The following is a 57671-nucleotide window of genomic DNA, read 5'->3' as shown; positions in this document are numbered from 1 at the left end:
CGAACCTTTTATTTCCTGCCCGGCAAGAAACTTTTGTTCAATCTTTCTTGCGTCAGCGCCTTCATGGATGGTAGGAATCTGGAGTTTTCCCTGTTTTTCATAAGAACGGTGATCGACCTGATTATGCAAAGGAAGATGTTCATTACACACCTTTGCCCATTCACTCCGCCACAGTTCACAATTTTTTGGATTGTTCCATCCGTTAGCATCGGTCAGCACCCGTTTCCATTGCAGGCGGTTTCTTGCACCCATCTTCTGAATTCCGTTTTCGTCTAATACAGGGATACGGATTCCATGACGGTCAGGGTTTTTCTTATCCTGCCACCAGTTCGGATGGGATTCATCAATCACGATATTTCCGTTTTTATCTCTGAGAAAATCCCAATCCTTGACTTCTTTCTTTCCCCAAGAATGATCCGGGTTAAAAGGACGCATAGTCAGAAGCAGATGGACATGGGGGTTGCCATCCCCTTTATCGTGGATACTCCAATCAGCACACATTCCTCTATCTACAAAAGTTTTTTGAATATAGTCAGTTGTATATTGAATTTGTTCCTGTCTGTTCCATTCTTTGGGAAGGGCAAATTCAAATGACCTGCCAAGTTGGGCATCTGCATTTTTTTCAATCTTCAATACCTCATTCCATAACCTTTGTTTCTGAAATGTGATTTTAAATTTTTCTAAAGCAGCTTCTTTATCTTCTGATCTTTTGTATCGGACAGATTTTTGAAAGCGTTTTATATTTTCTTCTGGTACTATCTGCCATTCAGGAGGTGCGTTTTCACACATCATCAGCCGAGTGTAGACCACTTCTTTTTTAGAAGTGTAATAACTGATTCTCCCGGTTTCCTCGTTTTTCATCACATCCCCATTGAGATATGCGGAAGCGGAGATAACAGATTTCCCTTTACTTCGTCCGACTATTTTGACTGTGTAATGAAAAATCGCCATGTCTGGATTCCTCCTTTCTGCACATCCGGCATAGATTTCCGGCAACATTGCTTTCGGTTTTAGGAAAAGCAGCATTGCCGGAACGCCCTCTGCGTAAGAGTGCCCTGCGCATAGCAGCCTGCATGGAATGCGCCTCTCTGGCGAAGAGTGCCTCCTGCGGCATGAGCAGGTCTGGCTGAAAGCCCCGCCGACGGAACGAGCCCGGCAAGCGTGAACGCAGACCGGTTGCCACTTGTGGCAAACTTATTGGGACGACCTCTGGTTGTCCATAAGTGCGCCCTTCATGAAAAAGCAATGAAGGGAATGAAAAACTCATCCCCTCCGCCATTACACTTCCTCCATATCGGTATTGACTTCTTTCTGCATTGCCTTTGAGAAAAATTTCCCGTTGGCTTCCTGCCTTTTCAGAAAACCAATCAGCTTTGGGATGTCTTCTTCCTCAATAGGCGCACCGAGAACGGATTCCACCGCACCGCCAATCTGACAGAGCCTATGGGTTCGTTTTTTACTTTCTTCGGCTTTCTTTCGCTTCAGAAGTTCTTTCTTCTGTGCCGCATATCGTTTCGCCTTTTCAAGGCTTTCCTGCTCTTTCTTTTCCATTTCAAGCATTCGTGCTTCATAACTTTTTGTTGATTTTGCCATTCTTACATTCTCCTTTCCTTCACAAACATAAGTTCTTGGTTGCGTATCAGAAGAAGCACATGGTATAATCTTCTTGCGTGTAGGTATATCATGGCTTCGGTCTGATAGAACCTTTGGCGGTTTCTTGGGAAGCCGCCTTTTTAATTTGCCGCAGTTCTTGTTACGGCTTTTACATTTCCTCTATCCCTCAAATCACGACCTTCATTCGCTTCCATAAACATTTCCAGAATATCGGTTTTAATCAGGACTTTACGACCAACCTTTAATACCGGAAGTTTCTTCCATTCTACAAGCTGTCTTAAGGTGTTTCTGCCGATTCCCGTATAGTCGGCAGCTTCTTCGATGGATAATGCAATTTTTCTTTGCGTCATATAATCACCTCCTTATAAATTGCATTATGCAATTCCTGTGATGTAAGTATATCCTTTTCACATCTTTTTGTCAAGCGTTACGAAATGTTAAAAATAAATATTGCATTGCATATTGCAATTTCGGAAAAACAATGCTATAATTCATACATACCGAAAAAGGAGGCAGTCAGCATGAAAGATAAAGAATTACGCAAGCTGATAGGCAGCAGAATAAAACAGCGCCGTCTGGAATTGAATCTGACACAGCCTTATGTCGCAGAGAAGATGGGAGTTACCGCTTCTACAATCCTGCGTTATGAGAATGGTTCGATTGACAATACGAAAAAAATGGTGCTGGAAGGTCTTTCGGAAGCACTCCATGTATCTGTGGAATGGCTCAAAGGGGAAACAGATGAATATGAAACCGACATTACGGATAAGAGAGAATTACAGATTCGTGATGCGATGGGAGATATTCTGGAACAGTTACCGCTTGCCCTTACCAAAGAAGAAGATGCTTTTTCAAAAGATTTATTACTGCTGATGTTAAAACAATATGGTCTGTTTTTGGATTCCTTCCAGTTCGCCTGCAAAAACTTCAAGGGAAATGCTGGTCAGACGGATATTGCCAAAACAATAGGGTTTGAATCGAATGAGGAATATAATGAGATTATGTTCTTAAGGGAAATCACTCATACCATCAATGCTTTTGATGAGATGGCAGACATTGTAAGGCTCTATTCCAAGAAACCAAAAACAGCAGAACAAAGGCTTGCAAATCTTTTATCAGAAGTCTTATACGAAGATTCCGAATCGGTATAGTAAGACAACCGGAGTTATGATATACTTACACGCACGAAGCATTTCATCAGTTCCGATTGTCTAATATCGAAAGGAGACATACGATTATGGCAAAAGGATCTGTAAGAAAAAAAGGAAAGAAATGGTACTACCGCTTCTATGTAGAGGACGCAAGCGGCAATCTTGTTCAGAAAGAATGCGTTGGAACAGAAAGCAAAAGTGAAACTGAAAAACTGCTCCGTCAGGCAATGGATGATTATGAGAAAAAGAAATTTGTTGCCAAAGCGGATAATCTCACAGTCGGACAGCTTTTGGATGTGTGGGCAGAGGAGGAATTAAAAACAGGTACGCTCAGCAATGGTACGGTGGAGAATTACCTCGGAACAATCCGAAATATTAAGAAACACCCATTGGCAGAACGTAAACTGAAAAATGTAACCTCTGAACATTTGCAATCTTTCTTCGATTTGCTTTCCTTCGGGGGAGTTCATCCCGATGGAAAAGAGAGAAAGGGTTACAGCAAAGATTACATCCATTCTTTTTCCGCAGTCATGCAGCAATCATTCCGCTTTGCAGTATTTCCAAAGCAGTATATTACGTTCAATCCTATGCAGTATATTAAACTGCGGTATCAGACGGATGAAGTGGATTTGTTTTCTGATGAGGATATGGACGGAAATGTCCAACCAATTTCACGAGAAGATTATGAAAGACTGCTTGCTTATCTGCAAAAAAAGAACCCAGCCGCAATACTTCCAATCCAGATAGCCTATTATGCCGGGCTTCGTATTGGAGAAGCCTGTGGTTTGGCATGGCAGGACGTAAATCTGGAAGAACAATGCCTTACCATAAGACGCAGCATCCGATATGATGGCTCAAAGCGCAAATATATCATCGGACCAACCAAGCGGAAAAAAGTAAGGGTTGTTGATTTTGGAGATACACTGGTAGAGATTTTCCGTAATGCCCGGAAAGAGCAGTTAAAAAATCGAATGCAGTACGAAGAACTTTATCACACGAACTACTACAAAGAGGTCAAAGAGAAAAACAGAGTGTACTACGAATATTATTGCTTAGACAGAACGCAGGAAGTCCCGGCAGATTATAAAGAAATTTCTTTTGTCTGCTTAAGACCGGATGGTTGTCTGGAACTTCCGACTACTTTGGGGACGGTATGCAGAAAGGTGGCAAAAGCATTAGAGGGATTTGAAGGCTTTCATTTCCACCAGTTACGTCACACCTATACAAGCAACCTTTTAGCAAATGGAGCAGCCCCAAAAGATGTACAGGAATTGTTGGGACACTCAGATGTCAGTACCACAATGAACGTCTATGCTCACTCCACAAGAGATGCGAAACGAAAATCGGTTCGGCTTCTTGATAAAGTGGTAGGCAATGACTAAAAAATTTCCCTTATTTCCCTTGTGATTATCTCATAAGGGCAAAAATAAGGGAAACTACATATCATTTCACTAATGAACAGGCGGGAAAGCCTGTAAAATAGGGAAAGTTAGAGGAATAATTATATAAATTCCAGTTTATTGTTCAGCTGCGGCGCAAAATGAACTGCTCCAAATCCAGCCTGTGTTTCCTGAATTCCAGCCATATAGCGGTACACATACTCCATAACAGAACCATAAGAATAATGATTCAGGGAATTCATTTCTGTTCCACTGATAGTTCCGTCATCCAAAATAGAATTCCAGCGTTCCCAGATCGTAGTTGCTCCCAGATTTACGCAGTGCATCCATCCCGGGAAGCCTTCCTGGAAAAGAATGTAGCTCGCCACATCCTCAAGTCCATTCTGTGCCAGCACCTGACAAAGCATTGTCGCGCCTACAAATCCGCCTTTAATCTTATAACAATCTTTTCTTAATCTTTCTTTTAGTCCAGAAATCAGTTTATTTTTATCACGATACACGCCAAAATTCAGACACATGAGATATGCTGTCTGCGTATCCACGGCAAGTCTTCCATTTACTGCAAAAAACTCATCCAGAATTGCTCCCTGGATTTTCTCTGCTTTCTCGTAATAATATTCTGCCTCCATCTTGTACCCCAGAATTTCAGCCGCCTTTGCCACTTTTCCGGTTGAAGCATAATAGTACAGAGAAGCAACCAGGGTATCATCCGTGCCACCCTTCATGCTCTGCGGACTAATTCCATCCTGTGCCAGCCAATCTCCAAAATGAAAACCGAAGTCCCACAGGTTGTGATTTCCATTTTGCTCCTCGCTTCGGATAATCCAGTCTACCCATTCTTTCATCATAGAATAATTTCGTCTCAGCTCATCCTTATCGCCATAATGCTGATACAAAACCATAGGCATAAAAGCTGCCACATCTCCCCACACACTGGAACCGCCCGGAAGGCCGCCTAAATTTGGAATAAAATTTGGAATTGCTCCGTTTTGTTTTCTCTGCTCAATGTGCAAATCCTTTAAAAACTTATGATAAAAAGCCCTGGTATCCATGTTATAACAGGCAGTTGGCGCAAAAACCTGCGCATCCCCAGTCCATCCCAGTCTTTCATCCCGCTGAGGACAATCTGTAGGCATATCCAGGAAATTGGACTTTTGTCCCCACATACAGTTTTTCGCAAGGCGGTTTAACTGAGCAGATGAGGAATTAAAATATGTGGTTGTTTCAAGATCAGAATACACAACACAGCCTCGGAAAGCTGATGGTTCTACCTCTCCTGGCCACCCATTTACACGGACATAACGGAATCCCAAAAAAGTAAAATGCAGGCGAACCGTTTCTTTTCTGCCATCTGAAATGTATTCGAATCTTGCTTTTGCAGTTCTGTAATTATCGTTATAGAAATTTCCATTCTGCAGTACTTCTCCAAAATCTAAAGTAACCTTTGTGCCTTGTGGAAGCGCAGACTCAAACTCCATAAATCCCACCATGTTCTGTCCCATATCCAGAACAGTCTCTCCTGCAGGCGTATGAATTACTTCCTGAACTGCAAGTTTTTCCTTTACAATAACCGGAAGACTGTAACGTTCTGTGAGGTGGGAAGGAATTAGGGAAATATTTCCCATCAGAGTTCCCTCATCCCGCTCAATTAATTCAGCCTGCTTCCATGGATTCTCCGTATTCTTCCACAACTGACGGTTTAATACTTCCCCGTCATAAATATCACTCATCTCAATATCACTGCCGCGATATTTCCATGTCTCGTCTGTTGCAATTACATCTTCTCTTCCGTCTTCATACCAGATATGAAGCTCCGCAATTGCAGCAAATCTTGTACCATAGCACTGGGATGCACCATCGTAACCCAGTCTGCCCTTGTACCAGCCATTGCCGCAGTAGATGGAAATGGAATTATCCTGACCAGAGCATAAGCAGTCCGCCACATCATAGGTCTGATATTGTATCTTCTCACGATAATCGTTGCAGAATGGCGCAAGAATATCATCACCAGCTTTTTTTCCGTTAATATATGCTTCGTATAAACCAAGACCTGTTATATACAATCTCGCCTGTGCAATCCCTGGCACAAAGCCATTTTCATTCTTTTCTGTTACCGAACTACTCTTAATTTCAAATTTCTTCTCAAACACCGGAAGAAACTTATCCTCTTTCGCCGTACTGATAAACTTTCCGTTCCATGGCTTCCTGCCCTTTCCTCTTTCGAAGAAAGCTATGCCAGACGCCTGGTCCCCCTTATCTCCAGTCACTGTAACCCGGCAGTAGTAGCGTGTACAAGGCTCTACACGCACCCCAATTTCCTGTCCAATACTTTTCAGTTCTGCCCCATCCTTTTTCCAGATACAATCTGAAAAATCCGCCTTTTTACTCACTTCAATCCTAATATTCTCAGCCCGGCAGGACTCACTTTCCCGTACCTTCCATGAAACCTTCACCTGATCCAGATGGAATCCTACTGGATTTGTAATGCCATTAATTTTAATATCACAGATTTTCATGCATTGTTTCCTCTGATTTTTCAAAGTCTCGTTATTTTTAATATTTCAAATACTCTTTTCCGCAGAACGGATCTACCGGGCTTTTTCCTTTAAATTCAGATCTTCCCATCAGCTTCTCCACGCACGCATCAATCACATAATCGTTGTTTGAGTAGCAGTTAATATAGGTCTGAATCTGCGGTATGTCTACAAGAGAATAAGGATTGGCCATACTTATGTAAACAACCGGAACCTCAGCTGTAAACCATGGACAATTGTCTCCATTGCCCCAGAATGTGTACCACTGGTAACGGTTTGTCACCTGATTGGATGCATTTTCCATATTTCCAACATAGAGAACAAGATCGTATTTGCTTACGAAGGTTCCAACGGAAAAATCAGGCGCAGATGAAAAATCTTCTTTCTCATATACAGAAACTTCAAAACCTTCTTTTTCCAGTAATGCTTTCCAATGCTCTGTAACACGGGTGCTTGACGGATAATTTCCCAAAATTTCCAGCAGAACGCGCTTTGTTTTTGCGGGAGAAAGAGGCAGAATGTTTTCGTTATTTTTTACCAGCGTCACAGATTTATCCGCACACTCCTTCGCCCAGTTTTCATATGTTTCATTGCGAAGAATTCTTAAGTCTTCTTTTCCTGGAACCAACTCTTCTTTTGTTTTTTTATGTAAACCAATTGCGGCTTTCGCAGCCAGAATTCTGGTCACAGCTTCATCCAGTCTCTTCTCTGAAAGAATGCCTTTCTTATAGCCTTCCATCATGTACTGATAGTCTTCATGAAGATCCTTGTTGAAAAGGAACATATCACAGCCTGCCTCAATGGAATATGGAACTGCCATTTCACGCTTCATTCCAACTGTAAAGCCAAGCATACAGGTGGAATCTGTACTAATCAGTCCATTAAAGCCAAGCCTGCCTCGAAGCAGTCCCTGAAGAAGCTCCGAGCTTAAAGTTGCAGGAACCAGTTTGTCTGGAAAATCCGGGTTGAAATGCTTCTGGTATGCCGGCTGGGCGATATGGCCAACCATTACCGTAAGTGCCCCATCATCAATTAGACCCTTGTAAATTTTTCCATAAGTTTCATCCCACTCTTCACAGGAAAGATTATTCACGCTTGTGAGAATATGCTGGTCAACTTCATCGCAGCCATCTCCTGGAAAATGCTTAATAGAAACTGCCACATTTTCCTCATCTGCGGCACGTTTGTATGCAAGTCCGCATTTCAATACAAACTCCGGATCATCTCCATAAGTACGCACGTTTGTAATGGGATTTCTCCAGTTTCTGTCAATATCTACCACTGGTGCAAAAGCCCAGTTACAGCCAACCGCTTTTCCCTCAGCACAGGAGACTTTTCCGAGACGGTATGCCTGCTCCGGATCACCAGTTGCGGCAATCTCCATCTGTTTTCCAAAAGAGGTTCCATCCGTTGCAATTCCATCACCGCCAGCTTCCAGATTGGCTGCAATAAACAGCGGGATTTTGCTGTGTTCCTGAAGCCATCTGTGGCAAGCCTGCATTTCCTCGCTTTCCCCACAGCGGTATAAGATTCCTCCAATATGGTGATCCAGCATTACATGCTGCAAATATCCCGGATCAGCAGAATATCCAATGGGAATCATTAATTGCCCGATTTTCTCTTCCAGGGTCATATTCTGTTTTGTCTCTTCTACCCACTTCACACCCTCGTCATCCAGGTTGAATGGTGCCGCTTTAATATCTATCATCGTTTTTTTCATCCTTTTTCACTAAATTTGGGTACAAAAATACTGCTGCAAACAGAAGCTCGCTTTTTCCGTCCGCATCTCCATTTGCAACAGTATCTGATTTCACATTTTATGCATGCGCTGCTTTTCTCTTTTCAAAGAAAGCTGCAATTTTTCCTGACTGGGAAGAAAAGGTATAGAAGCCCAGTACGAAAACTCCCATAATAATCTGCTGCCATCCGCCAGCTCCCAGATTCAGGCAGTTCAGACCATAGTTCATAATCTGCATTCCAATTGCTGCAATTGCGATTCCAATCACATCATTGCTTGCCAGTCCAATAAAAGTTCCCATAAATACCGGAACAATATAGGAGAACATAATGGATGAGGTTGCCAGGCCAGACTGTGGAGTGACATCATTCTGTGAGATGTACACGATTGCAGCCATTCCAATAATCAGCCCGGAAAAAATATAGGAAGTAAATACGTTTTTATTCTCATTGATTCCAATATTTACTCCAGCGCTCTGATTGTTTGCGAGAATTTTTCCTCTTCTTCCTGAAGCTGTAAAGTATGTATATACCACAAAAATGAGCATTGCCAGCACTGCTGGAAGAAGAACCAGCGGCATACGTCCCATTCTGGAAAGAGTCGGCGTGGAGTAAAACCCACGGATTCCCTGACCCCCAAACAGCAGATAGGTCAGTGATTCATACAAAAGTGTCATTCCAATGGTACAAATGATGATCGGAAGTCTTCCCACAATATATACAATGGCTGTTCCCATAGAAAGAACCACGCCCAGAGCTACGGCAACTGCAAATGCAGTCCACATGCTTCCCGTCTGCTGTCCCGCATAGCCTGCACCAATTGCGGCAAGTACCATGGAAGCACCTCCGGAAAAATCAAAGCGGCCGTTTTTTAGCTGAAGCCAGATAGCAAGTGCCACACATACTGTCATGCAGCTGTTGATCACAACCTGCTTGACCATATCTTTTCCCAGGAAAATATTGTGTCCATTTACAAAACATTTATCGCTGTTCATGGTGATGACAAGCATCACCACAAACATCAGCACTGGAAATGCCAGTGACAATAATACTTTTTTTACAGCTTTCATAGCATACTCCAATCGTCAGCCTATCTTCTCCTTAATATGTCAGAGTCTGTACAGCTTCTACAAGTCCGGCATAAGTCGCATCGGGATTTCCAAATGCAGTCATATTTAACACATCCTCCGGTGTATATGCTGCATTAGCTGCATCAGCGGTATTGTAAAGGGAATTAACATAAAGCTCCATATCCTCATCACTGTTTACAATATACAGTTCCGTGCTGATTCTCTCTGCCTTTTCTGGCATATCTGCAAATTCAGTATCATTAATCTTATTTAACATTAATACAAGCGGATAAACAATTGACTCTGCACCAGTAAATGCAATCTGCTGATAGGTCTGTGTTCCTGCGGATCCAAAGTTTGTTTCCTCTCCGCCGTCTGCACCAGTTGTAAACAGCTTAATATCGGAATCTACACCAGCAGAAACCATTGTAGGATATACAAAGCTTGTTCCTGCTGCGAAGCTCATAATTGCCTGTGTGTCAGGGTGTTTAGAGAAATAGGTGCTGTCAAGCGGAGCAAAGTTTAATACATCTACTTCTTCATCCAATGGATCTACTGTAATCGGTGTTTCAGCAGTTTTATTATACTCTTCCACATCGGCAACAAACTGTTCAGCAGCAGTTGTCTGTGCCGGGAAAGCCCATACCGGGAAAACCGCCATTGAAACATGGGTAAGCGGCGCATCCGCATTTCTTTCATTATATTCGATCAAGCTGTCAAAGAACTGATCTCCAATATTGACATCATCCGGGGCATGTCCATCAACAACTGTTCCAAGGAAGTTGGAATTTCCGAATACATCATCATAAGCAGTTGTGTAAGAAGTATCAAAGTCGCAAAGATAACCTGCATAATAAATTCCGGCCGCCTCACATTCAGAAAGAATGGACTGTGTTCCAAGATCCATAGTGCCAATGATTCCGTCTACACCGGAAGCAATTAACTCCTGTACCTTTGTAAGGTTTGCAGCTTCATCAGTCTGGGTAAATGTACCATATTTAAATTCTACATTTAATGTGTCAGCCAGGGATTCCAGAAATGCTTTTGTAGCATTCGGAGCCTTTCCTGTATCCTGGTAGAAGCAAACGCCAATTGTCGCTTTCTTTGGCTCTGCGGATACGGATACCACGCTTACAGAAGAAGCAGCCAGTGCACCAGTCAGTGCAAGTGCCATAATTTTCTTAGATGTTTTCATTTGATGATTCCTCCTTGAATTGTTTTTATTGTTATTGTTGTTATTCTTTTAAATTGCATTATTTTAATATTTCAGAAAGTGTTTCCTCAAACACAGGTGTCCACAGTTCTTTATAGCCAGTTGCATTTGGATGAATAGGATCTGGTTCATTTTCTGTTCCATATTTTGTCTTCATATAAGAATTGATTTCTCCTGAAAGACACATATCTTTCAGTTTTTCGTTGTTCCATAAATCAACTACATCAATATCCCATTTGTCTTTAAGTTCAAACAGTTTATCCACCATTGCCTGATATTCATCTGACTCAAAATATGTGCCTGTGTAGAATACAACCGGACAATCCCAGGTGCTTTTTACATATGAGATAATTGTTTCCATAGCACCAACTATAGTGGTATCATCGTATTCATCACTATCACTGATTTCACCTAATGGCATTCCATTTGTAGCATCATTCGTAGACAACTGTACCACAAAAGCATCAATATCCATATTCGGGTCTATTTCTTTCATTCTCTCAACATAAGAAGAATCTGAAGTATTGGTAAGCATAGTTCCGGAAATTGCATATTTATATGTGGAAACAGCACTGTGATTTTCTGCAACTGTCTCTGCCATACTATATCCATTATCCCCAAATGTAACTGAAGAGCCTAGCCATACAATTGTTTTTCCGGAAATAGGATCTGACTCATCTGCATCTGCATTATTTTCTTGCGGAACACTGGCGTCATCCCCATAGCCGACTGCCACAGCGCTTCCAGCTTCATACAGATACATATTTCCCATTGGAGGCAATGCACAGGACATGGTTCCTCCCCATTCCATAGTGTATCCTGGTTTATAAGACACGGTAATTTTCTCACCGGCTTCTACTTCAACAGCTTTATCTACCACAAAAAGTCCTAACTCATTAATATCTGAATAAGTCTCATTACAATATTGGATTGGAATAATCGGCACATATTCTCTGGCATCACCAACAGTAATACCTACATAAGTTGTACCTGCTGCGTAAGGTGATTTACCAAGCTCCAAATAAACATCATATGTTCCCTCTACGCCGTCCGGAACATCAAATACCACCTCAGTATTATCTCCTACCTGTGTAATAACCCCAAGGCTTTCGTTATACCCGGACTCTACTTCTTCTCCATTCTGATCATAACCAGTTCCACTAACTTCTGCGTCAGAAGCTTTCAGCTCCACATTTTCCATTGCCTCAGCTTTAACCTGGACTCCAAACAACATAGATAAACAAACACCAGCTAAAAATAACTTTCTTTTCTTCATTTTCTTACTCCTTACATCTAATTTTATCTTGGAAGTACTCCATCACGCTTCCGGCAGGTTATCATAACAATAATGATAAAAATCACTGCTTTCAGGAAGTTGATCATATTCAGGTCAACGCCCATTGTGGTAAGGTCATTGCTGAGAAGCACGTAGGTAAAGGTTCCCACTAATGCACTGCTGACCTTTGACTTCATTCCGCCTGAAAGAGGCATTCCACCAAGGATCAGGCAGATCATAACGTCCATTGCAAAGCCCGTTCCAGTTCCTTTTCCAGCACTTCCTGTACGGGTAAGCATAATAAAAGCTCCAATTGCTACAGTCACGCCAAATGCCATATATGCAAATACCTTCCACTTTGTAGTATTTACGCCGGACTGTTCGGCCGCAATCTCGTTAGCGCCAATTGCTTTGGTATATTTTCCAAATTTCGTATATTTGAAGAAATATGTAACAAGCACTGCCACCACTGCAATTGCAATAATCAGCATAAGTGTGTACTGATTTCTGTCCATTGGCTTGATTTTTGCCTGAATGGAAATACTTGTATTTCCAGTTCCCTCCATGAGAAGCAACTGCGCTCCTGTGAAGAAGAACATCAGAAACAGGGAGGTTACGATTGACGGAAGCCCCAACCACACTGCAACAGCGCCGTTAAAAGCGCCACAGGCAAGGGCGATTGCCAGAACTACAATAAACGCAACCGCTACACCAGCAGTTGTTCCACCCATTTTGTTGGAGATCAGTATGTACAAAATCGCATATACACCAACCTGCTGACCAACGCTGACGTCCATAAATCCCATGGAGTAAACAAACACCGCTCCCAAGGAAATGATTGCATATGGCGCAACAGTCTGTAAAACTGTGGTCGCATTGTACATCAGCTTATCTCCGCTGAAAATCAGAAATAAAATTATCGTAATTACCAGTCCTGCATAAGCAGCCACATCATAAACATGTCCTTTCAGCCAGGAGGCTGTTTTATTTTTCTCTTTTTCCACTTCTTTGCCTCCTTATATCATGTACTCGATAATGTCGGTCTCCTTCAGTTCCGGAGCACGCATTACTTCGCCTGATTTTCTGAAATCTTTCATAATAATAATCTTATCTGCCATACCGATCAGTTCCGCCATTTCTTCACTGATCAGAATGATTGCCTTTCCTTCTTTCTTCATCTGGGCAATCAGTGCATACATAGACTGTTTCACGCCAATATCAACGCCTCGGGTAGGACAGTCCATAATCAGAACTTCCGAGCCTCTCGCTGTCCACTTTGCAAAAGAAACCTTCTGCTTGTTTCCACCGCTCAGAGTATTTACCCACTGTTTTCCAGTTCCGCATTTAATTCTGAAAGAATCAATTTCTTTATCTGCGCGATCTTTTTCAGAAGCCGGGTTTATGAAGGTTCCATGCTCCAGTGACGGAAGCAGCGGAAGTACGATGTTATCCTGAATAGAACCGTCCAGTATCAGTGCCTCTTTGTCACGGTTCTTGGAAATATATCCGATTCCGGATTCAATCGCCTGCAGACAGGTTTTAATCTCTTTTCCGTTTCTCACAACACTTCCAGATTCAAGCTTCTCTAATCCAAATGCGGCTCTTCCAACCTCATGCATTCCACATCCGGACAGACCGCCGAAACCAAGAATCTCGCCTTTATGTAAGGTAAGTGAAAAATCTTTAATCGGTCCAAAGGAGACATTTTTCAGTTCCAGCGCAATCTCATCGCTGTGGCTGGTATCGTAATCCTCGCGGTAATAAGCCTCTCCGATTTCTCTTCCAACCATCATGTAACGAATTCTCTGGACTGCATCCGGTGCATCCATTTCTTCCCGGTTCAGATGTCCGATAATATTTCCATCACGAAGAACCGTCAAGTCTGTACACTGTTCCAGGATCTCATCCATATCATGGGAAATAAAGATCACACATTTTCCCTTCTCCTTCAGCTCATGAATCAGCTTATACAGAATCTGACGACCTTCCAGGGAAAGAGCTGTTGTAGTCTCATCCACCACGAAAACTTCTGTTTCATCAGATACGCATCTCACAATCTCAATCAGTTTTCTGTCCTCGAATGTGAGCTTATTAATGCTGTCTTTTGCATGAATATTGGTGATTCCAAAGCTCAGAAGCATTTTCTCAGCCTCAGCATTTGCCTTTTTCATGCTGACGAATCCAAACTTTGAAAATTCATCAAATCTTCCAGCCAGCAAATTCTCTGCCACTGTACAATCTGGAATCGTGTTTGCTTCCTGAAGTACCATGCTGATTCCGGCTTTCTGAGCCTCCACCATATTTTCAGGTTTCCAGCTTTGCCCTTTGTATGTCATGGTTCCTCCGCTGGCAGCCTGCATTCCTGCAATAATTGAAGTAACCGTTGACTTTCCGCTTCCGTTTTCTCCGATCAGGCCGCGGATCTCTCCGCGGTAAAACCTCATGTCTACTCCTTTCAGAGCCTGAGTCGGTCCGAAAAACTTTGTCATATTTTTTACTTCAATGAGTAACTCTTTTTCCATAGTTTCCTCCGAATTGTTTCACTCCTGTGTCTCTTGCTTTTCATGATTATATTGTACCGTTTTCGGTCATGGTGCTTCAAGGCTACTTTTTTGCATTGAATCGTACACTTTTTAATAAAAATCATAAAATTTCTTCATAGAGCACCTCTTTCATCTTTTTTCACATAAAAAAATGTACATTTTTATATTTACATTTGGAAATACGTATATCATAATGAAGGTAACATAGTGCGGCACAGCCTACTCAGGCAATTGGTTAACATAATTTCATTTCGATTTTTAGGATAATCGCCGATGTTTGCAAAGAAATTCATAGAAAGGACATTCCCTATGTTAGACGAACGCCACGAAATAATTGAATTTGGCCCACACATTCCCCTGAAAATATTCATTCATAAGCTTGGCTCCGTTTCCAAGCACTGGCATTCCAGCCTGGAGCTGCTCATGGTACTGGAGGGAAACATTTCCATTACTGTAGATGGGGAAACCTGGCAGCTGAAAGACGAGGACGTAATTCTTATCAACTCCAACAGCATCCACGAAATTCATTCAGAAAACGGTGCTGTCATGATTGCAGTCCAGATTAAGCTTTCTTTGTTCAATCAGTTTCAAACTGATCTGACTTCTATTGTTTTTGACTGCAACAGTGCAACCACACCGGACTTCAAGAGGTATGCCAACATCCGCTTTGCTATTGCTTCTCTGATTCAGGCAAATTCCTATCATTCCGATGGAACGGACTACATGAACTATTCTCTCAGCTATTATCTGGTCTCCCAGTTACTGGAAAATTTTAAATCCAATGCTTCGGAGACTTTACAGAAACAGCAAAAATACATGGAGCGTCTTACCCGAATCATCAATTTCATAAATGAGCATTATGCGGAAAATTTTTCCCTCAGTGACCTTGCCGCCATGGAAAATCTGTCTGTACCTTACCTTTCTCAGTTTTTTGACAAATATATGGGAGTAAAATTTATCCAGTACTACACTGGCATTAAACTGGAACATGCAGTAAGTGATCTAATTTCCACTAAGGATTCTATTGAAACGATTGCTATGCGAAATGGTTTCACAGAATCCCACGCTTTTATCCGCGCGTTCAAAAAACAGTATCAGATGCTTCCAAGTGCTTTTCGCAAGCAACAGGCCCAGAATCCTACACTTACAGCCCACGCAAATGATATTAATTATCTGCTTCTTGAGCCAAGCAATTACCTGCAGGCACTCACCAAGTACCTTTCCACCAACGACCTTTCTGCTCACTCCATGCCGTCCGCGGTACACAAGGAACTGGTCGTATCAGACATTCCGGTAACCGAAACACTTACACCCCTTCGGCATACCTTCAAAACTTTCACAAGTGTAGGCCGCGCTGCCGAGCTTTTGGACCGGAATATTCAGGAAATGCTTATTGATCTGCAGAAAAATGTGGGATTCCGTTATATAAAATTTCATGGGATTCTTTCTGATGACATGATGGTGGTCAGCCGCATCGGGCAGGAGCTTCGTTTTACCTATACTTTGGTAGACCAAGTTCTGGATTTTCTTTTGTCTATTCAGTTGAAACCCCTGATCCAGCTTTCTTTTATGCCAAAAGAATTAGCGGAAAATCCAGATAAAACGGTATGCTATTGTCCTTTTATTACCAGTCCGCCTGCTGATATGAAAGAATGGAACTTTTTAATTGAGGACTTTACCAGGCACCTGATTGAACGCTACGGACTTGATGAGGTAAAGCAATGGCCTTTTACTGTATGGAACGAACCGGTTACTTCCAAAAAGATGTTTGGCTTCGGAGATGATGCACTGTTTTTCCGCTTTTATAAACATACTTATGACACTGTGAAATCAGTTTGCCAGGATATTCAATTTGGAAGTCCTTCCATGCTGTATATTGAAAACCTTGGAAACGCGGACTGGATTTATCGTTTTGTAGGGTGGTGCCAGGAAAACAATTGTCTTCCGGATTTTATGAATATTCACTATTATGCAGATATTATTCTGCCAACATCCGGGGATGATTTTTTTCTTAACAAAGCAACCGCATCCTGTTTTCCCAAAATAACCGACGATTTCAGTCTTTTCATAGGCGGTGTCAAAAAAATATTTAAGACTCTCGGACTTCAGGATAAGCCGGTATACATGACTGAATGGAATTTCACCATGTCACACCGCAACCTGATCAGCGATACCAGTTTCAAAACCTGTTATATTATGAAAAATCTTCTGAAAAACTATGACAGACTGGATTCCTTTTGTTACTGGAGCCTTACGGACCTGATCCGGGAAAATCCGCTTCCGCCTAATCAATTCCATGGCGGACTTGGAATCTATACAAGCAGCGGACTGCGCAAGGGTGTATTTTATGTTTTTTATTTTGCCAATATGCTTGGAGATGAATTGATTGCTTCCGGAGATGGGTATTTCATCACACGAAAAGGCGACAGCTACCAGATTATCACTTATCATTACATCCACTATGGTGATCTTTTTGCTGCCGGAGAATTGTTCGATATTACAGAAACCAACCGTTATACCGCTTTTGATACAACGAAAAGCTTCGATATTTCTTTGCAGTTAACGGAGGTTGCCAACGGAAATTACAATGTGAAAGAGTATTTTGTAAACCGCCATCATGGAAATGCTTACGATATCTGGCTGGAGATGGGCGCTATTCCGCTTTCGCCCAAAGATACGGATCTATTCCGCGGATTATGTGTCCCAGGATTCCACCAGAGCAGGCTCTACGCAGAAAAACACGCGCTTACATATACTGCAGAGCTGAAACCTTTTGAAATTCGATTTGCGGAAATAAGTCCTTTGTAAAAAGATTTCGTTTTATCAAAATATATTGCGCTATTTAGAAATGTTTTATATCGTTATAGCATCAATCTTTCTGTATGTCGAATGGTATTTCGATATACAGAAAGACTTTTGCATTGTTTTACGTTTTTCAGAATTAATTTTATATCATGTCGTTCGTTTTATCGAATCATCTTTCGTTTTATAGAATATGTTCGCTACATATTTTTCAGCAGAAAACTGGCCTGGAACCGGTTTCCGTCGGCCTCAAACTTACAGGTGCCGCCGTTTTTCCCGCACAGCTTTTTGATGGAAAGGATTCCGATTCCTTCCTCTCCTTTTTCCCGCTTTTTGGAATAAATCTTATCTTTCTCCTGGAGTAAAATTCCGTCAAAGGAATTGTCTACTGTAATCAGCAGCATGTCGTGCTTTTTCTCTGAAAAAACTTCGATATAGCGTTCCCCCTCATATGACCCGGCTGCGGTTACTGCGTTGTCCAGTGCATTTCCCAGAATGGTGCAAAAATCTGTGTCCGGGATTGAGAGGTCTTTCAGATGACAGCACACGGAAAAGTCAATGTTTTTCGCCTTGGCAAGACAGCCGTAATGGTAGAGGACACCGTCTGCCGCAGCATTTCCCGTGTATGGAATATCCACTTTTCCCATTTGTTCCAGTTCCAGATTGTCACAGTAATCCCGCAGGCCCTGAAGGTCGTCAGCGTCAAGAAGTCCCTTGATTGCCGCCACCTGGTGGCGGAAATTGTGGCGTGCTTCCCTTTCTGCAAGAACCTGCCCGGTAAGTGCCTGGTAGTAACCTTTCTGCTGGTCGATCTGTTGATTCATCTTTTCCTCATTGCGGAAGCGCTGGTGATCGCGGGCAATGGCGATGCAAAGCAGTATGGTCGCCGCACCAATCAGACACTTGCTCAGCATCTGTCCAAAGGTGCTGGTATAAACGTCTGCGCTATCCGAAAAAATGCTTGCGAAAAACAAGGCAATGGGAATAAACCAGATAGAATCCCAATAGTTCTTGCAGTCGATTTCCAGGAATGGGGTAACGGTATACCTCATCAAACGTCTAAGCAATGGATACAAAACGGCATAGATGATAATCGCAATCACACTGGTCTGGGCAATCCCTGCTGCATCTCCCTGCATTCCAAGATGGGAGCTGATATACGCTCCAACGGCCAGTGTAATCATAACAATATCCGCCACAATTCCAAAGACAAATAAATGCACTTTGGTGTATCCGCGGACGATCTGCACATTTACCACTGCCATAACAATGCAGAAGACAATCAGATTCACCTTATAAAAAGGCACATCAATTACCTGATTGATTCCCATCCACATGCAGATCCCGAAATCCACAGCCAGACCAGCCAGATAAATTGCAGTTAAACGGCACTTGTCTTTAGCCGAAATTTTTTCATAAAATGGGACTATTCGCAGGAGCAGACTGGGGACGTGGGCAAAGATGCAAAGCAAGCTTACGACACCAATCATGAGTGTATTTTCCATATCAATATTTCTCCCTTTTTCGATCCTGTGCTTGAAATCTTTCGCAGCTATTCAGCCGCACTATTGCGCAAATCATTTTTTTGTAAACATAGTTCACAGAACGCCCAAGATGTACAGCGCGGATTTTCAGGCAGACCTTAACTATTAATTTCTTGTCGGTTGGTTTTCCATCCGCTTCAGCTCTGGCAGAATCGTTGCCAGCATGGTAACAAAACACAGCCCTCCGCCAATCACATTTGACACTGGCTCCGCCAGAAATACTCCATGTGTTCCCATGTGAAACACATAGGGAAACAGATAAGTAAGCGGCACCACGATCACAACTTTCCTCAGCAGGGAAAAGAAAATTGCCTGTTTTTTCTTATTCAGGGACTTGAAAACAGTCTGTCCAATGTACTGCAGATCCATGAAAATAAAAGCGGCAAAATAAGTTTTCAGCGCCGGAACCGCATCCTTCACAAGGAGCTTATCCGAACTGAATACTGCAATCAGATAATCCGGTGCAAAAATAATCACGCTCCACATTACAGCCGTGTAAACCAGAATCATCATAGCCATTGTCACCATAGCTTTGCGCACAAGTGCAGGACGATGAGCTCCATAATTATAGCTTAGAATCGGGGAAGTGCCCTCATTGATAGCATAAATAGGCGTCTCCACCATCTGCCGCACACTTGACACAATGGTCATAACCGATATGTACACATCCCCGCCAGTCACGCCAAGCACATTGTTGCAGCAGATCGTTACCAGACTGTTGGTCAGCTGCATAATAAAGCCCGCCGTTCCAAGGCTTACAATATTTTTCGCGTATTCCACACAGCTGTGCAGTTCCTTTTTCTGTAAAAGCCGCGCCTTCATCTCCGCCTTTCGCTCCAGGAAAAGAAGCACATATGCTGCGGACAAAAACTGGGAAAGCACCGTTGCAATTGCCGCACCTTTGATTCCAAGTCCAAACACAAAAATAAACAGCGGATCCAGAATCAGATTGGCCACAGCTCCAATTGCAACAGACAGCATTCCCGTAGTGGCGTATCCCTGCGCATTGATAAACGGGTTCATTCCCGTGGCAATCATAGACGGCACCGTTCCGATCAGGTAAATCATCATATACGGGTACGCATGCACCAGCGCCTCCTCGGACGCCCCGAACATCACCAGCAACGGTCTTGCAAACAGAAGGCCAATCACCATCAGCACCACACCGCTTGCGCAGACCATAGTAAAGGAAGTGTTCATGACCATCTGCGCCTTTTGGTTCTCTTTCATTCCTCTGTTAATGGAAAATAAAGGCGCGCCGCCGCTTCCAAACAGATTGGCAAACGCCGTAATAATCATAATCAGCGGAAAGCAAAGTCCCACCGCTCCCAGCGCCGTCGTTCCCACTTCCGGAATCCTCGCAATATAAATACGATCCACAATGTTATACAAAAGGCTCAAAATCTGTGCCACCAGCATAGGAATCGCCGCACTGAAAATATTTCTGGTCACAGTACCGTTTTCAAAATCAATACGTTTCATATTACATCACAGCTTTCTATTATTACTTTTTATATAAGATAATTTTGCACATTGCAGTTAGAATTGTCAAGTAAGGATGTTCACGTTCTAGAGCCTGTTTGAAAAATCATTCCTGCAATCTGCACGCCCTAGCATTTCAAAGCTTCTCCAATATTACCGTCCGGTCATTTTTCTTTAGTCCGGATTTTACTACTTCAAGTCCATATATAGATTTTCTAATCTGATATTTTCGCGTATTATTAAATCAAAGATAAGAATTCATAAATGAAAGGAGTCCTGATTATGCTACAGTATAACATTCATTTAAGAACCGTAAATGACTTTAGAAACTATGCAAATATGATCGTCCGTTTCAATATTGCCGGATTTGTAAGAGTAAGAAAGGAAGAAATCAACATGTACGATATCCTGGAAATCATGTCCCAGGGGCCAGTGGATTCCATGATTCTGAACCTGACAAAATATACTCCGGCTCAGATTCCGGAACTTGAGCATTATATGGAGAAAGCCAATTTTTTTAATGACTTAAATACAGAGGATGTCAGTAACATTGCCTGATTCTCCACCACTTAGACCAAATTTTACAATCCGCTCCGGTACTGCACAGGCGTAACTCCGGTATGCTGACGAAATACCTTTCCGAAATAACTCAGTGAGCTGAATCCGCACATTTCACTGATTTCCGTAATTGTACGGGTGGTTGAGGTCAGCATCTCCTTAATCCGCGCAGAATCTTCTCTGTGGGAAGAAGGTTCGATCTGCACCGCAGTTATTTTATCAAGCAGCCTGCACCAGAATTCTTCCAGCTGGGTGCGCACCCGAATTTCATAGTACTGCGGTTCCTGAGATGACAGACGGATCATTTCTTCAATATACACAAATGCCGGATCTGATGCTGGAATTTCCACTCCGGAAATCTCTGAATTCAGCACCGGGGCAACATACTTCCGGAAAATTTCTCCATTGTACTGCCCGGCAAGCAGCACAGGCTCGAAAAGAAGCGCATAAATCCTGCACTTCACAGGATTTTCCAGCTGATAGGCATGAAATTTCCATTTTTATTACATCCACATAAAACAACATTACCCTCCACCACAAACGATAGAGGGTATGTCATATTTTTACATTCTGTTAGATTCACTGGCTTTTTTCCCGAAGGCCCAGTCTCAAATTTACTCTTCCTCGAACTCCAGATCCTTACGGCTCATTTCCTCGATCAGCTCTCTCTTCACCTCAAAAAGCTTCGCGGAAAGATCCACATAAACCTTCTGCGGATTGGAGAATCGTCTGGACTCATCCCAGAGTGTACTCTGCTCCTTCTGGCAAATAGCGCGCAGTTCCATGACAGACGGGGAAGTGTAGACGCGTTTGCCCTCTTTGATAACTGGTACCAGAAGCTCACGAACTTCATAAGTTCCGCCAAGAATTTTGGTCTTCTTCCAGGTGTCAACCGGGTCAAATACAACCATCGTCTCATCCGGATTGATCTTTTCATCTGCAAGACAAATCAGATCGGCCTTAATCTTGCCTGTGGATTTGCTGTAAATACGGTATACGGTCTTATTGCCAGGATTGGTTACTTTCGCAGTGTTCTCGGAAAGCTTAATCTTCGGCACAAATTCACCTGTCGTCGGGTCTTTCACTGCTGCCAGCTTATAAACACCACCAAATGCCGGGTTGTCATTGGAGGTGATCAGACGTGTTCCAACGCCCCAGGAATTAATCTTGGCATCCTGTGCTTTCAGGCTCTCAATCAGGTACTCGTCCAGATCACTGGACGCGGAAATGGTGGCATCATCAAATCCGGCTGCAGACAGCATCTTATAAGCTTCCTTGGAAAGATAAGCAAGGTCACCGCTGTCGATACGGATTCCATATTTTTTCAGCTGAATGCCTTCCTCCCGCATTTCCTCAAATACACGGATTGCGTTTGGAACGCCGGATTTCAGCACGTCATAGGTGTCTACCAGAAGGATGCAGGCATCCGGATACATTCTTGCATAAGTCTTAAATGCGGTGTACTCATCCGGGAAGCTCATAATCCAGGAATGTGCATGGGTTCCCAGTACCGGCACGTCAAACATCTGTCCGGTCAGCACGCAGGAGGTTCCGATACATCCGCCGATCACCGCTGCTCTTGCACCGAAAATACCAGCGTCCGGTCCCTGGGCACGGCGAAGTCCAAATTCCATAATTCCGTCTCCCTTAGCAGCATAGCAAACACGGGCTGCTTTGGTAGCAATCAGGCTCTGATGGTTCATGATATTCAAAATAGCAGTCTCTACAAGCTGTGCCTCCATAATAGGCGCAACCACCTTCACCATAGGCTCTCTCGGGAAAATAACGGTACCTTCCGGGATTGCATAAATATCACCTGTAAAATGGAAAGCGCGAAGATATTCCAGAAAATCTTCTTCAAATATGGAAAGACTGCGCAGATATTCGATATCCTCATCTGTAAATCTCAGATTCTCAATATACTCAATCACCTGCTCCAGTCCGGCACAAATGGCAAAACCGCCTCCGCATGGATTATCACGGTAAAACATGTCGAAAACGACAGTCTGGTCAGTTGGGTTTTTAAAATACCCCTGCATCATGGTAAGCTCATAAAGATCCGTGAGCAGAGTCAGGTTATTTGCTCTCATGTTCATTCTCCTCATCAATAGGACCTGTCAGGCAGGTAATTATTTTGCTTGATTATATCATATTTCCCCTGAAATTCACAGGGCAAAGCAGTATTTTTTCCCGTAAAATCAAGGCTTCCAGTGAATTGAATAAATTTTTTTAAAAATTTTGAAAAAAGGGGTTGACTTTTATATATACGTTGATATATAATACAACATGTCGCAAGCGAGAAAACAACTTGCTAAAGCGCATAGGGCTATCGCCAAATGGTAAGGCAACGGACTCTGACTCCGTCATTTCAAGGTTCGAATCCTTGTAGCCCTGCTAAGTGGAGCACCTCAGATGAGGTGCTTTTTTCATGTCATGAAAGTCCCGGAAGCCGCATATTTACTGGCTTTGCGGGACTTTTAAAATATTTCTAAGAATCTTTTCTCAGGACTCTGGCAGACAATTTTCCCCTTATTTTCCTTACTGATTTTTACTGCATTTTTGGTGGTTTTCAGATGCGATAGGTCAATCTTAGGTCAATTTAAAATGACGATTCCTCCGAATTCCGATTGTCTATTTCTTCTTTTTTATCATCTTCTTTTTCATCGCATTATATTCAACCTGAACCCATGCGATCTCAGCAAATAATACGATCATAAGAATACCCACCTGCAGCACAACGCCATCCAACTTTTCAATAAAATATGCAAAAACTGATAGCGTAATAAAAAGTGCACAACCCATTCCTCCAAACACTCCATATCAAGGTTTTGAAGAGCCTTTCTGTAACAGTCAAAGGATTCCGGATGCTTTTCTTCCATCCACTTTAATGTCTTTTTCGGGCCAAAATAGGGATGATGCATGATATCGAAAAAAATCTCCAGGCTATCGATCAGCACCCAATGCCAGCGAAACAGTCCTTCACAATCCCCTCGTTTTGCACGCTCAAACATTGATTCCATTTCCGGCACCATAAAAGTCCCGGAAGGGGCATACCTGCTTTCCGAGACTTTTAAAATTTTTTGTTTACTCCTCCGCCATTGCGTACTGCACAATCATGGGATCATCATATTCCGCCCACATGGATTTGTTCTCGTCCAACATTTTGAGTTGCTCCATTTCGTTGTCGGTCAATTTAAAATCAAAAATATCCATATTTTGCTTCATGCGTTCCTTATGCACACTCTTAGGAATTACAACAATTCCACGCTGAATGTGCTGCCGAAGAGCAACCTGTGCTGGTGTTTTCCCATGTGCATCTGCAATTTGCTTTACAACGGGATTTTCGAGGACTTCTTTCAAACGGTGCTGGGCAAGCGGTCCCCACGCCTCGTGCTGGATGTTGTACTTCACCATCCACTCGTGCAGATTATACTGCTGCCAAAATAAATGCGTTTCCACTTGATTAACCGCAGGCGCAATCCGATTAAAAGTTGCAATATCTGCCATACGTTCTGCACTAAAATTAGAAACACCGATAGTCCTGATCTTGCCCTCATCATACAAACTTTCCAGTGCATGATATGCTCCATAATAATCCGACAGGCATTGATGAATCAACACAAGATCAAGATAATCCGTTTTCAGCTTTCTCAAAGATTCTTCTACAGACGATACCCACACTCTATTGCATCATAGACACACTGCGCCGTATGCTCTGCCGGAATTTCAAATACTCCGAATCCAATTATGGGCATTTCCACACCATTATTTAATTTTACATATTCCATATTTTTTATTCTTTCGTCAATATTATTTACAAAAAGGCTTTTTTACAAGGGCAAAACAGCTTTACCAGTTCTTTTTTTCTTTACTGCTGTCATGCTGTGATTTGCGTTTCTCAACCATTTTTACAAACCATTCCACCATTGCCGCCGGGTCCTGATGTGAGAAAAATGCACTCGTAGACGTATCCAATTGTGAAATCTGGCTCATATCATTCTCATCAAGCCTAAAGTCAAATACATTAAGGTTCTCAATCATACGTTCTTTATGTACTGACTTTGGAATTACGATCACCCCTCTTTGAATATGCCAGCGGAGCATTACCTGAGCTGTTGATTTTCCATATTTCTGTCCGATTGCTTTCAGGACTTCGTTCTCAAAAAGTCCGTTTCTTCCTTCGCCAAATGGTGCCCACGCTTCCAGTCGGATATCATATTTGTCAGCCCATTCTTTTAATGTTTTCTGCTGGTTGAGAGGGTGCGTTTCCATCTGATTCACCATTGGCTTAATACTTGTAAAGTTTGCAAATTCTACCATGCGGTCTGCATAATGATTGGAAATGCCGATTGCCCTAAGTTTCCCTTCCCTGTACAGCTCTTCCAAAGCACGCCATGCACCGTAAGTATCACCAAAAGGCTGATGCAGCAACATCAGATCCAGATAATCGGTACGCAGTTTTTCCATATCTTCCACATCAAATTCTAATGTTAAAGTCTGGATATCACCCATTTCCTATTCAAATGTAGTATAACTTAATCCATAACCAAACGGATAAAGAACCGTGTCATCGTAATCAATCAGGTTCTCCTGATCTGCTGTTTCATAAAAACGATAGCCTACATAGATACTCTCAGAATAATTAACGAAAGATACAATTCCATCAGCTCTTTCCCAGGCCTCTTTTGCTGCATCTGATACATCCTGAGTGTTTGTGTATGCAAAATGTCCGATGTTATTAAAATATGGTGCCTGATGAAGATCCCTCAACCAGGTATCTGTAGTTTTTCCGGAAGAATTTACATTACCGGCAATAATATTTCCAAGAGCATTAAATCCCGTTGCGCCTGCTCTGGCACAAAGAAGAACACTCTTTATCTGCTTATAGTCTTCTGTCCATCCTAATTCAAGCGGATTTGCGCCATTGTAGATAATAATAATATCATCAAATTCGCTGCATACCATATCTACAAGATCTTTTTCTGTCTGGCTGAGTTCCAGATAAGACTGTCCAGCCTGAAAGTCATCATACTCTGAAGAATTATTGGTATAAGAACCTTTCATATATTTTGTACCAATATCCATTGTTGAACCATCCATGATCGGTCCCATATCTGTTGGAAGGTCGGCACCTTCACCACCGGTACGTGATATTACAATTGCTGCTTTGTCTGAAAACTCTTTTGCATTTTCCATAATCTCATCAGAGTAATCTGCTGCCGGAACTTCCGGAAGAGTCCAGTCCTGACCGTCATTAATACTAATGATTGGACGATCTGCCCTGTACTTTACATACATATCTGATAATTCTTCATTTGTTTCAAATCCAGCATTGTTCAGTCCCTGAAGAATTCCTACCGCTGTTGCTGTATCTACAGTTCCGGATCCTGTTCCGCCAAAAATCGGTCTTCTGTTTGAAGTACCAGTTCTTTTTCTACCTTCAATTTTGCAAAACGAATAGCCTTTTCAAGTTTATTCAAAAACACAATGTCCAAATCACCTTTATAATCCTCAACAAAGTTTAATCCATTATGAAACTCCTGTATACTGAATTTGGTATTGTGTTCTTCTTCATACTGCAGCAAAAAAGTGCGCATTTTCATTAAATGCTCGCATTCATCATCCACTAAACCAATATAAATCATCTTCTCAGCCTTCCCTTTACTACTTTCCCGGTTCTCTTTTCCATCACCCACGCAAACGCCTTCGCTGTCCTCACATCTGGTTCCTGAAAATGATTTCCCTGGTTCCATTCCAGGGTACAATTTATACCCTGCTCCGACATCCAGGAGCAGGCATCTCTGATACATGCCCCCACCTGCGCCATAACTGGATTTCTGGTCTTTTCCTCTCTATCGCCAAGGCTTAAATAAACAGTTCCGGTTTTCATCCTGTGCTCTCTCATATAAGCTGAAAAGCCCGGGAACCACACAGACGGAGAAGCTGCCGCAACACCGGAAAATCGATCCGTCTGGTACGCTGCCCACAGCGCAAACAGGCCAGCCAGAGAATATCCCCCAATATAATACGTCTTGCCCGGATCTGTACACAGTGCGAGAATCTTTTCCAAGGTTTCGGCCGCACCGCCGCCAAAATCTTCATTTTTAAACACTGCCGGGGCTTTCCACGGCGAAAGTTCATCATTCCAGTTCTCTACTTTTGCCGCAATAAACCGGAAATCCAGTTCTCCTGATGAAGCCCGTTTCCGGATTTCCTTGACCTCATTCTCAAGCACCGCCAGTTCATGCTCTCCCGTAAGCTGGATCAAAACAACATCCGCCTCCGGGTTTCCATATTCATACGTTGTTATCATACGCTGCTGTCCATTCTCCATATCACACCACGCCCGTCAGATTTGTCAAAAAAAAACATGCATATATTTTTTACCAGTATACCATATTTTTTGCCATCGAAAAGCAAATTTCTTTCTTGACTCCAATTTCATTTTCCATTAAAATAAAGAAGATAAATCAAATAAAAAAGACGCGAATAAGACAATAAATGTCGCCTATCCACTGTCGGACGGATGGGTACATTTGTTGTCTTTTTTTGTTGTCGGAGAGGAGAAAGTTTATGAAAAAAATGAATGGAGGAAAGCACGATGCCTAAGACAAAAGGAGAGTCAATATTTTTTACAGCTATTACAGCATGGATGATGGTCTATGTCATGACCTTGTATAACACAGTAATTGCCATGGGAAGCTTCACAAATGCCGCCTTTCTCATCGCACTGAAAGGAATGTGGATCGAGTACATCATCATCGCACTGCTAGCCTATTTCGTATCCGGCCATCTTGCAAAAATGTGCGCTTTCAGAGTAGTTCAGCCTGGTGACAGACCTATTTTTATTATTTTCTCGATCCAGATCTTCACCGTCATCTGGCAGGTTCTGTTTGCAAGCGTGCTTGGTGTATACCATGGTTATGGCTTCACCAGCAATTTCCTGCCTGACTATCTTACAACCTATTGCAGCAACTTCGTTATGGCACTGCCGCTGCAGCTTATTATCGTAGGACCGCTTGCAAGACTGATTTTCAGAACCATATTTAGACGCGCCAAAAATTAAGTTTATTGTAAGGCAGTTTCAGGTGGATTTTAATTCGAAAGAAGAACGCCAGCCCGATTTTCATTCAGGCTGACGTTCCAGTCATTATTTGATCACCTTATAAATCATATCCATCAGGATCAGATCGTACTGTCCCGGGGCTGCCTTTTCCTTCCTCACTTTTCACAGTGATGGTACCGCCCATCATATCCACAATGTTCTTGGTAATTGCCATACCGAGCCCAGTTCCCTGGATTCCGCTGACGGTAGAAGTCTCTTCTCTTGAAAAGGATTCAAAAATATGTTCCTGAAACTCAGGCTTCATGCCGATTCCGGTATCACGAATAATGAACTGGTAGCTTCCATATCCGGTAGGCGCAGATTTCAGCTGTTTTACCCGGATGCCGATGATGCCTCCAATTTTGTTGAATTTAATACCATTGCTCAGAATATTCAGCAGCACCTGTGTCAGTCTCAGTTTATCCGCAATAATGTCTTCATCTCTTACATCCACGGTATCAATAAGAAAATCCAGCTGTCTGGAAGCAATATTGGGCTGCACAATAGTTCGGATGTCATGCGACATATTGTTCAGGAAAGTCTAAATATATCGTCAACAAAAAGCCGCTGAATTTCAGTCCAATTTTTATTCATCGGGCCATAATTTTCCCTCTTTATAATGCTTTCTGCAAAGAGCTACGTAGCTCTCATTGGAGCCAAGGAAAATTTGGGCGCCTTCCCGTACAATTTTTCCGTTTGCGTATCTAGTGTTGCACTGAGCGCGCTTGCCGCACCAACAGACAGTGGGGACTTCCTCGATCACATCTGCGATTTCCATCAGCCGCCTGGAGCCTGGGAAAAGATGGTTCAGGAAATCGGTCCGCAGGCCGTAGCAGATTACCGGAATGTTGTAGAAGTCTACAAGGTCAGACAGGATATCCACTTCCTCCGGGGAAAGGAACTGTGCCTCGTCTACCAGAACTGCGTCTACTTTTTTCCCATGATACAAATATTCTGTGCTGTTTGCATTCCAGATTTGGGAAATCTCTTTTAAAAATTCATCTACATAATCCGCAGGCGCAGATAATCCCATACGGGACTGGATCTCGCGCTCTCCGTCACGATTGTCCGTCCGCGGCTTCAGCAGTACCGCATATTGTCCACGCTCCTCATAATTATAGCGAACCATCAAAATATTAGCAGATTTCGAACTGCCCATTGCTCCATAACGGAAATATAATTTTGCCATTTTTATAACCTCGTCGTGTTTTCTCTTTCATGATTATACATGATTGCAGAATAAACCACAAATAAAAAGCCGCCTTTCGGCAGCTTTTTATACGTTTTTAAGCGCAAATTTATGATAACCATTCAGGTATATTTGTCAATTTCCATGCCGCTTCATGTACAGGAGCGGATATGGATTTCCTTCTTCATCGTGATCGGTTCTTTTGTATGTTTCAAAGCCCAAATGTCTGTAGAATCCAACAGCCCCGGGGTTCTGTTCATTTACGGTTAATTCCTGTACATCATAATTTGCAGTTCCGTATTGAAGCAGTTGCCTTCCCAGGCCCTTTCCCCTTACTTCCGGGGAAAGAAACAGCATCTCCAGCCGTTTCTTTTCTACTCCCATAAACCCTGCCGTTTCACCCGATTCCTCCCGGGCAACGATCAGATGTTCCACCCCGCTTAACGCCTGGGGAACATACGTCTTAATTTTATTTACCTCTTCCTCCGAAAGGAAAAGATGGGTCTCCCGAACCGAAGCCTCCCAAACCTTCAAAAGCTCCGCCAGAATCTGCGGATCCCGTTCCTGAATTTCATATATTTTCATATCTTTCCCCGTCTTTAGCACCCAAATAATTTCACTGTTTTTTCCATTCGCTCTGCAATAGGAACGCCAAATGGGCAGCGTGCTTCGCAGGCATGACAGCCAATGCACTCGGATGCTTTGTGTTCCAGCAGTTCGTAATGGGACTGTACCGTTGCAGGCACCTTAGGCTGCATGGTTGCCAGGTCATAGAATTTGTTGATCATCGCAATATCCAGATTGGAGACACAGGGTTTGCAATGGCCGCAGTAGGTGCATTCACCGCTGTAGGAATGGAACGGCGCATTCGCGATCACAGATGCATAGTCTTTTTCCTCTTCTGAAGCATCTTCATATGCTGCGGCTGCATCAACCTGCTCTTTCGTATCGTAGCCGCACATAATGGAACAGACTGCGGGTCTGGTCAGCGCATAGTGGATACACTGCACAGGTGTCAGACTTACACCAAATGGGGAACGTTTTTCATCAAACAGTCTGCCGCCTGCAAAGCCCTTCATTACCGTAATTCCTACGTCATTCTGCTCACAGACCTTATATAACCGTGCGCGGTCTCCATCAATTCCTTTCAAACCGGCGTCAAACTCCTCCGCAAACATAGTGTCAATATTTTCACTTGCCGGAAGCATGTCAAAAGCTGGATTAATGCTGAAAAGAATCATTTCCACATATCCGGATTCTGCTGCTTTAATGGCAACCTTCGGGTTGTGGGAGCTGATGCCGATATGACGGATTACGCCGCTGTTTTTTAATTCCATTACATAATCCAGATAGTCAGAGTGCTGGATTTGTTCCCACTCTTCCTCAGAATCTACATAGTGAATCATTCCCAGGTCAATATAGTCTGTCTGCAGTCTTTTCAGCAAATCCTCAAATGCAGGGCGCACATATTTCATATCCCTTGTGCGGAAATACTGCTCATCCTTCCATGTGGAACCAATGTGTCCCTGAATAAACCAGTTGCTGCGGTTTTCCTTAATTCCTTTTCCAATAATATCTCTGGATTTCGGGTCCGCCATCCAGCAGTCCAGAATATTGATTCCAAGAGATGACGCATAGTGGATCAGCTCAATTCCTTCTTCCTCCGGGTGCCGCTCCAGCCACTCCCCGCCGAATCCAATTTCGCTCACCATAAGCCCAGTTTTTCCCAATCTTCGTGTTTTCATTGTATTTCCTCCTCATCCTTGTTTTATTGGCACCCATTATTTCGACCAGGTGCTCTCTTCTGTTTTGCCTTCATAATCAAAAAGTCCGTCGTTTTTCTCTTCCAGAGCTTTAATCATGTGGTAGGTGTATTCGTTGTATGGGGTTGGAATGCCACTTTCTTTTCCCATGCGGATCAAAGCGCCGGAGAACATGTCGATCTCGGTGTGACGTCCTGCGTCCAGGTCCTGAAGTGTGGAATAGCGGGCAAATGGGGGAACTGCACTGCCATGGCTGGAAGACGCTGCTGCCTTGCTGATATCAATTCCTTTCGCAGCCGCAACAGCCTCAAGCTCCTGCCGCAGCCCTTCACTGATCGCCTTCATGTGAATGCTGTCCCTGTAGCAGCCAACTCCCGCGCCCAGAATTGCCTGGGGCAGATTGTTGCACACATTCAACCGGAATTTACTCCACATCTCTTCCCGGATATAGTCTGTATGGCGGAAATGAATCCCCGTATCTGCAAAAAGCTCCTCGATCGCACGCACCCTTTCACTTTCATAAGGTGCTTCCAGTTCCCCGAAAATAATTCCGATGGTAGTCTCCGGGTCAAAACAATATCCATCTTCTTCCTTATGAGATGCCACCTTGATCAGAGAATACATGATATTAGCCTTGGGAATCACAGTAGAAATCATTTCTTCGCTGTCCACACCGTTCATAAGACTCATCACAATGGTATTCTCACCCACAGCTTCCCGTATACTCTCCAGTGCTCCCGGCAAAGCTCCGTATTTCAAAGAAACAACCAGCAGATCTACTCCATAAGCTTCCTGCGGTGTCCACACATGAGGATGGTAAACGGTATGATTAATCGTGCATCCCTTTTCCTTCAGGCGCTTCGCCCTCTCCCCTTCTGCCACAACACCAAGTTCAATATTTTTCACCCCGGAAAGTCCCCAGATCACATAAGAACCTACGGCTCCTGCTCCAAGAACTGCCACTGATTTTATTTCCATAATTTTGTCACTCCTGTTTTTCCATATGTCAGTTTCAGCCAAACGATTATTCTACCACTCAACTGCTTTACCCAATATAACGGGTTCTGATTTCCAGCTTATTGTTCATCTGTAACTGCATTGTAGCATATGCCTGTGGGTTCGTAAACTGCGTATAATCCCAATGCCTGCACCTTTTTGCAATCGCTAATTCAAAACTTCCATCGCAAAAAGCCGCCGCATTGCTCTCTCAAACCAACGCGGCGGTCTGTTATTGCCTATATGTTATTCTTATTTCAATTTGCTGTAAACTTCATTTGTCACCGGCTCACACCACTCATTAGAGCCTTCCTCGCCCGGTACTTCAATTGCCAGATGGCTGAACCAGCTGTCCGGTGCAGCACCGTGCCAGTGTTTTACTTCTGCCGGGATGTTAATGCAGTCACCAGGTTTCATCTCGATGGGATCCTTGCCCTCTTCCTGGTAGTAGCCCCGTCCTGCGACACAGACCAGAATCTGTCCGCCGCCGCTCTTTGCGTGATGGATGTGCCAGTTATTGCGGCATCCAGGCTCGAAGGTTACATTAAAGATTCCAACCTGGCTGGTAGATACCGGTGCCAGATAACTCTTTCCAATGAAATACTGTGCAAAAGCATCATTCGGCTGTCCGATCGGGAATACCATTTCTTTGGCATGAGCTCTCATTGCCTCATCTTCATAGGGAAGATCACCCTCATTTACAGCCCACACTTCTTTTGCCAGATTAAATACAGCCCAGCCTTTTGGCCAGCCAGCATAAAATGCCACATGTGTGATGATCGCAGCGATTTCCTTCTGGGTTACGCCGTGATCCTTGGCATTCTGCAGATGGAATTTCAGGGAAGAGTCTATGATTCCCTGCGCCATCAGCGCAACGACTGTAATAATGCTTCTTGTTTTTACATCAATGTCATTGTTGTTCCAGTTCTCACCAAAAAGAACATCATCATTAAAATGTGCAAACTCCGGAGCAAATTCTCCAAGAGCATTTCTTCCTGCTGTCTGTGTAATTTTTGCCATTATTTTCAACCTCCTACAGTGATTTTACCCATTTCTCAATTTCCTGTTTATTTGCACGGTTCAGAAGTCTTCCTTCTACAAATTCAGCACCCGGTGCGGACGGCTGTAACTCGGAGATGGTGTTTCCAAATCCGCTTCCGCCTGATGTAGCGAACAGAATAATCTTCTTGCCGGAGAAATCATATTTCTCAAGGAACGTATTGATAATTGTCGGTGCCACATACCACCAGATTGGGAATCCCAGAAGAATCTCGTCATAATTTTCAATTCCGGCATCTGTGTCTGTCATCTCAGGTCTGATCTTTTTGTCGTTCATTTCCACGCTGCTTCTGGATTTTTTGTCCATCCAGTTAAGGTCAGTCTTTGTATATGCAACTGCAGGTGTGATCTCATATAAATCAGCTCCGGCTGCCTCTGCAACCATTTCTGCTGTTTTCTTTGTTGTGCCGCTTGCACTGAAATATGCCACAAGTTTTTTTTCCATAATTGCTGCCTCCTTTGAGCATGCTTTCTCTGCTTACCTGTTTATGCCAGGAAAAATCTGTTTCATCCTGTCATCACATATTAATCATAGGTAGCTGTTCATTTTCTTTACAGTTACAATTATAATGCCATTCTTAAATTATTACTAATACTTATAATGTATTTTATATTATGCCTAAAAGGCATTTATCTCCTCTATAAACAGCTGGATTGCCCTGGAATAGGGGATGTTTCGCCGCCAGGCGATTACAGTGCTGGACGTTATTTCCGGATACAGGCGTCTTTGAACCAGCAGATCCTCCCGCCAGTATTTTGCGGCACCCTGGATGGAAACAGGGTAGGCCAGCCCGTACATCGCCATCACTCCCGCGTTGGTTCCCAGATTGCTGGTAAAAGATAGGTTCAGCTTTTCAAAATCTTTTCCGAACCAGTTGGCAAGCTCACTCTGGATTCCAAGACGCTCTGGAAGAATAAGGGGAAGATTCAGAAGATCCTGTTTTGTGACAACTTCTTTTTCCGCAAGAGGATCATCCGGGCGCATTCCCACCACCCACTGGTCGCTGTCCGGGATTCTGATATATTCAAGATTTTCCGTACTTACCGGTTCCAGAAACAGCCCGATATCTACCAGACCTTTATTCATCATTTCCAGAATGGTATCCGCGGTTCCTGTATGCAGGGCAATCTGAACCAGTGGGTATTTTTCCTTAAAGGACCGACTGATCTGCGCAAGGATTTCCACTGCCGCAAACTCGCCGCAACCGATGGTAATAACGCCTTCGATCACGTCCTCGTTCCCTTTGATTTCGTCAATGATTTTATCTTCCAGATCCATAATTTCCAGCGCCCGCCTCTTCAGAAGCAGTCCTGCAGCGGTCAGCGTGATGCAGCGTCCGCCTCTGTTAAAAAGCGCAGTTCCAAGCTCCTCCTCCAGCGCCGCCAGCTGTCTGGAAAGGGTGGGCTGGGTTATATGCAGTTGTTCCGCAGCCTTAGTAAAGCTCTGCTCCTTTGCCACAGTCAAAAAATAACGCAGTACTCTCAGTTCCATAGGTGCTCTGCCTCCGTAAATTCTACTTGTTATAACGTTTTGTAAATATAATTTTATTATATTCATCCAATGGGTGGTGTCAATTTTGTGCAGCTCAATTCTGTGGGGCTTAGGGAAATTTTTTTACCGGCTTTTTTCAACTTATAATTGAAAACTTTTCTGAATTGTGTAAAATGAAAGCAAAGAAATTTATGTTTACGAAGGAGGAGCTTTATGAAACAGAAAAAGACAAATCATTACCTTCTTGGAACAGTTTTTTGCCTGCTTCTTTTGCTATTACTGACTCCGGGACAGGCAACTAAAGTTCAGGCGGCAACTGACAACAGCCTGATTGATGTGAAGCTGGCAGAAGGAATCAGACGTTACGATTACGCGTATGAGGTCCTGAATCTAGTGAACCAGGAACGTGCGAAATCAAACCTGCAGCCCGTAACTATGGACAAAAATCTTCTGGAATGCGCCATGACAAGAGCCCAGGAACTGACTCTTTACGCGTCCCATACCCGTCCAAACGGCGCCAGCTGTATGACTGCTTTTCCATATTTCGGGTATAACTCAAGTGAAAACCTGGCAATTAATCAGGTATCTCCGGAAGATGTTATGAACTCCTGGATGAATTCCTCTGGCCATCGTACCAATATTATGGCTTCTGGAAATGTATCTGCAGGAATCGGATGCTTTTACCAGAATGGGGCACTTTACTGGATACAGTGCTTTTCTTCTCATGCTGCGCAGACCTGTTCACAGCCGGGAAATCAGAAGGTTTCCCCCACCATTTCCGCACTTCCGGATCTGGTAAATATCAGTTTCAGTGAAACTTCCCCTGTAAGCTTTACCGAAGCACAGAAAACGATGAAAATCTATGTGACATGCGCAGGATTTTCTTATATGAAATCCGTTCTGGATCCAACATCCTTTAACTGGTCAACCGGAGATTCCGCAATTGCTTCTGTAAACCAGAACGGCGTAATTCAGCTGAAAAATGCAGGAACTACTACGGTTACAGCATCTATGAAGTCTGCACCAACCAAGTCCCTGACGGCACAGCTGAATGCATATTTTGATCTGAATAATGCATATTACAATATTTCCCCTCGTTCCTATAACTACACGGGAAGCGCAGCAACACCTGCTGTAACAGTTACTTTCAACAGTCAGACGCTGACACAGGGAAAGGACTACACGGTTTCTTTTGAAAACAATGTGAATGCCGGAAGAGCCAGCTACACAATTAAAGGTCTTGGTCTTTACAAAGGCACCCTGACCTCCTATTTTTTCATTTACAATGCTTCAATCCGAGATGCAGAAATTACTTTTGACCAGTCCTCTTATATTTATAAGGGAACGCCTCTGACTCCCAAGCCAACTGTCACCTGGAAGGGAAAAACACTGACAGAGGGCAAAGATTATACACTTTCCTGGAGCAATAATAATCAGCAGGGTAACGCATACATTACTGTTACTGGCAAGGGAAACTTCAAAGACGAGAAAAACAGCCATTTTTATATTGATACCACACCGATTCATACCGCTGTAATCGGCAATATTCCTACATATGACTATGCTCCTGGAAAAGAGTTTAAGCCGGAGCCCACCGTTACCCTGGACGGCGTGCTTTTGAAAAAGGATAAAGATTACGTCCTTTCTTACGGCAATAATAAGAATGCAAGTTCCAGATACAACAAGCCTTATGTAGAGATTAGCGGAATTGGTCTTTACAGAAGCGGTGTGAGAAAATATTTTACCATCAATCCGATTAAAGTTTCAGGCGAGACGGTCAAAGTTACAAAGACAAATTTCGGCAATGGAAGTATGTTGGATTTCCTGAAAAATAATGTAGTCGTTACTTACAAGGGCACTCAGATTCCGTCTGACTGCATGGAATTTTATTCTGTCTGGGGATCTTCTGATAATGAGATTCTCGCTTTTACCATTGAATATACGGGAAATTATACCGGAGAATCCAGAAATATGACTTCTTTGAAAAGATGTGCAGTTTCTGCGATTGGGAACCAGACTTATAAAGGAAGTGCACTGAATCCAAAGCCGACTGTAAAATTTGGTTCTACTGTACTGAAGGAAGGAACGGATTATACCCTTTCCTGGAGCAATAATACAAAGGTGGGAACCGGATCGGTTACGATTACCGGATTGAATAATTACTTCGCAAGCGTGACAGTGAATTTCAAAATTGTGGCACCTGCACCAACTGCAACGCCGACTCCGAAACCAACCGCTACGCCGACTCCGAAACCGACCGCTACGCCAACTCCGAAGCCGACCGCTACGCCGACGCCAAAGCCAACCGCCACTCCAACTCCGAAACCAACCTTGTCCAGGCCAACAGCGAAGCTGGCAACGGCATGGAACAGCGTCACCATCAGTTGGAAGAGAGTTGCAAATGCGCAGAGCTACATTATTTACAGACAAACTGGTTCTGGCAGATATACCAAGCTTAAAACACTGAATTCCAGAACATTTTCTTACAAAGATACAAAAGTTTTGGTAGGTACCAAATACACCTACAGAGTTCGCGCCTGCAGAAAAGTGGGTTCCAGTTACATTTACAGCGCCTATGCCAGAGCTGTATCCGCAACACCAACCCTTTCCAGACCAGCACTTACTTTAAAAACAACCACAAGAAGGCAAACCATTTCCTGGCGGAGAATTTCCGGTGCCAGCGGCTACTTACTGTATCAAAAGACTGGAAATGGTTCTTTCAAACGAATAAAGAAACTTTCTTCCAGAACTACTACGTACACAGTTAGCACCAGAAGAGGCACTGTTTATAGCTATAAGCTGCTCCCATACCGTGTAGTCAACAAAAAAGCAATATATGGTCCATCCAGTGCGGTAAAAAGAGGCAGAGCTAAATAACGTAAAATCAAAGGGAGGCTTCTCAGTTCAACCAAACTGCAGCCTCCCCCAATAATCTACGGAGGTAAACACCCATGGAAAAACAGATCGACCTTTCTTCCTGGAAGCGAAAAGAAATTTTTGATTTTTTCAGCCACGCATCCAATCCCTATTATATGGTAACCTTCCGCATAGATGTCGCACCGTTGTACGCCTACGTGAAAGAACATCATCTGTCATTTTATTATTCGCTGGTCTATCTGTGCACCCAGGCAATTAATGACGTGGAAGCATTTCGATATACCATAAGAGGAGAACAGGTCTTTTATCTGGATCCGCGCATCCCCAGCTTTACCGATCTGAAAAAAGACAGCGAATATTTCCACATTGTTACCATGCCGACCATGGGTTCACTTGCAGAATTCAACGAAGAAGCCAGAAAACGCAGTGCCGCCCAGCAGTTTTTCCTGGATACCTCCCAGGAAACCGACCGTGTAATCTACTTCTCCTGCCTGCCCTGGTTAGACCTTACCGCACTCACAAATGAGCGCGATTTTTCCTCCCCCGACAGCAAAAACGACTCCATCCCCCGCATCGCCTGGGGAAAATACGTCCCAAACGGCGACCGCCTGGAACTTGGCATTTCTATAGAGGTAAACCACCGCCTTATAGATGGACTGCACATTGGACAGTTTGCGCAGAGGCTGGAAAAACTGATTGGGGAGTTGTAGCTACTCCCCCAGCGTAAGCATCGTATCAATACAAGCCTTCGCCTTCATCCTCACAGTTTCATCCAGATTAATTTCCTCACCGCCCTGACCGCGGACGCAGTTGTAGACGTCCATCAGGGTGGTCAGCTTCATGTTGTGACATACGCAGTCTTTGGAAAGCGGGTAGAACTTCTTGTCCGGGCACTCGAACTGAAGGTGCTGGACAATGCTGTTTTCTGTGCCGATGATGAACTCTTTGGCATCACTTTCTTTGGCATACTTCATGATTCCGGTTGTGCTTCCGATATAATCTGCCATGGCGGAAACTTCTGACAGGCACTCCGGGTGAACCAGGAATTTCGCCTCCGGGTGCGCTGCCCGGGCCTTTTTCACATCTCTGACAGACATTCTTAGATGGGTAGGACATCCGCCGTGAACAAACTTAAATGTTTTCTCAGGCACCTGCTTCTCCACCCAGGCTCCCAGATTGCAATCCGGGATAAACAAAATCTTATCGTTATCAATGTTCCTCACGATCTTCACAGCCGATGAAGAAGTTACGCACACATCGCAAATCGTTTTCAGCTCTGAGGTGGTGTTAATATAAGCCACAACTGTATAATCCGGGTTGGACGCCTTCAGCGCAGAAAGCATCTCCACATCCAGCTGCTCCGCCATTGGACATCCGGCGCCGCTGTTGGAAAGGTAAACCGTTTTCTCCGGGGAAAGAATCTTCACCGTCTCTGCCATAAAACGAACTCCGCACATCAGCACATTTTTCTGAGGCGCTTTGGCCGCCTGCTGGCTCAGTCCGTAAGAATCTCCTGTATAATCTGCCACCTCCAGAATTTCCTGGCTCTGATATGCGTGGGCAAGAATGCAGATGTCTTTTTCTTTCTTTAAACGCAGAATTTCATCCTGCAGTTGTCTTGTAGTCATCATAATTATTTTTTCTCCTGTTTTCAGGCATTTTCTTAGGATTATATTCTCCTTCCTCCTCACTGTCAACCAAAAAGTTTACAGATATCTTGTCAAGTGTAAACTTTAGTGTTATACTACAGGGCATGTCACCCGGCAAAAAACGCTGCAGGCAGCCAGAACACTTTCCATTTCGCGTCTGCCGTCTGCCCCCAAATTCAAATTATCAAAAAAGGAACCCAACTATGAAAACAGATATTCTCATCGCAGGCTCCGGCTGCTCCGGCCTTTACTGTGCCCTCCAGCTTCCCCGCGATAAAAAAATTACCATTATCACCAAGTCCGATCTGACCAGCAACGACTCCTACCTTGCACAGGGCGGTATGTGTATGCTGAAAGAAGAATCCGATTACGACAGCTTTTTCGAAGACACCATGAAAGCCGGTCATTACGAAAATGACAAAAAATCAGTAGAAATCATGATCAAAACTTCCCCGGAAGTAGTCAAAGATCTGGTTTCCTACGGCGCACGTTTCGAACGTAATGAGGACGGCAGCCTTTCCTACACCAAAGAAGGCGCCCATTCCACCAACCGCATTATTTTCCATGAGGATGTCACCGGCAAAGAAATCACCAGTTCCCTGCTCCGGGAAGTTCAGAAGCTTTCCAATGTTGAGCTTCTGGAATACACCACCATGGTAGATATCCTGGAAAAAGACAACCACTGCTACGGTGCTGTGATCCGCCGCCCGGACGGTTCCCTTGATACCGTAACTGCTTCCTGTACAGTTATGGCAAGCGGTGGAGTAGGCGGACTTTACCGGCATTCCACCAATTTCCGCCACCTTACCGGCGATTCTCTTGCCATTGCCCGCAAGCATGGAATTGAACTGCAGAATCCAGATTATGTACAGATTCACCCAACCACCTTCTATACCAGACGCCCGGAAGACCGAAGCTTCCTGATCTCCGAATCTGTAAGAGGCGAAGGGGCGAAATTATACGACAAAAACATGAACCGATTCACCAATGAGCTTCTGCCCCGCGACCTTCTTTCTGAGAAAATCCATGAGCAAATGGCAAAGGACGGCACCGATTTCGTCTGGGAGGATCTGCGCACAATCCCGGCTGAGACCCTGCGCCATCATTTTCCCAACATTGTTGAACACTGCAGGGAAATGGGCTATGATGTTTTCAAAGAATGCATCCCTGTGGTTCCCGCACAGCACTATTTCATGGGCGGTGTGAAGGTTGACCACCAGAGCCGTTCTTCCATGGAAAATCTCTATGTGGTAGGCGAAGCCGCATGCAACGGCGTTCACGGCAAAAACCGCCTGGCAAGCAATTCCCTGCTGGAAAGCCTTGTTTTCGCCAAACGGGCAGCACAGGATATGGCAAAAAATGTTTTTTCACAGACAGATGACGCGGCAGACTGCGGCACAGATAGCAGCATCACAGAGATATCCAATACATATGCAGCAGCCAATACTGCAGATATTCACGATACACAAATTACTGCAGACTACTTAGCTTCCCATGTAGACCTTCACCAGTACGAAGACCAGCAGGCCCTTGCCGAAGCTTACCATCACCTTGCAACCGAAGCCATCACACTTGGCGCAAATACAGCCAACAGAAAGGAATTTTTATATGTTTGATCAGGTAACTCTTGGGTTAAATGTTGACCCATTTATTTTAAGCGCATTAAAAGAAGATATCACAAGCGAAGACGTATCCACCAACAGCGTTATGCCAACTCCTACCCCAGGCGTGGTAGACCTTATCTGCAAGCAGGACGGAATCATCTGCGGACTGCAGGTTTTTGAGCGTGTTTTTACACTTCTGGATCCATCCACAAAGGCTGAATTCTACGTAAAAGACGGCGACCATGTAGAAAACAAACAGCTGATTGGAAAAGTTTACGGAGACATTCGCGTGCTGCTCTGCGGCGAAAGAACCGCCCTTAACTATCTTCAGAGAATGAGCGGAATCGCCACTTACACAAGCCAGGTGGCAGCCCTTCTGGAAGGTACCGGAATCAAGCTTCTGGATACCAGAAAGACCTCACCGAACAACCGTATTTTCGAGAAATATTCCGTACGCATCGGCGGAGGAAATAATCACCGCTACAACCTTTCCGACGGCGTTCTTCTGAAAGACAACCACATCGGCGCAGCTGGCGGAGTGAAGCAGGCAATTTCCATGGCAAAGGCCTACGCACCTTTTGTCCGCAAAATCGAAGTGGAAGTAGAGAATCTTGATATGGTAAAAGAGGCTGTAGAAGCTGGTGCTGACATTATCATGCTGGATAATATGACCACCGAGCAGCTGAAAGAATCCATTGATTACATTGCCGGACGTGCCGAAATCGAAGTTTCCGGAAATGTTACAAAAGAAAACATTGCCAGACTTACCGGTTTGGGTGTAAATTATGTATCAAGCGGAGCACTTACCCATTCTGCTCCTATTATGGATTTATCTATGAAGAATCTTCACGCAGTGGAGTAACTTCGCATAACAAGCAGACAGGAGATGAAATTATGAAGGGTGAAGAAAGAAGAAAACAGCTTTTAAAGATCTTATCCTCCAGCACTGGTCCGGTTTCCGGCGGCACTTTGTCACAGGAGCTGCATGTAAGCCGCCAGATTATTGTACAGGACATTTCTCTCCTGCGTGCCAACGGTTCCACTATTTTTTCCACAAACAAGGGTTATCTGCTTCAGGAAGAGAAGAAATATTCCAGAGTTTTTAAGGTGTATCACACCGATGACCAGGTGGAAGAAGAACTGAGTGCCATTGTAGATGCAGGCGGACAGATCCGTGATGTGTTTGTCTATCACAAGGTCTACGGCGTCCTCAAAGCAGACATGGGAATTAAATCCCGCCGTGACATCCGTGCCTACATGGAAGAAATCAGCACCGGCAAGTCCAGCCTTCTGAAAAATGTAACCTCCGGCTACCACTACCACACCATAGACGCCGAAAGTGAAGAGATCCTGGACGCCATCCAGGAAGAACTTCGTCAGCGCGGTTTCCTGGCCAAGCTGCAGGATTACGAACCCGTAGATTTCTGGGGCGGACAGGACTAAAGAATATTTCCCCCTTTTCCTGCATACATATAAAAGGATGTTGCAGAAAGGGGGACTTTTTTATGCAGAATATTTATACTCGCCTGATCAACCGCAATCACCCGCTTCCACCCGACTATGTTCCCGAAAATCTTGTTGATATTGGAATTCCATTCGATACCCGTCCCGGGGATCCGAAACGTCTTCTGGAAAAAAAGACTGCTCACGCTGCCCTTTGCCTTATAAATGCAGCTTGCAAAGAAGGATTATGCCTTTATGGAATCTCCGGATATCGTTCTTATAAGCGCCAGCAGGAGCTTTACACAGGCAATCCCTATGTTGCCCAGCCTGGCACCAGTGAGCACCAGAGCGGACTGGCACTGGATGTTTCCTGTCCTGCCGTTGGCCTGGAACTGATTCCTGAATTTGCCCAAACTCCAGAAGGCAAATGGCTTACCCGCAACGCATCTCTTTTCGGATTTATTCTCCGCTATCCCCAGAACAAAGAAGACATTACCGGAATTCCATACGAGCCCTGGCATATCCGCTACGTCACACGGGAGCTTTCCGGATATCTGACCCTTACCGGAATGACGCTGGAAGAATATCTGGATTTTCCCGTTAAAACAAAATCCGCCAGCGGTTTCGAAAAATGGAAATTTTAATGTTTTGGAAACGCTAAAAAACATTAAATGTCAGGCATAATTCCCCCAATTTTTCACATACTATCCATACAGTACAAAATATGGAAGCAGATGAAATATACAGGAGGAACAGATAAATGAAAGCGACAGGAATTGTAAGAAGAATTGACGACCTGGGCAGGGTGGTCATACCCAAAGAAATCCGCCGGACTCTGCGAATCAAAGAAGGCACACCCCTTGAAATCTTTACCGACCGTGAAGGCGAAATCATCTTGAAAAAGTACTCCCCAATCGGAGAGCTGAGCATTTTCGCAAAAGAATACGCCGAATCCCTTTCCCAGTCCACCGGCATGCTTTCCTGCATTACCGACCACGACCAGGTAGTGGCTGCTGCCGGACCGGGAAGCAAAGAATTTATCGGGAAAATGATCAGCCACCAGTTAGAAGGCGTGATCAACGACAGGGAATCCAAATGCCTGAACACCAAAGACCGGGGCAAAATCCCCGTAGTGGACGAACAGCCTGACGTTTCCAGTTCCCAGGTCATCCACCCCATCATTGCCGCAGGCGACGCCATCGGCAGTGTCATCCTCATGGGAAAAGGCGACAAAGACATCATGGGTACCAACGTAAAACTCCTGGTCCAGACCGCCGCTGGATTCCTTGGACGGCAGATGGAGCAGTAACGCTTCACACACTTTTTCAGACAAAAAACTGCTGCACCCTGGTATATTTTTTATATGCCAGTCGGTACAGCAGTTTTATTTTTTCTTATTTCGCCTGCTCTCTCATCTTCTGTCTCTGTTTGGTAATATCGAAATACTCTGGAGAAATAATCCCATGCTTCACCAGCGCGTCAAAAACCTCTTTCTGTTCTGGCGTCATGGCCATTCCTACTGTGGAATTGTAATCTGTAAGCACGCATCCGGTTCTCTCGATCATCCAGAATAGTGCGGAGTCATTCTCCGGTATCATTTTCCAGATTTCTTTCTCCGGATATGGCAAAAGCGCCATCATGGTCTGGAGATGTCCATTCTCTTCGATCAGCCTGTAATCTCCATCCGGCATAATGATTCCATCTGAAAAATTCTGGATTTGATCAGCTTTCTGTAAAAGCTCTTCTGTTACCTTCACAATTAGTTACCCCCTGCAAATTCTTCGCAGCATTCTCTTAAATATGCTGCTTTCTTGAAACTCATTATACCATGCTGCAAACTTAAGTGCTATCTATTTTTGTCTTCCAGACAATTTCTGGCTGCCCCCAAACCCCAAAAACTTTTATTATAAAACTTTTCTAAAACCCCTTGCATTTTCGAAAAAAAATGGTATAGTTATTGCATACTTGATGACATAGTTTTTAATACTACGTATATTAGTTTTCGTTTTCCATTTGTCTGGAGGTGTTGTTTATGAAATTCAAATTAAAAGATCCCGGAAGCGCGATTACCCACGGTATTGCCTTTCTTCTGGCTGCTGCCGGAGCTGCGCCGCTTTTGATTCGTTCCTCAGTGTGGAGCGACCACATTCATGTTCTGGCACTTAGCATTTTTATTCTTACCATGATGCTGCTTTACGCGGCCAGCACACTTTATCACTCCGTTGATTCTACAGACAAGGTGAACCGACGTCTGAAAAAGCTGGATCACATGATGATCTTCGTAATGATTGCAGGCAGTTACACACCAGTGTGCCTAATCGTACTTCACGGCAAGATTGGTTATGCACTCTGCGCTCTTGTTTGGGCAACTGCAATCCTTGGTATTGTATTCAAAGGATTTTGGGTCACATGTCCCAAATGGGTATCTTCCATGCTGTACATTGGCATGGGCTGGCTGTGTGTTCTGGCCTTCGTTCCAATTATTCACGCACTTCCCAAGGCTGGGTTTGGATGGCTGCTTGCCGGCGGTATTATCTACACCATCGGCGGTGTGATCTACGCACTGAAGCTCCCCATTTTCAACGCCAGACACAAGAACTTTGGATCACATGAAATCTTCCATGTATTTATTATGCTGGGAAGTGCCTGCCACTTTATTGTGATGTATTGCTTTGTGGCAAATATGCCAGTGTAATGGCTTTTTCCTAAAACATATTTGAAAAAGGCTTTCTGCAATAATTTGTGAGACATTTTACCCGGATGAGGGACTCGTAGCTGGAGCCCGAATTCGGGTAAAATATACCGCAAATCAGGTATACAGGTCGAAATATTTTTTCCCATTCTGTCTACGGCAACTGAATTCGGACTAAATATACCGCAAAGTGGGGCGTGCAGATTGCGGGAATGATTTTTCAAACACGCTCTAGTCAGACGGCTGCTGCCCTCTGTCATCTCAAAATTCCATCAGCGCAAATTTCTTAGCCCGCGTCAGCTGCTTAATGGCATACTCCCGGCTCATCGCCTCCTCCTTCGTCGCGTATCCCTCATAATACACAAGGGTCACCGGCCGCTTCGTCTTCGTGTACTTCGCTCCGTTTTTCCCGCTGTTGTGCGCCTTCAGGCGCTTCTCCAGACAGTTTGTCCACCCGGTATAAAGGGTTCCGTCCGCGCACTGCACAATATAAGTATAATTCATTTTTATCCTTTCCAATTCCCGAATCTTTTATAGAGCATTACCACGTTTTTTCCAGTTGATAAGTATTTCCTGGCTTCTGGCAGCGTCAATTTCATTCTATGTAAAGGAGCACCGCCTTCGTCTTTCCCAACGGCCAGCACCCCTTATCTTTATAAAAAGCAATCGGTCCAAACTACAGTATTTCACCAACAAGCCCCATCATTTCCCTGCGGAGCCGGAAAAAAGCAGGTAGGACACAACACCGACTGCGAATTTTCCCACCTGCTTTATTATACGTTGTTTTTACTCTTTTGTGAATGCTGCCATCCTGTTATAAACACAATTTATAGCATACAAAGAGTTACTGCTCACACCGAGATCAGTAACCGCTTTGTTATTCATAAGCGGTTACTATCAAGAGCCTAAGCTCCCATCTTACGGCAGATATGCGATCGGATCAATGGGCTCTCCGTCCTTCTTCATTGCGAAATACAGGTTGCTGCCTTCCTCACTGTAATACTTGGTAGGCGCTGCAACATAGCCGATGATCTCTCCTTTTTCAACCGAGTCACCTTCTGCCACATCCAGATCTGTCAACTGTCCGTAAATTGCCTGATAGCCGTTTCCAAGCTCCATGGTCACGGTAGTTCCTGTCTCAGCGTCATTCTCAATGGAGTACACAGTGCCGTTCACGGCAGACACAACAGGTGCCCCTTCCACTGCCTGTACGGAAATCGCAGGACTTAATTTATACTGGTCAAGAGTTGGAAAATAAACGCTCTGATCCATGCTGTAGTCGATCATCACATGTCCGTTCACTGGCCATTCCATCAATGTATCCTCAGAAAAATTGATTTCCGGACTCTGATTCAGGGAAACCTGGGCATTCACGCTGGTACTCTCTCCGATGTCCGCAGAATTTTCAACACCTGTAAGATCAGCCGCATTATCCACCTCATTGGCAGCTTCCTTCACTACAGCTTCCTCATCCAAAATTCCTGTATCAGACATTTCGTCCATATCTGCCTCAACCAGGCTGGTTCCTGCCTCTGCCAGAGTTCCGGAATCCGCGGAACTTTCCCCATTCGCCGTATCGTTTTCCTGTGTACTTTCCAGGGGAAGCACCTCCTGAATATGTTCCTGTTTGTTTGACACCTGATAAGCTGTCACGCCCAAAACTGCCATCACTGCCAGAAGCGCGCCATTAAAAATAAATCTTGCTGTTCTGTTTTTCCTCATATTCTTTTCACCTCTACATACATTCTGTTCACAGCTGTTGTACCGTCTGTATTTATAGGGTGTCCAGAATAAACAGGCTTATTCATTTTATCTGCCAGATTTGTAAAAAATCTACACGGAATTTATATTTTGAAGCTCCATCTCCGGAAAATAAGCCTCCAGAATTTCCTCCCAGCTGCTGCCCTCCTTCGCCATCTCATTTCCCCCATACTGGGAAAAACCCAGCCCATGTCCTTTTCCCTTGCACAGAAACCGCACCGCATTTCCCACTTTTTGCATGGAAAAATCCGCCGAAGCCAGATGCATTCCCTCCCGGAAGCTTTCTCCCTCCAGCCAGCTTTCATCTACTGTCAAAGCGGTCACGTAGCCTGCACTGTCCCTTTTTTTGATCACAAGCCTGGCTGGAAGCTGACTTGCTGACACATATGTACTGTTTACATAATCCGGAGCATCCTTGTCCTGGCTGCTGTCCACAGATTTCAAATAGGAATATTCTTCATTATGAAAAACCTCCGCCCCATCCCTGGTCATTCCGCTGCTGATCTGGTGATACGGCACCAGCTTCAGTTCTCCCTGATAAGTAAGCACCTGCCCGGCAGTTGCATCTGCCGCGTTTTTATTTTCCTGCAGCGTATCAGCCTTTTTCATCATCTCCCAGATTTGGGACAAATGTCCTGGTGACAGAGTTCCATCCAGAATAAACGAATACTCTCCACCGCTATTTCTGTCCGTATTTTTCCCGGTAACTTCCCCGCTTACTTCTTCCATAATTTTCCCCGCCTGCTCCCCTGCTGCCAGCCGCCTGTACAAATTCGACCTGGCGATCACAGCCTGAGCCTTCACCGCTTCCTCCTCATAATCCCCTTTCAGCTGCACCATAAGCAGCAGTGGAACCATAACCTCCTCATCCGGAGAAGAAAGTAAAAGTGCTTTATCCGCACCGTTTAACAGAATCGTACACACATAAGGCATCAACAGAACAAGGGGAATGAAAAATCCCGAAGAACAAAACTTCCGAAACCACTTTCTCATGCCAGCCCCGTGCCGCCTTTTTCCCAATACCGTCCAGGCACAATTCGCGGCACACTCGTCCTTATCATTTTCTCCCTATTATATGCACAATTGCAAAAACTTATGAACCGTAGTATACTGAACCTGTTTTACAGAATTTTATAAATAATGGAGGTTTCTATGGGAGCAATACTTCTTGCACCTGTGTACATCCTGATCAACTTTTATGTGGTCCGCTGGATGATACGCTGGATGGGCGCATGTCACAGGCTTTTCCAGACTATGGCATTCCGCGTTTCCTTTGTGGGAATTTATATTATACTTGCCACTGCACTGCTCACCGGTTTTCTTGTGAAAAAACCGCTCAGCCTGCACCGCATTTTGAAGCATATTGGAAATTACTTTCTCGGTACTTTTATTTACATTCTTCTTGTAATCGCTGTTGTGGATTTCGGACGCCTGATACTGAAATACGTTTTCCACGCGCCCTTTATCGGACAGCGGAGCACCTTTGTGATCACCGGACTGATCTGCACGGTTCTGATCATTGCAGTCAGCATTTACGGAATTCTTCATGTCGCCAATGTGAAAACCACGCCTTATGAGGTTACTGTGGAAAAATCAGTGGACGGCATGGATTCCCTGAAAGTAGTTCTTCTTGCAGACACTCATTTCGGCTACAGCATGGGCACCGCCCAGGCAAAACGCATTGTGAAAAAAATCAATGCCGAAAATCCTGATGTCGTCTGTATTGCCGGAGATATTTTCGACAACGAATACGATGCAATTTCTGAACCGAATAAATTAAAGAAAATTTTAAAAGGGATCAAATCCAGATATGGGGTGTACGCCTGCTGGGGAAATCACGATCTCAACGAGCCGATTCTTGCAGGATTTACCTTTAATGGAACAGAAGACAGCTACAACGATCCAAGAATGGAAGAATTTCTTACAGATGCAGGCATTCACCTGCTGGATGACGAATCTGTACTGATTGACAACAAGTTTTACATAGTTGGGCGCCGGGACGCCTCCCGCTGTGAAAAAGTAGAAGGCTCCCGTCAGACTCCGGCCCAGCTTACCCAAGCGCTGGACCAGAGCAAACCAATTATATTTATCGATCATCAGCCGAAAGAGCTTTCAGAAACAGCTGCTGCCGGTGTGGATCTGGACCTTTGCGGTCACACTCATGACGGCCAGATTTTCCCCGGAAATCTCATTATCCATCTATTCTGGGAAAATTCCTGTGGCTACCTTCAGAAAGGAAGCATGCACAACATTGTCACTTCCGGGGCCGGAATCTGGGGACCAAGCATGAGAGTAGGAACCGACAGCGAGATCTGTCCTATCACCATTCATTTTACGAAATAACACCGTTTACAAAACATTTTTCAGGCAATCCTTATAGCTTTCCTCACAAAGGACTGCCTCTGCACACGGACTGCCGCATATACGGCAGTCCTTTTTTGAAATAAACATCTCTTATCCGGTTGCTGTTTTTATGAAAAACATCCCTTATTCGGTTGCTTCTTTTATAAAAAACATCCCGTATCCGATTGCTATTTTTTCCGCGCATTTCTGCGGCCGTCACTTTTCTTTTCTCCGCATCTGCCGCATGCATTTCTTCTGATGTCATTTTCTGCAATAATTTTCCTGAAATTAATTTCTCACGGACACTACAGGGGCCTTCACTGCATCCTGATCTTAACCAAGTCTGGGCGCCTGCAGCCTGTCCGCTCACAAGTACCTTTACGAACTGAAGTGCATTACCTTTTCCACAAAATACTCCTGTGACAAAGCCAACCATAACAGTCATCATCATATCAAAAAAATGCTTCATAAAGGTCCTCCTTTTTTTCATGCCTGTCCACAACCGCGATGGAACTGCGCACTTTCCATGATTGTGCAGGTATAGTTATTCTTATGCCTGTCCGCTTGCAGGATAGAACCTGATTTCTGAAAAATTTTTGCCAAATCACAGCCGCACTTTCCTTTTTTGCCTTATTGACACCGCAATTGTCCACTGCTACAATAAGCTCAATCAACTTTTGGTTATACTAATATAGCAGTTACCTAATATTCCCTTCACCAGAAAGGAGCAGCCTATGGCAAAAGAACAAATTGCAGTTGCAGAACTGATCACCAATATCATTCTTGGAAAAACCGATGGCGCAAGCAGAGTAGATTTTTTCCCGCAAAAGCCCAAGTTCCCATTTGACAAGCCCTATGAGCAGCCATTTCCCAGAGCAACACCGGAAAGCCAGGGCATTTCTTCCGATATGCTGGCGGATCTGCTCCGTGATCTGGTGGCTTCCCACTATACAGACATGCATCATTTCATGGTTCTTCGAAACGGGAAAGTCATCTGCGAAGCCAACTTCGCGCCTTATCGCAGCGGAATCTGGCATGTCACCCATTCCATGTGCAAAAGCATCACAGGAATGGCTATCGGACTTCTTGTAGAAGAGGGCAAGCTTTCCCTGGACGAAAATATTTATGATATTTTCCAGAAGAATTTGAATACCTTCACCAAAATTTTCCGTCCCACCGTCACCGTGGAGAATCTTCTCACCATGACCAGCGGCATCACCTTCAATGAATCCGGCATTGTGTCTGGCAACGACTGGCTCACCAGCTACATGAATTCTTCCATCACCGGAAACCCTGGGGAAAATTTCCTATACAACAGTCTGAACACCTATGTTCTTTCCGCAATTATCACAGAGCGCACTGGTCAGACACTTACAGAGTATCTGGAGCCGCGGCTTTTCGCTCCCCTTGGCATTACCCGTTATTTCTGGGAAACCTGTCCTAAGGGCATTACCAAGGGAGGATGGGGACTTTTCCTTTGTGCGGAAGACATGGCTAAACTTGGACAGCTTTATCTGCAGAAAGGCAAATGGAACGGCCAGCAGATCATTCCTGAATTCTGGGTGGAAGTTTCCACAGCCAAGCATAAGGAGAGCATCGAGGGCACTTACGGATACGGTTACCAGATATGGATGGAGGCCCGCCCCGGCAGCTTTGAATTTAACGGAATGCTGGGGCAGAACGTAATTGTTTATCCGGACATGAATATGGTAATCGTCACCAATGCAGGCAACAACGAGCTGTTTCAGAACTGCGTCATGCTGAATATTATCCGCAAGTATTTTCCACGGAAATTTCACCCTGCAGACGTTCTCCCTGAGAATCCATGCGCGCAGAGCCTGTTGAACCGCCTTACTGCCCAGTTAGAAAACGGCACCGCCACTGCCCAGACACTTTCATCCCTTCGAAAAGGCGGCTGGAAAAAGAATCCTGCCGGACTTCGCCGCAGCACCGGTGCCCGCCAGAATATCTGGAATTATGTGAAAGGAATTCCTTCACCTGATCCCCATCAGGCAGCCTTACAACTGAATGGGAAAATTTTTGAACTTTCTCCACAGAGCATTGGACTTTTTCCTCTGTTTATCCAGGTTTTCCACAATAATATGACGGAGGGTGTGCAAAAGCTTTCTTTCACCTGTGAAAAAGGGGAGTTCTCTGTAAACTTCCTGGAATCCGGAGAGTGGCATCCCCTCCCGGTTGGATTTGGACAGGCAAAGGAATCCTGGCTTACGCTTCATGAAGAGAGTTATCTGGTTGGTACCTGCGGAGAATTTACCACTGACGAAAATGGCACCGCTGTCCTGAAGCTTGAGATTACTTTTCTGGAAGAATGCGTGCGCAGAAAAATCCATATTTTCTTCCTGCCAGAGGATGAACTTCAGATTCGCTGGTACGAGACTCCGGGAAAAGGCATGATTATGGAAGGACTTGAATCTATCACGGAAGAAATCTCCAAAAACTTCCTCTATGGCACCTTCAAAGGTGCCGGCGGCCTGGAACTGCTTCACCGCATTATGGAACAGACCATTGAACCGGTCTCACATGGATATCTGGTGACAGAAGAGGAAGATCCGGGGGATTCTGAAGAAGGAACACTTGAGAAAGAAAATGCTGAAGTACCTGGTGCCCAAAGCGCAGTTGCATCCGTTGCTGACGATGCTGAACCTGCGGGTTCTACAGCTAAAGATTTGCAGGAATGAAATTAAAAATCCCATCGAAATACCTTGAGTCAGATACTCAAATATTTCGGTGGGATTTCCACATTTCACATTATTTTATTTTTAACTTAATTCTCATACCACAAGGTTCCATCCGGCCCTGTAAACGTTCCGTCTCCATTATCCGAATACGCACCAGAAGCATTATTTTCCCATTCTCCGGCACTGTTCTGATAAAGAGTCTGATAGTTCAGCCCTTCCTCATCCACAACAACCAAAGACGCCTGCGCATTCTCAGAAGGTGTTTCCGGCGCATCTTCTGACCCCTGTTCACCAGTTGCAGCCTGGGTCCATTCTCCGCCGCCATTTTCATAATACAGTCTTCCGCTGCCATCATACCAGTTTCCATCTGTGGCACGATATACATAATTTGCCCAGGAACCATCCTTCGCCCAAACTGTGACCTGTTCATCCGTTAAGGTAATTCCTCTGGTTTCGGCACTGCCTGTCACGGAGTCATCACTTGAATCCGTACCTGAATTTCCAGATTCAGAAGTACTGTCTGATGTACTTCCATCGTTAGTATCTATGCCCTCTGAATAATCAGCTTTACTCGTACTCTCACTGTTCAAAGTCTCGCTGCCATCTGCATTTATATTCCCGGAAGCAGATTGATTTCTTCCTGCAACGGAATCCTTGTCTCTTCCTGCTCCGTAAGAGCTATCAGAACTGTTTTCTGCTATAAGGTTTACATATTCTCCTGCAGCTCCCCGATCTGGCTGAAATTCCACCAGGTCACCTACAGCCGCCTGAACCGCATAGAAGGAAACTCCTACAAATACCTGAGCTCCCACCAAAATAGCTCCCAGCAATACTGCCGGAAAAACATTTTCCTTCAGGCACCTTAAATTTTTCATATACAAAATACGGTCCTTAAAAACCTTCTTGCCATCACTGAATCCCACTGACATATAAGGAATGTGATTTTGGCTCGCCGCAATCTTTAGCAATAGCTCCCCATATTTCATCCGATTCTTCATGGTATAATGGGCTGCCATTTTTCCGTCACAAAGATTTTCAATATCTTTCTCCGCTTCCCGCTGCATCAGGTAAAGGGCCGGGTTAAACCAGTAGATGGTTGTAACGATGAGCATCAGCATTTTATACCACAGGTCATGTCTCATATAATGGGACAGCTCATGGGAAAAGATAAATTCCAGTTCTTCCAGCGTGAATGCCTTTTCCGGCACATAAAGTCCGGGATTGCGAATTCCTGCCAGCATCGGGGAGGTAAGCCCTTCCCATACAAGAAGCCTTGGCGGATTTTTGATATGTTTCTTACGGCAGAGCCTGAAATACAATTCCTGCATTTCCTCATTATCTGCGGGGTAACTCCAACGCTCCATCTTATGCAAGGAAAAATAATAGCGCATACCCCTGGTGAAGCCAAACAGAAGAATTCCGCACAGCCAGATGATTCCTGCCGCATTCAGAAGCTTTTCGAGCGGCAGCGTGCCGTAACTGAGAGTAATCGTAGAAATACCTTTAGAAGGTACTTGTCCACTCTTAGCACTTTCTTCAGCTGCATTATTTACAGCATTAGACTTCTCATCAACAACTGTACTGATCAGATTTCCCGAAAGTACTGCATCTGTTGTGGAGGTTTCCCCAGCTTCATTTTTATTCTCCGCCTGGTTGCTGGCATTTTGTTTTCCCCTCCAGGAACTGCTTGCACTGCTATTTGCTTCCTTCTGCCCGATCTGAATCCTAAGCAGACTTCCTCCTGAGAAATCCACGGGTATCAGCAGAAAAACCATAACAATCAGCCACATATAATATTTCCATTTCGATGAATATTTTCCCTTCGTAAAATGTCCGATCCACACAGTTGCGCAGATTATCAATGCTGCAATCACATTCATCTTCAAAATCAGAAACATAAATGATGTCATAAATCCTCTTCTTTATCCTCCAGCTCCTCTAAAAAGTCATGAAGTTCTTTAATGTCATCCTGATTCATTTTTTTGCCCTGGTACAAAGAAGCCACAAATTTCTTCAGAGAATTGCCGTACAGCTTCTCCAGCACACTTTTGCTTTCACTCTGCTGATATTCCTCCTGGGAAATCAGCGGCGTGTAAAGATTCATTTTTCCCTGTTTTGTCACTTTCACAAAATTCTTTTTCTCCAGTCTGGTAAGAAGTGAAAGTATGGTTGTTGGCGCTAAAGCTTTTTTCTCATTTACCACACGTTCAATCTCAATTCTGGTCATCGGCGGCTCATACTTCCACAAAACCAGCATAATATCCAGTTCCGAATCTGGAAGACGGTTAATTGTTTTTTTCATCCTACTCTATCCCTCCTTATTGACACATCAAACACGCATATTCCTATTTAAGTTCTCCTTGTATATCCTCTCTATCTATATTTCCCACAATAGATAGTATGGTAATTAGCTGCTGGTCCCACCATGCACAGTAACGCAGAATGCAGCCAGTGAATAATCACTTTAATTCTACACTTGTAGTAATACTTTGTCAACAAAACTTGCAAATTTGCAATTTTAATACTATACTGAATATAACACAAAACCTCAGGAGGTATAGAATGATATCCAGAGAAAAACGACTTATCATAACCTTTCGCTGCACCACAGATGCCATCGCTATGGAAAAAGCCTGCAAGGCAGCCCAGGCACCTGGGCGGTTAATTCCTGTTCCAAGGGCGATTTCCGCCAGCTGCGGACTTTCCTGGTGCGCAGATCTTAACAGCCGTCAATCTCTCGAAGAACTGCTTTCACAGCAGGACCTGCAGCCTGAGGGAATTTATGAATGCATGATTTAACAGAATACCGACAAGTACTTATTAAAAATTTTTAAGGAGGAACTTTATATGCAGAACAAAACTGTAGACGCAAGAGGCATGGCATGCCCTCTTCCCGTAGTAAATGCCAAGAAAGCATCTGAAGAAATGACTGAAGGCGGTGTTCTTACCGTTCTGGTAGATAATGAAATCGCCGTTCAGAACCTGACTAAATTTGCAGCAAGCAGAGGCTTCCAGTCTTCCGCAGAGAAAAAAGGGGAAAAAGATTTCGCTGTAACCTTCCAGATTCCAGAGAAAGATGCACAGACTGCTGTTTCTCAGCCCACAGCCTCATCTGAACCAACCTGTGCTCCAGATTCCAAGAAGCACGGCCTTGTAGCTGTTCTGTCCGCCAACACCATGGGAAACGGAGAGGAACAGCTTGGCAAAATTCTTATGAAATCTTTCATCTTTGCCCTTACCAAACAGGATCATCTCCCGGAAACCATCCTTTGCTATAATTCCGGCGCTTACCTTACCTGCGAAGGTTCTGACTCTCTCGAAGATCTGAAGTCCCTGGAAGCAGAAGGCGTCAAAATCCTCACCTGCGGAACCTGCCTTGATTTCTACGGCCTAAAAGAGAAATTAGCCGTAGGCGGTGTTACAAACATGTATGAAATCGTAGAAATCATGGAAAACGCCGGAACTATTGTACGCCCATAATTCATTACTATAAAGCTTGTGCACAGCAATACCTTTTACGAGATTGCAAGCCACCAAAGATAGATCATCTTGTGCACCCCAAAATAGCGTTTGCTGCGCAAATAATATTACAAAAAAATCCAAGTTTTTAAGTATTTATATTACTACTTAAAAGCTTGGATTTTTTATACACCTCTTAGATATTTATCTATTAAAAAATCAATGTCCTTTATAAAGTCTTTGTGGCCCAGGAAATTTCTTCCGTTGTGATATAATCCGCCTTCCAGCCTACATACTGCCGCATGATCTGCTCACTGGTTATATCCCAGACTGCGATTTTAATTCCCTGTTTATGCAGATCATCTATTGTCTTTTGGTTCACATACGCACTGCTTACGCTAAGTTGAAAACCATAAACCCTAGCATCTCGAAGCGCAGACTCTGTAATTCCCTCCCTCATAATATACTGAATGCCTATTTTTGAATTAATCTGTCTCAATTTAATTAACGGCTTTTCCCGGAAAGAAATAACTATTGGCTGACGTTTGGAAGTTAGGAAAATCTTGTTCATTTGCTCTACTTCAGCATCTTTGCAAGTCCATTTCAGCTCAATGACCGGAGTTGCAAAATATTGATTGCAAACATTAATGTATTCCTGCAAAGTCGGTGTATAATTACCTGGATACAATTCTGCATTCATACCGCCAATAATGGGATAGGATTTCAACTCAGCATATGTAATCTTCTCAATTCTTTTATCAACACCGCACATGCGCATCAAATTACTGTCATGAGCTACTACATATACCCCATCAAGAGTTTTTCGTACATCACATTCCAGATATTTTGCACCTCGTGAACCAGCTAATTTAAAGGAGGGCAGCGTATTTTCAGGAGCTTCTCTTAGAAGCCCACGATGCATAATGAAATTTGTCTTCGTATATGTATAAGAAGTTCCCCGTGCTTTTACCTGAATAGTAACAGATGCTGTATACTTATATTTTCCATAAGATGTATAGGTAATTTTTGTTTTTCCTTTTTTCTTCGCATATACGGTACCATTCGAGGAAACACTGGCAATACTCGGTGCTGAAGATTTATAAACTGTTACAGAGCCTTTCTTTTTCGGAACAAGTGTAATGCCCTCACCCGTTTTCATAGAAACGCTACTGCCGTATGAATAAAATCCTGTTTTTACAGTCTTAGAATATACAAAAATTTTGCAGCGAATGTTCTTCTTACCCCTGCTGGCTGTAATATACGCACTTCCAGTCTTCTTGGCACGTATAATGCCCTTAGAAGAGACGGTAACAATTCCTTTATTAGAAGACTTCCATTTAAAAAGATCAGCCTTCACTTTCTTCTTTCCAGAATATACAGGAATTTCTTTTTTACTTCCAGTCTTTATTACTACCTTGGAGGCACTAAACGAATAAGTCTGTGCCTCTGTTGAAACAGGAAAGCAAAATAGAAAAACAATCATAATTCCCCATATTAACTTCTTCATAACATGCCCCCGTAATTTTTATTATTTTTTATAATTGTACAGGACAGTTTTCTATTATGCAAGTCATGTTTTCAAACAAAAAAAAGACCGAAAACCTATTTGAAGGTCTTCGGCATTTTTTTAGTGAAGCATCGGGGATTCGAACCCCGGACAACTTGATTAAAAGTCAAGTGCTCTACCAACTGAGCTAATGCTCCATATTATATTTTTTATTTTAAACGTCTGGGCTGTTTAGAAGAAGCCTTTGACATTTAAAATGCTCAGGCTTTTTCTAAACAGCCATCGCATTCAAAATGCCCAGAGCCGGAATCGAACCAGCGACACGAGGATTTTCAGTCCTCTGCTCTACCAACTGAGCTATCTGGGCATAAGTAGCGGGAATAGGATTTGAACCTATGACCTTCGGGTTATGAGCCCGACGAGCTTCCAGACTGCTCCATCCCGCGATATTTTATTCTTTTTCAAAGAAAAAGCCGATGATCGGACTCGAACCGATAACCTGCTGATTACAAATCAGCTGCTCTGCCAATTGAGCCACATCGGCGCGTAACCATTGGCTACAACAGATGAAATTATTCATCAAGTGGATGGAGAAGGATTCGAACCTTCGAAGGCATCGCCAGCAGATTTACAGTCTGTCCCCTTTGGCCACTCGGGAATCCATCCATAATATATGGGACCTATAGGGCTCGAACCTATGACCCTCTGCTTGTAAGGCAGATGCTCTCCCAGCTGAGCTAAGATCCCATAATATTTAATTATTACTGATTTTCATCAGTAGCGACCCGGAAGAGACTCGAACTCTCGACCTCCGCCGTGACAGGGCGGCGCTCCAACCAACTGAGCCACCGGGCCAAATAAAGGTTTGCACCTTCAAAACTACATACATGTTACATCCTTGTTCGGAATTTGTCAAGAATCTTTTTTCAACCTTGCGATTGTTGGTCAAGCCCTCACCCTATTAGTAGCAGTCAGCTCCGTGCGTTGCCGCACTTCCACCCCTGCCCTATCTACCTCGTCGTCTTCAAGGGGGTTTACTTCTTTCGAATGGGACATCTCATCTTGAGGGGGGCTTCACGCTTAGATGCCTTCAGCGTTTATCCCTTCCG

At 44.0% G+C, this 57671-nt stretch carries 57 protein-coding genes, 8 tRNA genes, 1 rRNA gene and 2 pseudogenes (1 of these 68 running past the window's edge); 20 read left to right on the top strand and 48 right to left on the bottom strand.

Annotated features, from left to right (window positions below; translation table 11 throughout):
• The 3 genes from H8S54_RS16110 to H8S54_RS16100 all read right to left on the bottom strand — a co-directional run.
• Positions 1-951, bottom strand: partial view of a MobA/MobL family protein gene (locus tag H8S54_RS16110; protein ID WP_015529842.1) — the 5' portion only. It extends 771 nt beyond the left edge of the window; only the first 951 of its 1722 coding nucleotides appear in the window; its start codon is at positions 949-951; the stop codon falls past the left edge of the window.
• Positions 952-1278: 327 nt separating this feature from the next.
• Complete coding sequence (locus tag H8S54_RS16105) at positions 1279-1593, bottom strand: hypothetical protein (RefSeq protein WP_006859613.1); 315 nt, start codon at positions 1591-1593, stop codon at positions 1279-1281.
• A gap of 140 nt (positions 1594-1733) precedes the next feature.
• Complete coding sequence (locus H8S54_RS16100) at positions 1734-1964, bottom strand: helix-turn-helix domain-containing protein (protein WP_004843519.1); 231 nt, start codon at positions 1962-1964, stop codon at positions 1734-1736.
• A 171-nt stretch (positions 1965-2135) separates the two neighbouring features.
• On the opposite strand from H8S54_RS16100, the gene H8S54_RS16095 reads away from it, so the two are divergent.
• On the top strand, positions 2136-2765 hold the full coding sequence (locus H8S54_RS16095; protein ID WP_186901814.1) for a helix-turn-helix domain-containing protein: 630 nt from the start codon (positions 2136-2138) through the stop codon (positions 2763-2765).
• Between the two features lie 86 nt (positions 2766-2851).
• Positions 2852-4147, top strand: coding sequence for a tyrosine-type recombinase/integrase (locus H8S54_RS16090; protein ID WP_006859611.1), 1296 nt, complete (start codon positions 2852-2854; stop codon positions 4145-4147).
• Between the two features lie 119 nt (positions 4148-4266).
• Here the strand turns inward: H8S54_RS16090 and H8S54_RS16085 are convergent, their stop codons facing one another.
• From H8S54_RS16085 to H8S54_RS16055, 7 genes are all read right to left on the bottom strand, one after another.
• On the bottom strand, positions 4267-6681 hold the full coding sequence (locus tag H8S54_RS16085) for a family 78 glycoside hydrolase catalytic domain (RefSeq protein ID WP_186901813.1): 2415 nt from the start codon (positions 6679-6681) through the stop codon (positions 4267-4269).
• Between the two features lie 37 nt (positions 6682-6718).
• Positions 6719-8407, bottom strand: coding sequence for a glycoside hydrolase family 3 protein (locus tag H8S54_RS16080; protein ID WP_173766185.1), 1689 nt, complete (start codon positions 8405-8407; stop codon positions 6719-6721).
• A 109-nt stretch (positions 8408-8516) separates the two neighbouring features.
• The gene (locus tag H8S54_RS16075; RefSeq protein WP_117852750.1) at positions 8517-9506 is read right to left on the bottom strand and encodes an ABC transporter permease; all 990 of its coding nucleotides are present in this window, start codon (positions 9504-9506) and stop codon (positions 8517-8519) included.
• Between the two features lie 31 nt (positions 9507-9537).
• Entirely contained in the window at positions 9538-10701 is a 1164-nt protein-coding gene (locus H8S54_RS16070) for a type 1 periplasmic-binding domain-containing protein (RefSeq protein ID WP_117852747.1), read from the bottom strand.
• Between the two features lie 58 nt (positions 10702-10759).
• Positions 10760-11995: an SGNH/GDSL hydrolase family protein gene (locus H8S54_RS16065; protein ID WP_117852745.1), complete on the bottom strand. Its 1236-nt coding sequence runs from the start codon at positions 11993-11995 to the stop codon at positions 10760-10762.
• A gap of 23 nt (positions 11996-12018) precedes the next feature.
• On the bottom strand, positions 12019-12999 hold the full coding sequence (locus H8S54_RS16060; protein ID WP_117852743.1) for an ABC transporter permease: 981 nt from the start codon (positions 12997-12999) through the stop codon (positions 12019-12021).
• Positions 13000-13011: 12 nt separating this feature from the next.
• Positions 13012-14517: a sugar ABC transporter ATP-binding protein gene (locus H8S54_RS16055; protein WP_117852741.1), complete on the bottom strand. Its 1506-nt coding sequence runs from the start codon at positions 14515-14517 to the stop codon at positions 13012-13014.
• Positions 14518-14847: 330 nt separating this feature from the next.
• On the opposite strand from H8S54_RS16055, the gene H8S54_RS16050 reads away from it, so the two are divergent.
• Positions 14848-17346 (top strand): GH39 family glycosyl hydrolase, encoded by a 2499-nt coding sequence (locus tag H8S54_RS16050; protein ID WP_186901812.1) that lies wholly within the window; start codon positions 14848-14850, stop codon positions 17344-17346.
• Positions 17347-17540: 194 nt separating this feature from the next.
• Here the strand turns inward: H8S54_RS16050 and H8S54_RS16045 are convergent, their stop codons facing one another.
• The 3 genes and pseudogenes from H8S54_RS16045 to H8S54_RS19500 form a co-directional block, all read right to left on the bottom strand.
• On the bottom strand, positions 17541-18845 hold the full coding sequence (locus H8S54_RS16045; protein WP_117852736.1) for a sensor histidine kinase: 1305 nt from the start codon (positions 18843-18845) through the stop codon (positions 17541-17543).
• A 144-nt stretch (positions 18846-18989) separates the two neighbouring features.
• Positions 18990-20366, bottom strand: coding sequence for an MATE family efflux transporter (locus tag H8S54_RS16040; RefSeq protein ID WP_117852734.1), 1377 nt, complete (start codon positions 20364-20366; stop codon positions 18990-18992).
• 80 nt (positions 20367-20446) lie between these two features.
• Positions 20447-20494, bottom strand: a pseudogene (locus tag H8S54_RS19500) (DUF6783 domain-containing protein); the annotation flags it as partial.
• Positions 20495-20648: 154 nt separating this feature from the next.
• On the opposite strand from H8S54_RS19500, the gene H8S54_RS16035 reads away from it, so the two are divergent.
• Positions 20649-20924, top strand: a complete 276-nt coding sequence (locus H8S54_RS16035) for a hypothetical protein (protein ID WP_186901811.1) — start codon at positions 20649-20651, stop codon at positions 20922-20924.
• A gap of 23 nt (positions 20925-20947) precedes the next feature.
• Here the strand turns inward: H8S54_RS16035 and H8S54_RS18685 are convergent, their stop codons facing one another.
• Together H8S54_RS18685 and H8S54_RS16025 are read right to left on the bottom strand one after the other, a co-directional pair.
• On the bottom strand, positions 20948-21388 hold the full coding sequence (locus tag H8S54_RS18685; protein ID WP_186901810.1) for an AraC family transcriptional regulator: 441 nt from the start codon (positions 21386-21388) through the stop codon (positions 20948-20950).
• 150 nt (positions 21389-21538) lie between these two features.
• On the bottom strand, positions 21539-23014 hold the full coding sequence (locus H8S54_RS16025) for a nicotinate phosphoribosyltransferase (protein WP_021926079.1): 1476 nt from the start codon (positions 23012-23014) through the stop codon (positions 21539-21541).
• A 232-nt stretch (positions 23015-23246) separates the two neighbouring features.
• Between H8S54_RS16025 and H8S54_RS16020 the strand changes: the two genes are divergently transcribed.
• A tRNA-Gln gene (locus H8S54_RS16020) sits at positions 23247-23318 on the top strand.
• A 317-nt stretch (positions 23319-23635) separates the two neighbouring features.
• On the opposite strand, the gene H8S54_RS16015 is transcribed toward H8S54_RS16020, so the two are convergent.
• The 7 genes from H8S54_RS16015 to H8S54_RS15990 all read right to left on the bottom strand — a co-directional run bounded on the left by H8S54_RS16015 (position 23636) and on the right by H8S54_RS15990 (position 27258).
• Positions 23636-23935 carry a hypothetical protein gene (locus tag H8S54_RS16015; RefSeq protein WP_186901809.1) on the bottom strand — a complete coding sequence of 100 codons (300 nt, stop codon included), beginning with the start codon at positions 23933-23935 and terminating at the stop codon, positions 23636-23638.
• A gap of 73 nt (positions 23936-24008) precedes the next feature.
• The gene (locus H8S54_RS16010; protein ID WP_317259462.1) at positions 24009-24578 is read right to left on the bottom strand and encodes an aldo/keto reductase; all 570 of its coding nucleotides are present in this window, start codon (positions 24576-24578) and stop codon (positions 24009-24011) included.
• 8 nt (positions 24579-24586) lie between these two features.
• A complete protein-coding gene (locus H8S54_RS18680; RefSeq protein WP_317259463.1) occupies positions 24587-24712 on the bottom strand; it encodes a hypothetical protein in 126 nt (41 codons plus the stop codon).
• 61 nt (positions 24713-24773) lie between these two features.
• On the bottom strand, positions 24774-25391 hold the full coding sequence (locus H8S54_RS16005; RefSeq protein ID WP_243176854.1) for an aldo/keto reductase: 618 nt from the start codon (positions 25389-25391) through the stop codon (positions 24774-24776).
• Positions 25392-25439: 48 nt separating this feature from the next.
• Positions 25440-26327: a glycoside hydrolase family 3 C-terminal domain-containing protein gene (locus H8S54_RS16000; RefSeq protein WP_330600209.1), complete on the bottom strand. Its 888-nt coding sequence runs from the start codon at positions 26325-26327 to the stop codon at positions 25440-25442.
• Positions 26297-26569, bottom strand: a complete 273-nt coding sequence (locus H8S54_RS15995) for a hypothetical protein (RefSeq protein ID WP_021926075.1) — start codon at positions 26567-26569, stop codon at positions 26297-26299. Before H8S54_RS15995 ends, H8S54_RS16000 begins: the two co-directional genes overlap by 31 nt.
• The gene (locus tag H8S54_RS15990) at positions 26566-27258 is read right to left on the bottom strand and encodes a hypothetical protein (RefSeq protein WP_021926074.1); all 693 of its coding nucleotides are present in this window, start codon (positions 27256-27258) and stop codon (positions 26566-26568) included. Before H8S54_RS15990 ends, H8S54_RS15995 begins: the two co-directional genes overlap by 4 nt.
• Positions 27259-27525: 267 nt before the next feature.
• On the opposite strand from H8S54_RS15990, the gene H8S54_RS15985 reads away from it, so the two are divergent.
• Entirely contained in the window at positions 27526-27990 is a 465-nt protein-coding gene (locus H8S54_RS15985) for a DUF2798 domain-containing protein (protein ID WP_173766195.1), read from the top strand.
• Positions 27991-28087: 97 nt separating this feature from the next.
• Here H8S54_RS15985 and H8S54_RS15980 read toward each other — a convergent pair whose 3' ends face one another.
• The 8 genes from H8S54_RS15980 to H8S54_RS15945 form a co-directional block, all read right to left on the bottom strand.
• Positions 28088-28531: a sensor histidine kinase gene (locus tag H8S54_RS15980; protein WP_317259464.1), complete on the bottom strand. Its 444-nt coding sequence runs from the start codon at positions 28529-28531 to the stop codon at positions 28088-28090.
• An 84-nt stretch (positions 28532-28615) separates the two neighbouring features.
• Positions 28616-29218, bottom strand: a complete 603-nt coding sequence (locus H8S54_RS15975; protein ID WP_021926071.1) for a thymidine kinase — start codon at positions 29216-29218, stop codon at positions 28616-28618.
• A 135-nt stretch (positions 29219-29353) separates the two neighbouring features.
• Positions 29354-29803: a GNAT family N-acetyltransferase gene (locus tag H8S54_RS15970; RefSeq protein ID WP_021926070.1), complete on the bottom strand. Its 450-nt coding sequence runs from the start codon at positions 29801-29803 to the stop codon at positions 29354-29356.
• 14 nt (positions 29804-29817) lie between these two features.
• Positions 29818-30963 carry an aldo/keto reductase gene (locus H8S54_RS15965; protein ID WP_186901808.1) on the bottom strand — a complete coding sequence of 382 codons (1146 nt, stop codon included), beginning with the start codon at positions 30961-30963 and terminating at the stop codon, positions 29818-29820.
• A 36-nt stretch (positions 30964-30999) separates the two neighbouring features.
• Entirely contained in the window at positions 31000-31959 is a 960-nt protein-coding gene (locus H8S54_RS15960; RefSeq protein ID WP_186901807.1) for a ketopantoate reductase family protein, read from the bottom strand.
• A 270-nt stretch (positions 31960-32229) separates the two neighbouring features.
• On the bottom strand, positions 32230-32997 hold the full coding sequence (locus tag H8S54_RS15955; RefSeq protein WP_186901806.1) for a carboxymuconolactone decarboxylase family protein: 768 nt from the start codon (positions 32995-32997) through the stop codon (positions 32230-32232).
• Between the two features lie 13 nt (positions 32998-33010).
• Positions 33011-33481, bottom strand: a complete 471-nt coding sequence (locus H8S54_RS15950) for a flavodoxin (RefSeq protein ID WP_117852711.1) — start codon at positions 33479-33481, stop codon at positions 33011-33013.
• Between the two features lie 174 nt (positions 33482-33655).
• Positions 33656-34528, bottom strand: coding sequence for a LysR family transcriptional regulator (locus H8S54_RS15945; protein WP_117852708.1), 873 nt, complete (start codon positions 34526-34528; stop codon positions 33656-33658).
• Positions 34529-34741: 213 nt separating this feature from the next.
• Here H8S54_RS15945 and H8S54_RS15940 point away from each other — a divergent pair, with 213 nt between their 5' ends.
• Both H8S54_RS15940 and H8S54_RS15935 read left to right on the top strand, forming a co-directional pair.
• On the top strand, positions 34742-37405 hold the full coding sequence (locus tag H8S54_RS15940) for a CAP domain-containing protein (RefSeq protein WP_186901805.1): 2664 nt from the start codon (positions 34742-34744) through the stop codon (positions 37403-37405).
• A 74-nt stretch (positions 37406-37479) separates the two neighbouring features.
• A complete protein-coding gene (locus tag H8S54_RS15935; RefSeq protein ID WP_186901804.1) occupies positions 37480-38115 on the top strand; it encodes a CatA-like O-acetyltransferase in 636 nt (211 codons plus the stop codon).
• Here H8S54_RS15935 and nadA read toward each other — a convergent pair whose 3' ends face one another.
• Positions 38116-39036 (bottom strand): quinolinate synthase NadA, encoded by a 921-nt coding sequence (gene nadA / locus H8S54_RS15930; RefSeq protein ID WP_207725627.1) that lies wholly within the window; start codon positions 39034-39036, stop codon positions 38116-38118.
• 221 nt (positions 39037-39257) lie between these two features.
• On the opposite strand from nadA, the gene H8S54_RS15925 reads away from it, so the two are divergent.
• The 5 genes from H8S54_RS15925 (at position 39258) to spoVT (ending at position 43410) form a co-directional block, all read left to right on the top strand.
• Positions 39258-40670, top strand: coding sequence for an L-aspartate oxidase (locus tag H8S54_RS15925; protein ID WP_186901803.1), 1413 nt, complete (start codon positions 39258-39260; stop codon positions 40668-40670).
• Positions 40663-41520, top strand: a complete 858-nt coding sequence (gene nadC / locus H8S54_RS15920; protein WP_173766236.1) for a carboxylating nicotinate-nucleotide diphosphorylase — start codon at positions 40663-40665, stop codon at positions 41518-41520. The genes H8S54_RS15925 and nadC overlap by 8 nt, the downstream gene beginning before the upstream one ends.
• Before the next feature lie 32 nt (positions 41521-41552).
• On the top strand, positions 41553-42101 hold the full coding sequence (locus tag H8S54_RS15915; protein ID WP_186901802.1) for a transcription repressor NadR: 549 nt from the start codon (positions 41553-41555) through the stop codon (positions 42099-42101).
• 62 nt (positions 42102-42163) lie between these two features.
• Positions 42164-42745 carry a M15 family metallopeptidase gene (locus H8S54_RS15910; RefSeq protein ID WP_021926058.1) on the top strand — a complete coding sequence of 194 codons (582 nt, stop codon included), beginning with the start codon at positions 42164-42166 and terminating at the stop codon, positions 42743-42745.
• A gap of 116 nt (positions 42746-42861) precedes the next feature.
• Complete coding sequence (spoVT, locus tag H8S54_RS15905; RefSeq protein WP_021926057.1) at positions 42862-43410, top strand: stage V sporulation protein T; 549 nt, start codon at positions 42862-42864, stop codon at positions 43408-43410.
• An 85-nt stretch (positions 43411-43495) separates the two neighbouring features.
• On the opposite strand, the gene H8S54_RS15900 is transcribed toward spoVT, so the two are convergent.
• Entirely contained in the window at positions 43496-43858 is a 363-nt protein-coding gene (locus H8S54_RS15900) for a hypothetical protein (RefSeq protein WP_021926056.1), read from the bottom strand.
• Positions 43859-44133: 275 nt separating this feature from the next.
• Between H8S54_RS15900 and trhA the strand changes: the two genes are divergently transcribed.
• Together trhA and H8S54_RS19495 are read left to right on the top strand one after the other, a co-directional pair.
• Entirely contained in the window at positions 44134-44796 is a 663-nt protein-coding gene (trhA, locus tag H8S54_RS15895; protein ID WP_186901801.1) for a PAQR family membrane homeostasis protein TrhA, read from the top strand.
• A 40-nt stretch (positions 44797-44836) separates the two neighbouring features.
• Positions 44837-44971, top strand: coding sequence for a DUF6783 domain-containing protein (locus H8S54_RS19495; protein WP_408610296.1), 135 nt, complete (start codon positions 44837-44839; stop codon positions 44969-44971).
• Here the strand turns inward: H8S54_RS19495 and H8S54_RS19490 are convergent.
• A pseudogene (locus tag H8S54_RS19490) lies at positions 44940-45017 on the bottom strand (DUF6783 domain-containing protein); the annotation flags it as partial. The gene H8S54_RS19495 and the pseudogene H8S54_RS19490 sit on opposite strands and share 32 nt — an antisense overlap.
• Between H8S54_RS19490 and H8S54_RS19485 the strand changes: the two are divergent.
• Positions 45006-45083, top strand: a complete 78-nt coding sequence (locus tag H8S54_RS19485) for a hypothetical protein (RefSeq protein WP_408610295.1) — start codon at positions 45006-45008, stop codon at positions 45081-45083. The pseudogene H8S54_RS19490 and the gene H8S54_RS19485 sit on opposite strands and share 12 nt — an antisense overlap.
• Here H8S54_RS19485 and H8S54_RS15890 read toward each other — a convergent pair.
• The 3 genes from H8S54_RS15890 to H8S54_RS15880 all read right to left on the bottom strand — a co-directional run bounded on the left by H8S54_RS15890 (position 45055) and on the right by H8S54_RS15880 (position 47547).
• On the bottom strand, positions 45055-45297 hold the full coding sequence (locus H8S54_RS15890) for a GIY-YIG nuclease family protein (protein ID WP_021926054.1): 243 nt from the start codon (positions 45295-45297) through the stop codon (positions 45055-45057). The genes H8S54_RS19485 and H8S54_RS15890 overlap by 29 nt on opposite strands.
• Before the next feature lie 414 nt (positions 45298-45711).
• Positions 45712-46515: a M23 family metallopeptidase gene (locus H8S54_RS15885; protein ID WP_117852692.1), complete on the bottom strand. Its 804-nt coding sequence runs from the start codon at positions 46513-46515 to the stop codon at positions 45712-45714.
• Between the two features lie 111 nt (positions 46516-46626).
• Positions 46627-47547, bottom strand: coding sequence for a SpoIID/LytB domain-containing protein (locus H8S54_RS15880; RefSeq protein ID WP_186901800.1), 921 nt, complete (start codon positions 47545-47547; stop codon positions 46627-46629).
• 159 nt (positions 47548-47706) lie between these two features.
• On the opposite strand from H8S54_RS15880, the gene H8S54_RS15875 reads away from it, so the two are divergent.
• Complete coding sequence (locus H8S54_RS15875; RefSeq protein WP_117852688.1) at positions 47707-48897, top strand: metallophosphoesterase; 1191 nt, start codon at positions 47707-47709, stop codon at positions 48895-48897.
• 43 nt (positions 48898-48940) lie between these two features.
• Here H8S54_RS15875 and H8S54_RS15870 read toward each other — a convergent pair whose 3' ends face one another.
• Complete coding sequence (locus H8S54_RS15870) at positions 48941-49366, bottom strand: hypothetical protein (protein WP_186901799.1); 426 nt, start codon at positions 49364-49366, stop codon at positions 48941-48943.
• Between the two features lie 265 nt (positions 49367-49631).
• Between H8S54_RS15870 and H8S54_RS15865 the strand changes: the two genes are divergently transcribed.
• A complete protein-coding gene (locus H8S54_RS15865; protein ID WP_021926049.1) occupies positions 49632-51596 on the top strand; it encodes a serine hydrolase domain-containing protein in 1965 nt (654 codons plus the stop codon).
• 86 nt (positions 51597-51682) lie between these two features.
• Here the strand turns inward: H8S54_RS15865 and H8S54_RS15860 are convergent, their stop codons facing one another.
• Together H8S54_RS15860 and H8S54_RS15855 are read right to left on the bottom strand one after the other, a co-directional pair.
• Positions 51683-53506: a M56 family metallopeptidase gene (locus H8S54_RS15860; RefSeq protein ID WP_186901798.1), complete on the bottom strand. Its 1824-nt coding sequence runs from the start codon at positions 53504-53506 to the stop codon at positions 51683-51685.
• On the bottom strand, positions 53503-53898 hold the full coding sequence (locus H8S54_RS15855) for a BlaI/MecI/CopY family transcriptional regulator (RefSeq protein ID WP_021926047.1): 396 nt from the start codon (positions 53896-53898) through the stop codon (positions 53503-53505). The genes H8S54_RS15860 and H8S54_RS15855 overlap by 4 nt, the downstream gene beginning before the upstream one ends.
• Positions 53899-54158: 260 nt before the next feature.
• Here H8S54_RS15855 and H8S54_RS15850 point away from each other — a divergent pair, with 260 nt between their 5' ends.
• Together H8S54_RS15850 and yedF are read left to right on the top strand one after the other, a co-directional pair.
• Complete coding sequence (locus H8S54_RS15850) at positions 54159-54395, top strand: DUF3343 domain-containing protein (protein WP_021926046.1); 237 nt, start codon at positions 54159-54161, stop codon at positions 54393-54395.
• A 48-nt stretch (positions 54396-54443) separates the two neighbouring features.
• A complete protein-coding gene (yedF, locus tag H8S54_RS15845; protein WP_021926045.1) occupies positions 54444-55076 on the top strand; it encodes a sulfurtransferase-like selenium metabolism protein YedF in 633 nt (210 codons plus the stop codon).
• 208 nt (positions 55077-55284) lie between these two features.
• Here yedF and H8S54_RS15840 read toward each other — a convergent pair whose 3' ends face one another.
• The 9 genes from H8S54_RS15840 to H8S54_RS15800 all read right to left on the bottom strand — a co-directional run.
• Positions 55285-56562, bottom strand: coding sequence for a glycerophosphodiester phosphodiesterase family protein (locus H8S54_RS15840; RefSeq protein WP_186901797.1), 1278 nt, complete (start codon positions 56560-56562; stop codon positions 55285-55287).
• Between the two features lie 124 nt (positions 56563-56686).
• Positions 56687-56759 (bottom strand) — tRNA-Lys (locus tag H8S54_RS15835).
• A gap of 97 nt (positions 56760-56856) precedes the next feature.
• Positions 56857-56929: transfer RNA gene (locus tag H8S54_RS15830), tRNA-Phe, on the bottom strand.
• Positions 56930-56934: 5 nt separating this feature from the next.
• A tRNA-Met gene (locus tag H8S54_RS15825) sits at positions 56935-57008 on the bottom strand.
• A gap of 25 nt (positions 57009-57033) precedes the next feature.
• Positions 57034-57106 (bottom strand) — tRNA-Thr (locus tag H8S54_RS15820).
• 40 nt (positions 57107-57146) lie between these two features.
• Positions 57147-57228, bottom strand: a tRNA-Tyr gene (locus H8S54_RS15815).
• 8 nt (positions 57229-57236) lie between these two features.
• Positions 57237-57309, bottom strand: a tRNA-Val gene (locus H8S54_RS15810).
• A gap of 34 nt (positions 57310-57343) precedes the next feature.
• Positions 57344-57417 (bottom strand) — tRNA-Asp (locus H8S54_RS15805).
• An 86-nt stretch (positions 57418-57503) separates the two neighbouring features.
• Positions 57504-57671: ribosomal RNA gene (locus H8S54_RS15800) — 23S ribosomal RNA — on the bottom strand; the annotation flags it as partial.

Origin of the sequence: Blautia segnis (genome assembly GCF_014287535.1) — a bacterium.
Lineage (GTDB): Bacteria > Bacillota > Clostridia > Lachnospirales > Lachnospiraceae > Blautia_A > Blautia_A acetigignens.
The sequence above is the reverse complement of the archived record's forward strand: the minus strand, read 5'-3'. Positions and strand labels throughout refer to the sequence as shown.

Bases quoted from the DNA above. Each gene is read 5' to 3' on its own strand.
- H8S54_RS16105 (WP_006859613.1), bottom strand. From the start codon at position 1,593: ATGGCAAAATCAACAAAAAGTTATGAAGCACGAATGCTTGAAATGGAA.
- H8S54_RS16100 (WP_004843519.1), bottom strand. From the start codon at position 1,964: ATGACGCAAAGAAAAATTGCATTATCCATCGAAGAAGCTGCCGACTAT.
- H8S54_RS16095 (WP_186901814.1), top strand. From the start codon at position 2,136: ATGAAAGATAAAGAATTACGCAAGCTGATAGGCAGCAGAATAAAACAG.
- H8S54_RS16090 (WP_006859611.1), top strand. From the start codon at position 2,852: ATGGCAAAAGGATCTGTAAGAAAAAAAGGAAAGAAATGGTACTACCGC.
- H8S54_RS16085 (WP_186901813.1), bottom strand. From the start codon at position 6,681: ATGAAAATCTGTGATATTAAAATTAATGGCATTACAAATCCAGTAGGA.
- H8S54_RS16080 (WP_173766185.1), bottom strand. From the start codon at position 8,407: ATGATAGATATTAAAGCGGCACCATTCAACCTGGATGACGAGGGTGTG.
- H8S54_RS16075 (WP_117852750.1), bottom strand. From the start codon at position 9,506: ATGAAAGCTGTAAAAAAAGTATTATTGTCACTGGCATTTCCAGTGCTG.
- H8S54_RS16070 (WP_117852747.1), bottom strand. From the start codon at position 10,701: ATGAAAACATCTAAGAAAATTATGGCACTTGCACTGACTGGTGCACTG.
- H8S54_RS16065 (WP_117852745.1), bottom strand. From the start codon at position 11,995: ATGAAGAAAAGAAAGTTATTTTTAGCTGGTGTTTGTTTATCTATGTTG.
- H8S54_RS16055 (WP_117852741.1), bottom strand. From the start codon at position 14,517: ATGGAAAAAGAGTTACTCATTGAAGTAAAAAATATGACAAAGTTTTTC.
- H8S54_RS16050 (WP_186901812.1), top strand. From the start codon at position 14,848: ATGTTAGACGAACGCCACGAAATAATTGAATTTGGCCCACACATTCCC.
- H8S54_RS16045 (WP_117852736.1), bottom strand. From the start codon at position 18,845: ATGGAAAATACACTCATGATTGGTGTCGTAAGCTTGCTTTGCATCTTT.
- H8S54_RS16040 (WP_117852734.1), bottom strand. From the start codon at position 20,366: ATGAAACGTATTGATTTTGAAAACGGTACTGTGACCAGAAATATTTTC.
- H8S54_RS16035 (WP_186901811.1), top strand. From the start codon at position 20,649: ATGCTACAGTATAACATTCATTTAAGAACCGTAAATGACTTTAGAAAC.
- H8S54_RS16025 (WP_021926079.1), bottom strand. From the start codon at position 23,014: ATGAGAGCAAATAACCTGACTCTGCTCACGGATCTTTATGAGCTTACC.
- H8S54_RS16015 (WP_186901809.1), bottom strand. From the start codon at position 23,935: ATGTTTGAGCGTGCAAAACGAGGGGATTGTGAAGGACTGTTTCGCTGG.
- H8S54_RS18680 (WP_317259463.1), bottom strand. From the start codon at position 24,712: ATGGAATATGTAAAATTAAATAATGGTGTGGAAATGCCCATAATTGGA.
- H8S54_RS16005 (WP_243176854.1), bottom strand. From the start codon at position 25,391: ATGGAAAAACTGCGTACCGATTATCTGGATCTGATGTTGCTGCATCAG.
- H8S54_RS15995 (WP_021926075.1), bottom strand. From the start codon at position 26,569: ATGATTTATATTGGTTTAGTGGATGATGAATGCGAGCATTTAATGAAA.
- H8S54_RS15990 (WP_021926074.1), bottom strand. From the start codon at position 27,258: ATGGAGAATGGACAGCAGCGTATGATAACAACGTATGAATATGGAAAC.
- H8S54_RS15985 (WP_173766195.1), top strand. From the start codon at position 27,526: ATGCCTAAGACAAAAGGAGAGTCAATATTTTTTACAGCTATTACAGCA.
- H8S54_RS15975 (WP_021926071.1), bottom strand. From the start codon at position 29,218: ATGGCAAAATTATATTTCCGTTATGGAGCAATGGGCAGTTCGAAATCT.
- H8S54_RS15970 (WP_021926070.1), bottom strand. From the start codon at position 29,803: ATGAAAATATATGAAATTCAGGAACGGGATCCGCAGATTCTGGCGGAG.
- H8S54_RS15965 (WP_186901808.1), bottom strand. From the start codon at position 30,963: ATGAAAACACGAAGATTGGGAAAAACTGGGCTTATGGTGAGCGAAATT.
- H8S54_RS15960 (WP_186901807.1), bottom strand. From the start codon at position 31,959: ATGGAAATAAAATCAGTGGCAGTTCTTGGAGCAGGAGCCGTAGGTTCT.
- H8S54_RS15955 (WP_186901806.1), bottom strand. From the start codon at position 32,997: ATGGCAAAAATTACACAGACAGCAGGAAGAAATGCTCTTGGAGAATTT.
- H8S54_RS15950 (WP_117852711.1), bottom strand. From the start codon at position 33,481: ATGGAAAAAAAACTTGTGGCATATTTCAGTGCAAGCGGCACAACAAAG.
- H8S54_RS15945 (WP_117852708.1), bottom strand. From the start codon at position 34,528: ATGGAACTGAGAGTACTGCGTTATTTTTTGACTGTGGCAAAGGAGCAG.
- H8S54_RS15940 (WP_186901805.1), top strand. From the start codon at position 34,742: ATGAAACAGAAAAAGACAAATCATTACCTTCTTGGAACAGTTTTTTGC.
- H8S54_RS15935 (WP_186901804.1), top strand. From the start codon at position 37,480: ATGGAAAAACAGATCGACCTTTCTTCCTGGAAGCGAAAAGAAATTTTT.
- nadA (WP_207725627.1), bottom strand. From the start codon at position 39,036: ATGATGACTACAAGACAACTGCAGGATGAAATTCTGCGTTTAAAGAAA.
- H8S54_RS15925 (WP_186901803.1), top strand. From the start codon at position 39,258: ATGAAAACAGATATTCTCATCGCAGGCTCCGGCTGCTCCGGCCTTTAC.
- nadC (WP_173766236.1), top strand. From the start codon at position 40,663: ATGTTTGATCAGGTAACTCTTGGGTTAAATGTTGACCCATTTATTTTA.
- H8S54_RS15915 (WP_186901802.1), top strand. From the start codon at position 41,553: ATGAAGGGTGAAGAAAGAAGAAAACAGCTTTTAAAGATCTTATCCTCC.
- H8S54_RS15910 (WP_021926058.1), top strand. From the start codon at position 42,164: ATGCAGAATATTTATACTCGCCTGATCAACCGCAATCACCCGCTTCCA.
- spoVT (WP_021926057.1), top strand. From the start codon at position 42,862: ATGAAAGCGACAGGAATTGTAAGAAGAATTGACGACCTGGGCAGGGTG.
- trhA (WP_186901801.1), top strand. From the start codon at position 44,134: ATGAAATTCAAATTAAAAGATCCCGGAAGCGCGATTACCCACGGTATT.
- H8S54_RS19485 (WP_408610295.1), top strand. From the start codon at position 45,006: ATGATTTTTCAAACACGCTCTAGTCAGACGGCTGCTGCCCTCTGTCAT.
- H8S54_RS15890 (WP_021926054.1), bottom strand. From the start codon at position 45,297: ATGAATTATACTTATATTGTGCAGTGCGCGGACGGAACCCTTTATACC.
- H8S54_RS15885 (WP_117852692.1), bottom strand. From the start codon at position 46,515: ATGAGGAAAAACAGAACAGCAAGATTTATTTTTAATGGCGCGCTTCTG.
- H8S54_RS15880 (WP_186901800.1), bottom strand. From the start codon at position 47,547: ATGAGAAAGTGGTTTCGGAAGTTTTGTTCTTCGGGATTTTTCATTCCC.
- H8S54_RS15875 (WP_117852688.1), top strand. From the start codon at position 47,707: ATGGGAGCAATACTTCTTGCACCTGTGTACATCCTGATCAACTTTTAT.
- H8S54_RS15870 (WP_186901799.1), bottom strand. From the start codon at position 49,366: ATGAAGCATTTTTTTGATATGATGATGACTGTTATGGTTGGCTTTGTC.
- H8S54_RS15865 (WP_021926049.1), top strand. From the start codon at position 49,632: ATGGCAAAAGAACAAATTGCAGTTGCAGAACTGATCACCAATATCATT.
- H8S54_RS15860 (WP_186901798.1), bottom strand. From the start codon at position 53,506: ATGACATCATTTATGTTTCTGATTTTGAAGATGAATGTGATTGCAGCA.
- H8S54_RS15855 (WP_021926047.1), bottom strand. From the start codon at position 53,898: ATGAAAAAAACAATTAACCGTCTTCCAGATTCGGAACTGGATATTATG.
- H8S54_RS15850 (WP_021926046.1), top strand. From the start codon at position 54,159: ATGATATCCAGAGAAAAACGACTTATCATAACCTTTCGCTGCACCACA.
- yedF (WP_021926045.1), top strand. From the start codon at position 54,444: ATGCAGAACAAAACTGTAGACGCAAGAGGCATGGCATGCCCTCTTCCC.
- H8S54_RS15840 (WP_186901797.1), bottom strand. From the start codon at position 56,562: ATGAAGAAGTTAATATGGGGAATTATGATTGTTTTTCTATTTTGCTTT.